Below are 57,671 nucleotides of genomic sequence, written 5' to 3' on the forward strand. Positions count from 1 at the left end.
CGATTTAGTACTTGTTTTAATTGTACCATTCGAAGGTGTTTTATATTGTCTCAAATTTTTAGGTTAGTCTATCAGCGATATGGTGCTGAAACGGTTTTTTATATGGTAAATGATTACGCGAAGTGCGTGTTAAGTTCTACTCAGCTTCCATATGGTCTTGGATAACTTGGCTCATTCGATTTTGTTCGTCTTCGGAAACGATGTAGTACCACACATTACCCATCATTTGTCCAGTTCCTGAGATCTCTTCACGAATCGTTTCATCACGCGTCCCACGATAATTTCTAAACATTTGTCGCATCTCTTCCATTTGCATGTTGGTTTCAACGTTATCACCAACTGCTGTTAAGATATTTTCCACCCTTGAAAATGATTCAAAAGTCATCCCTTGTTCGATCATGGCATCAATCATTTGCTGTTGACGATTACCCCGGCCAATATCACCACGAGGATCCTCCTTACGCATACGCGAATAGGCCAAGGCTTCCTCACCGTTTAAGTGAAGCTCACCTTGGTGGAAATTATACCCACCTGAACTGAAGGCTTCGTCGTTGTATACCGTTACACCACCAAGCGCATCGACCCCATCTTGTAAACCTTCCATATTAACCTTAGCATAAAAATGAATCGTCGTATCAAAGAGGTTTTCAACCGTCTGAACAGACAGCTCTGAACCACCAAACGCATAGGCATGATTGATTTTGTCCATTCCTCGTCCTGGAATTTCAACATACGTATCACGTGGGATGCTAAACATGAGCATTTTATTCGTATTCGGGTTTAATGAACCGAAGACCATTGTATCTGAGCGACCCCGATCCCCTGCACGCTCATCAACACCTAATAAGAGAACATTAATCGTATGTCGACTTCGCAAGCGATCCTCAATCTCTTGACGCTTCTCCAGATCAGAATCAAGTGGCGTATACATCGTTGAAACCATGCGATCTACTTGATTATAAATATTATATAGATAAACTCCCCCAGCAATAATCGCAACGGCCAGAATAGCTATGACAATTTTAATGCCAGTACGCCTGCCTTGTTGCTGCTTCTTTCTCTCCATTCGACTACCACTCATCGGCTTCAACCTCGATCCTTTCTGTACTAACCAGTATTGCCATTGTATTATCAACGTTGGAAAATTATATTAGAATCGGATTAAAAATCACTGAGAAAACATGACTACATCAGGGTTATTCATCTTAGTCATGTCCGAAATTGGACAAAAAAATCCACTAACCATTTTAGAATGGCTAAGATTCTAAATGATTAGTGTTATGCAATGAGTTATATTAATTAACGTAAGTTGTCGATACTCATGTAGCTTTTTTCTGATGATATATTTTTTACATGTTTCAATTCTATATGTTCGATTTTTTCATCATCATTTGTGTACACCATTATTCTTTGACTACGTTTATCGAATAAAATAATCGTTCCACTTACAAGCTGATCATCACTTAGTTTTAATTTCACAGGCACCTTATTTTGTACCCAGCTTTTAATCTGTTGGTTAAATTGCTCGATTTCACACGGATTAGGTTGGTCAGCTAAAAACGTCTCTAAGGTATTGGGTACCCCAAGGTAAAATCCTTGTCCTTCTTGAATTCCCAGTGACTTCGCTACTTCTAAAATTTTGATCGACTCAATACCTTCAAGAATCATTTTAGTATCTGTCTGTCTACAATATCCCAATAAAGATTCAAGCATACGTTGTTTTAATGTTGAATAAGGTAATTCTTCTGAAAAATAATGATCCATTTTGATAATTTGTGGTTCAAGCTCCATGATCGTCTGTAGTGTGGAAGCTCCTTTACCAACATCATCTATGGCAGTGATAAACCCATCATTCTTTAATCGCCTGATATGAGATTTTAGTTCTAATAAATCTCTGATAGCTTCTGATTCAATAATTTCAATTACTATTTGTTGCTGCTTAACATTGCTTTGTTTGACTTGTTGATTAAGAAATTCACGAAATAGTGGATTTGAAATGGTTGATGGAAATACATTAATGTATAAATGTAGATGGTCGTTATCTGAGAGATTAGAAAAACCAGTAATCCCTTTGCTTATAGATAATTTTTCTAAATCAATCAACTTACCTTCTTCTTTAGCTAATTCAAAAACCTCAACTGGACTAACAAATAAATCTGAACGAAATAGTACTTCAACACCTATAATCTCCCACCTCTGGATATCGTAAATAGGTTGGTAAAGGTGATAAAAATCATTATTCTTAATTAACGTTTCTAACTTACTAACAGACATTTTACTAACCTTCCTCTTTTGTAATTAAATTGAACAGCCATCCTTTACTTCAAAAGTGTTTATCTGGATTTCCTGATGACAGCCAGAAATGTACACTCTTCAATGTATCCACACTTTTCACCCTTATGCCAGGTTGGCTTTATGATTAGTTCAGTTAACATTTTCACGCCTCTTCTATTTGTTCTAACTGCATTAGCCTTCTGAGGGGTATGTAAATCATCTAAGAACTTCACTTCTTCTGAAGGTGAAATTAACTCAGTATTCAGCCTTGAACCGTACACTTCCCCTATAACTTCCTTAGAAGACCAACCAAAGAGCTCTTCATAAATACTATTGACCTCTTTAATCACGCCATTTGTGTCTATTAAAGTAATCGCTGTAGTTGTATGGTTGTACCATACATTTAAATGGTGTTTGTTTATAAAAATGTCCCTCAACATCCTTCCAAAGTATAAGCCTTAAAGCTTAAATCTTTTAATACTTAACCTCAATTAATTCAACAGAATTCAAGCCATTTCGACAAAACGTCACTATCTTTTTTTATATTAACTACATTCTTTTTGTTATTTGTTACTTTATACCCATTTTTTATTCACTAAAAACTTTTTTAAAAAAATTTCTTTCGTAAGGGTTCGAAAAAAATCGACAACCCTTTATAGTCATAGTAGGATATAAATTAAGGAGTGAGAGACCGTGAACAAGCAACGAAAGCTAGTACTAGGCTGCGCGATTTATGTAATCTTTGGAGTCATTATTACAACACTTTACTTTTCTATGGGTGGGGATTTATTTCGCAGTTATTTTGATTGGAAGGATCTTTTTGATTTTTTTAATTAAATATTTATGAATTAAATGGGTTGTCTACGTTTAAATTCAGATGAAAAGAGGTCTTGCCCTTTATCGAAAGTTTTTGAACCCCCGAATCAATTGCTACAGTTAATGTCTATTGATCGCCACCTGCGTGATGATGATCCCACATTCCCGAAACTCCTCGAGGAGATCAAATCCTTTGATTCCGGTTACGCTGGTGAGCAATCTCTTCACTACTATTTAGGCACCGTTTTAGAGCCTCATTTCCAAGCCCTACAAGGAATTCGTTTACTTCTCGATCACAAACACGCCTTTCAGATGGACCACATCCTAATCTTTTCTAAATTCATTCTCATCGTTGAAGTGAAAAATTTAACAGGCATCGTCACGATCGATCATGAGTTAGGGTTGATGTATCAAGAAAAATCTGATGGATCAACTAAAACTTATCAAGATCCAATTGCACAAGTTCATAAACAGGCCTACCATTTTCGAAGCTGGCTTCATGAGCGTGGTTATACCGGCATGCCTGTAGAAAACCTGGTCACTTTTGTAAATCGAAACGTTGTGTTAAAACGTGAAAGTGGCGTCGAACTTGATCCGAGAATCACAACTGGTTATAAAATTGGAGATTTAATCAATCAATTGATTAACCAATATAAGGACTGTTATCATCTCAAAAATACACATCAGCTTCTTCGAGAAATTAAAAGATCGCATACCCCTCTAGAAGTAAACCACATGGACAAACTTAACCTTACCCCTCGCAACTTAGTACCCGGTGTTAATTGCCCAGACTGTCATAAAGTGATGTTGAATTATCGCTCCGGGAAGTGGCATTGTTCTAAGTGTGGCTTAGTTAGTCGCGACGCACACATTAGTGCCTTGAAAGATTATTTCCTAATTTTCGGTCCAGAGATTACAAATAAAAAGCTTAAGTATTGGTTGAGATTGGATTCAGCAGATGTTGCTTATCAAATTATTAAAAAGCTTAACTTGAGGAGTTCTGGGAAAAATAGATATCGGAAGTATCGATTAAATTATAGTATAGACTCCGATTTTAGTTATTTAATGAAACATAGACCTTATAAGAGGTAGTCTCGCTAGCTGTGTGATCGTTAATACGGATTGGATGGGGTTTTTCACGGATTGGGTGCTAATTCTCACGGATTGAAGGCGCTTTTTCACGGATTGGGTGCTCATTCTCACGGATTGAAGTCGCCTTTTCACGGATTAGGGGCTCATTCTCACGGATTGAAGGCGCCTTTTCACGGATTGGAAGCTCATTCTCACGGATTGAAGGCGCCTTTTCACGGATTGAAGCCTCATTCTCACGGATTGGCACCTTATTCAATCAGATTACACTCCCCACCCCAAAGCGCACGCCCACCACCAAAGAGCTCACTACTCATCCATCACTCTCTCACTCCCAAACTAGCCGCTTAATCTAACATTCACCCACTCATAACATAGAAAAAGCCTTGGCACGACGTGGTGAGTTTAAACACTCACTTGTGTGTGCCAAGGCTTCTCTTTTTTCCTAAAATATAGGGTCCATTTCCGGCTCAGGCCGGAAATGCTCATCCACTCACCCCAATATGGTGCGTTTCTGGCAGGGGCCAGAAACGTCTTTATGATTTTCGCCGTGTGAATTTGGCTGATAGGTCGTCGAATAGTGTGTACACGACTGGTATGAGCAGTAGTGTAAAGAACATGGAGACGAATAGGCCGAAGATAATGACGACGGCTAATGGTTGTTGGGCTTCGCCGCCTTGGCCGAGTCCGAGTGATAATGGGATCATTCCTAAGACGGTTGTTAAGGTTGTCATTAGGATTGGGCGTAGGCGGTTGGCTCCGGCTTCGAGGATCGCTTCGAAGCGTTCGGCTCCTTTTTCTCTTAGTATGTTGATGTAATCGACCAGCACGATGGCGTTGTTGACGACGATTCCGGCGAGCATGATGACCCCGATAAAGGCTGGGATGCTAAACGGCAGGCCGGTTACGAATAGTCCTAAGATGACGCCGACGACAGTAGCTGGTAGTGAGAACATGATGACGAATGGGTGCAGGAAGTTCTCAAACTGCACGGCCATGACTGCGTATACTAGGAATATCGAGAAAACCAAGGCAATGGCTAAGTCTCCGAAGGCTTCTGCCATGTCTTCTGCTTCACCACCCATGGAATAGGTGTAACCGTCTGGCATCTCAACACCTTCTAATGCCGCTTCGACATCATTGCTGACACTTCCTAAGTCTCGATCCAAAATGTCACTTGAAATAGTGACGGTTCGCTGTTGATTTTGACGACTCAGTGCATTAGGACCTTGTGTCTGCACAATTTCAGCTACTTCTGTTAAGGCAAGTGACGCGCCGACCGGTGATTGGATTTTTAAGTTTTCAATGTCTTCAATAGTTGATCGTTGGTCTTCTGGAGTCATGACGCGAACATCTAATTCCTCACCACCACTTCTAAATTGGGTAGCGACTTGGCCAACGAGTTGCATGCTCACCTGACCCATGACCTGTTCGTAAGTTAACCCATATTCACTCGCGACATCCCGATCAATGACGATCTCCATTTCTGGGCGACCTTCTTCAGCTGAAGTGGTTGGGTTATGCACGCCTTCAACTTCTGAGATAATGTCTACAAACTGTTCACCTAGTTCATTGAGTACATCGTGTTCATCACCACTGATCTCAATTTGAATGGGATCGCCTGCGCTAATATTAGCGCCCATGACGTTAATTGAAATATCGGCACCAACGATATCTTGGGTTTGTTCATCCCATGATTGCATGATTTCTTCGGTAGATTGCTTACGCTCATTTGCAGGGATCAACTGGACCATGTAGCTAGCACTATTCGCACTACTACCCATGCCCATTCCCATACCACCACCGCCTCCGATGGTGACGAAGTTTGATTCAATCACTTCTTCATCCTCTGCAAGTATTGCATTAATTTCATCTGCCACTTCCGAGGTTGTATCTAAATTAGTTCCCGATGGGGTTTCCACCGAAATTTCAATTTGACCTTGATCTGCTTCTGGGATAAAGGCAGCACCTATTTGTGGAACTAAAGCGATACTTCCGATAATAATGGCTAGCGTTCCAAAGATTGCCGTTTTCCTGAATTTTAATACCCAACGTAAGAACCGTTGATAGATTCGAATGATCATGTCTAGGAATCGATCAAACCAGTAACGTCTACCACCTTTATCAAAGGCTTTGGATAATAGCTTGGATGACAGCATCGGGATAATTGTAATCGATGCAGCTAGAGAAGCGATCAACGCAAAGGCAACTGTTAACGCTAACGGTGTGAAAATTTCCGACGCTATTCCTTCAACGAAGATAATCGGTAAAAAGACAACTAAGGTCGTTGTCGTAGACGCGATCACGGCTGGTGCAATTTCTGATGCCCCTTTACGTGCAGCCTCCTTCATACTGTAACCCCGTTCTCGGTAGGTTACGATATGTTCGAGTATAACAATTGAGGAGTCGACCATCATTCCGATTCCGAGTGCGAGTCCACCCATGGTCAGTATGTTGACGGTTTCTCCTGTAAAGTACATCAGTGTAAATGCCGTAATAACCGCAATTGGTATCGATAGTCCGATGACTAATGTCGCGCGAAAACTTCTTAAGAATAATAATAAAATCAAGACGGCAAAGGCCGCACCAATGATTAAGTTTTGGAAGACTGAATCAATTGACATACGAATGAATTCAGCTGTATCAAAAACGGTTTGAATTTCAATCGATTCTGGTAAATCGCTACGAATATCATCCATCGATGCGATAATTTCGTCAGACACACCAACTGTATTCGCATCAGTTTGTTTTAAAATACTCATGACAACCGCTTCTTGCCCGTTGACGAGCGTTCGACCATTTTCTTCAACCGTTTGACGCTCGACTGTTGCGACATCCTCTAAGCGAATGAAGTCACCTGCTTGAGTTTGAATTAACGTCTCTTCTATTTCTTCGATCGACTGATATTCACCTGGAATACGAAGCTGCAGTTCTTGGCTGCCTCGCTCAATAACACCAGCCGACGCGGACTGGTTGGCGCTATTAATCTCTTGTAAAATTTCCTGTGAGCTTAAGCCGAATTGATTTAAACGTTCTTGGTCTAGTTCAACTTGGATTTCAGCCGATTCGCCACCTTCAATCGTGACTGACCCAACGCCTTCTTGCCGTTCAAATAAGGACTCAACTTCATTTTCGGCTACGTTTTGTAAAGCGTCCTTATCATCGCCTGTTAGTCCAACCCACATCACAGGCATTTGTTGCGGGTCAAAACGAAGCACGCTCGGGTCATTGGCTCCACTTGGCAGCATACCGGATACTTGATCGACAGATTCTCTCACATTGAGTAAAGCATTGTCTAAATTAGTATCCATATCAAACATCATAATAACTAATGAGCTTCCTGGCTGTGATTGCGCCTGAATCGTTTCGACGCCTTCAATCGTACTGACCGATGATTCAATCGGTCTTGTCACCAGTTCTTCAACTTCTTGTGGTGCAGCACCATCATAAGACGTGGCGACTACAGCAATCGGTAAATCAATATCTGGGTACAAATCGACGGCCAGATTACGAAAGGATACAAACCCCATCGCTAAGATCGCCAAGACGATCATAATCACTCCAACCGGTCGTTTGATTGATGTATTTACTATACGCATGATTAGTCCTCCTCAACAATACGAATCGGATGGCCATCAGCAATCGTCAATTGACCACGGACAATAACCGGATCCCCTTCAGAAATCGCATCTTCTTCAACTATTTCAACAGCTGTTTCAGCAGATTGCATCGTCACGACATCCACCTCAACTCTTTTCGCCACTCCATCTTCAACGGTAAAGATATATCGGTCAGCTCCCCGATCAACAATCGCTTCTGTTGGCACGACAAATGCATCAGCTGCGATTAACTCTTCTAAGTATACTTGAGCTGTCACTCCGGCAGGAATCTCGTCGTCATGAGGCTGTTCGAGTTCCGCTTCTATGTCAAATAGACCATTTTCCCCTGCTGTACTAGAGACATAAGTAATTTCTGCTTCACCTTCGTAATCGATTTGTGAAATAGAAACCGGCACTTCATCACCTTTGGAAAAATGATCACGGTTTCCGGCAGTAACTGAAAATGTTAACTCTAATGGATCAACTTCAAGGACGATTGCTACTGGTTCTTCATTGGTGATCATGCGTCCTTCTACCATGTTAACCTCATCAAGCATACCATCCATTGGCGCTTCAATTTCCATAAGGCCAAACTGTGGTGAACGGTATTCAACTAGAACCTCACCTTCTTCAACGAAGTCTCCTCGACTCACAAATAACTCTTCTACTTCACCCGGTGACTCCGCCATCACTGGCATTTGATCACTCGGCATCGTTCTTCCTGTCATACTTCGTGTTGATGTAAAATCCTTCACTTCTAGTTCTGTCACTTGAACTGGCGTTTCAACATCGACTGTTTCATCATCTCCATCTGCTTCTTCATTACACGCTGCTAACAGTACAACTGCAGCAACCATCATCGTTAACATCCATTTTTTCATCACTTTCACCTCTATATGTTAAGTTGTTCTCTTAATGTTTTAACGTCACCTTGTAATTCCGTAAATTGTTCGAGTTTGAACAATAATGAATCGATAATAATTGCTTCCTGCTCCTGTTTGTTCAGTTCTTTCTCAAGGGCCGTTATTGCCTCTTCTGCTTTTGTTTGCTCTTCAGAGACGGTGCTTTGAATTTTCTGCCGGAGCTTAGCTAGTAAAATTGATTTTTCTTTTAAATATTTCGGCGTTCCTGTTATCGTTGGTTTGACTTGTTTAGCGATTAATTGTTCAGTTACATCGTCTAAACGCTCAACGATAAAGGTAGGTAGCCTGTTTAAATCAACAGATTCCTCATCATTTATAAGCCAGTTGGCATACCCTTGTAGCATTCCCTCTAAGACGACAATCACATCTAATAAATAAGGTCGAACACGTTCGCCATAAATAGCTTTAACGTTGGTTCGTAACCACTCATGATTTTGACGCCTAATATTAATTAACAAACCTTCCATGTCTTCACCTAAAGGTATTTTCTCATTAATCATCATATTAATGAGTGGTTTGTTTTCTAATAACACTTTATAAAATACTTCTAGTTGTTTCGCTAAAGACTCTTTAGGGGACCCTCCCTCTTGCTTGGCGACATCCATTTGTTCTTGTATAACTGCGTAATAATAATCATAAATAGAATGAACAAGCTCATTCTTGGATTGAAAATAATTATAAAAAGACCCTTTCGCTACGTTCGCACGCCCTACGATTTCCTGCACAGAAGTCGCGTGAAATCCTTTTTCAGCGAAAAGGTCAACACTCGCTGCAATAATCCTTTTCTTCTTTTCTTGCATTTTCTCACACCCTCATTCACATCTGGAATGACCAGTCAGTCACTTTATTTATATTAACAAAAGAACAGGTATATTCACAACCTATGTGTGTGATTTTTCACGAAAAAGACATCTATACCTTTATAGACCGTTAAAAAGGAAAGCGACGCCCTTTATAGGAACGACACCTTACAATTATGGTGATTTTCTCGGCCAATGGTTATGTATCATGTTGGGATCAATAACAGGCACTGTTATTCATTAGGAAAGAGTAGTGGGGAGTTGATCAGCATCTTATGATGATTTACAAAAGGAAAGGTCCAAAAACACCCTATGTGTTTTCGGACCTATATTAATTAAGAAGATCTAGGGATTAGTAATTCTCTTCATCTTGTTGTTCATCTTGCTGTTCACCTTGTTGATCGCCTGATTGGTCATCATCATCAAAGTCATCTTGCATTTGTTCATCATCTTGGTTTTCGTCATCCATTTCTTCTTCTTGCTGCATATCAGGCTCCTCTTCAGGTGCATCTGTACCTGGATCTTGGTCTTCTTCTCCATCGTTTGTTGCACAACCTGTTGCAAGTGCGAAAGATAATAACGTGACCATACAAACTTTCCAGAACTTTATTTTCATATTCGAACCTCCTGTATTGATTATGTTCACGCTTAGTGTTTCCAAGATTAGTTAAATTATCATAAATTCATGATGAATTTATTTAGGATTCGTTCGGAGGTTAACCAAAAAAAGACTTGCCTTTTATCATGGGCAAGTCTTTGAGTATTATTCTTTTTCTGGGTCGACAATCGCAAACATAATCTCTGTTTCACATGCCACTTCGCCATCAACTGTGGCAGTGGCTTTCCCTTTTCCGATTGGACCTTTTAATTTAAGCATTTCCACTTCAAGTTTGAGTGTGTCACCCGGTTTAACCTGGCGTTTAAAACGACATTTATCAATACCGGTAAACATACCTAGCTTTCCTTGGTTTTCTTCTAATTTTAAGATCGAAACTGCGCCAACTTGGGCTAAAGCTTCAACAATTAACACACCTGGCATGACCATATAATTTGGGAAATGGCCTTGGAAAAATGGTTCATTTGCTGTGACATTTTTGTATCCAACGGCACGTTTTCCTTCTTCAAGCTCTGTAATTTGATCAATTAATAAAAAAGGATAACGGTGTGGAATGATGTCTTTAATTTGTTCGATATCTAACATGAAATAGCCTCCTCATATAGGTGGAAGTGATAATTACTTCCCACGAATATAGTCGTAGAATCCCTGCCATAAAGAACGATCGAGCGCATCACTCGGGTCGCCACCATCACCAATAACCCCATAGCCGACCATAAGTCCGACTAATAAGGCTGCGATACTAGCGATTAACACGATGATCACACGTAACCAACCGGGGATATATTGAATGCGCCCTCTTCTTAATTTACGAGCCTTTTTCTTTTCAGCTTTGGCAAGTTTTCGTTGGGATGCCGTTGTTTTATCTTCGCTCGGCTCTGATTGTTTTCTTTTAAAATTTAACTTGGGGATGAACTTTTTCGCCCCGCGAAGCCTTCTTGACTTTGGTTGATTTTCATCTGGAGTCATATTTCAAACCTCAATTCTCCGGAACTATTCCTTTATTAGTTACGCATGCTACCGATTAGCCCTAGCATCTGATCACCAATGGATAGCGAACGGGCGTTAAAGGAATAAGCGCGTTGTGATTCTAATAAGTCAGTAAATTCTTTACCCATATCAACATTCGAAGCTTCTAGTGCACCTGATTGTAAATTCGCTTGTTCCGGTGCAACCGCTTCTACCATGTCTTCAACCGGGACTTCTAATTCATCTTCATTAATGACAAATGTATCTCCATCAACTGGTTCCATGACGCGTGTATTGTTAACGTCAACGACTTGCAAGGTGGCTTCAACATTGGTTTCATCGTCCCTAGTCACTTCAACTTGACCGAGTTCATTAATGGAAATATCGTCAAACTGATCGTCAATGACAACCGGCCCATCTTGACCTTCTACAGGATATCCTGCACTTGTCGTAAGCATAAATTCACCGTCACCTAGCTCAGACAAATAGAAATTACCTGCTCTTGTATAACGTTCTTCCATTTCGCCTTCACCAGCAGGGCCATTAACAACAAAGAAACGATTAGAGTCCTGAATGGCGACATCCAGTGGGCGATCTGTCTGTTCTACCGTTCCGACATCCATATTCATGTTGGTACTTGCTAGACGGGCACCAGAACCAACACGGATCCCATCAGGCGTTTGACGGAGTGCGTCCTGGTCATGATCTAATAGGTTATTAACTTGTTGAAACATGAGTGATGAAAAGTTACTTTGTCGAGATTTATAACCGTGATTATTCACATTCGACAAATTGTTGGACGTTAAATCCATTCGTTGTTGTAATTGTCCCATGGTGGTAGCCGCATTCAACATGTTTCTCATAGTTTCTCCTCCTCGAGTCAGGAACGATTCCTAAGGCTTTCTTAATTTCACTTAATTTCTGAGCATTGACCTTGATGATTTATTCAATAGTAGGATTAGCGTAGTTTTCCGATTTGGTTAGATGCTAGTTCCATACTTTGGTCAAACATTCTAACGACTTGTTGATTCATTTCAAACATTCGGTATGAACGCATCATTTCTGACATTGACTCTTGTGGGTCGACATTAGACCACTCTAATTGACCTTGATGGACTTGGAAATTAACCCCGTCTGCACCTCGTGCGTCAACAGCAGCTTCTTCCCCTTCATTACGGAACAGGTTATCTCCTTCTTTGACGAAGTCATTAGCATTCGGGTGGTAAGCCAGACCAATTGCTGTATTGTCAAATGGTGAGGTGACTTGCCCATCAGCTGATACTTCAAATTCCTCTGTCCCTGTTTGAATCCGTTCCCCATCTTCATTTAATACATAATAGCCTTCATTAGTCGTCAAAAAGCCCTCAGCATCTACGGTGAAATTACCATTACGCGTATAACGAACTTCTTCATCACCATTTTGAACCTCGAAAAATAGGGTCCCCGTCTCATCAGGAAGATCCCCATTTTGCAGGGCTAAGTCCGTACTAATCCCCGTATCCCTCACATCACCTTGTTCAAATAAAGGTTGGTCTTCCTGCATGTAAACACCGGTATTAATCGGGCCTACGATATGGTTTTTCGGTAGGTTTAGACCACCATTTTGAGTCGGGATATTTTCTGAACCCATATTTTGAATTAGCATTTCTGGAAAAGCTCGAAATGAGGAACGGTCTTGTTTATAACCTGGTGTAAGAGCATTTGACATATTATTACTTAACGAATCCTGATAGCGTTGGTTCGCCATCATTCCAGCACCAGCTGTATGAAAACCTTTTAACATAAAAACCAGACCTCCTCCACTAACTTAAACAATTTTATCCTTTGGTAGCTTATCAATATTCTCTAGCATGACACCTGTACCTTTAGCCACACAGCTCATTGGGTCTTCTGCGATAAAAACAGGTACTCTAAGCTCATCTGCTAACAGCTGATCGATTCCGTTTAGTAAACCACCACCACCAGTAATAATGACGCCACGGTCAATAATATCTGCCGAAAGTTCTGGAGGCGTATTTTCTAGAACGGTTTTCGTTGCTTGGACAATCATACCAACTGATTCACGAAGAGCCTCTTCAATCTCATCAGAATGAACAGTGATTGTTCTTGGTAATCCAGACACTAAGTCACGGCCACGGATGTCCATTGTTTCTTGACGATTACCTTTGTAAACAGTCGCCACATTGATTTTAATATCTTCAGCTGTACGATCACCGATTAACAATTTATACTTGCGTTTTATGTATTGCAAAATCTCTTGATCGAATTTGTCACCGGCTAACTTAATGGATTCAGATGTCACAATGTCACCCATTGACAACACCGCAATATCCGTCGTTCCACCACCAATATCGACAACCATATTACCACTAGGCTGGAAAATATCCATACCCGCACCAACTGCAGCAACTTTTGGTTCTTCTTCAAGGTAAACTTTCTTACCACCTGACTTCTCAGCCGCTTCTTTAATCGCCTTTTGCTCAACTTTAGTTATATTCGTCGGACAACATACTAGAATACGTGGCTTAGAAAACATCCCACGCACATTAATCTTTTCAATAAAATAACGTAACATCGCCTCAGTCACGTCAAAATCAGCAATCACACCGTCCTTAAGTGGGCGAATTGCTTCAATATTACCAGGAGTACGCCCCACCATGCGGCGCGCTGCATGACCAACTTCTAAAACCTTACCCGTATTCCGATCCATCGCCACAACAGATGGTTCGTCCAAAACAATTCCCTTACCTTTGACATGAATCAACACATTAGCTGTACCTAAGTCAATACCAATATCTCTAGCGAACATGAAAGACTAATCCTCCTGACTATTCACAACGTTTTCACGTACGAAAATATATTTATTCTATTGTCATATTTTATCACTATTTTCCTATTGTGTCATGTTATTTTTTGCTTATGTAGAAAGCATGAGAAAAATTATAATCGGGGTTGAGTTGGGGATGATTTTTTCACGGATTGGGGGTACTTTTTCACGGATTGGAGGCCGACTTTCACGGATTGGAGGCCGACTTTCACGGATTGGGGGTGCTTTTTCACGGATTGGAGGCTCGTTTTCACGGATTGAAGCCTCATTCTCACGGATTGAAGGTGCTCATAGGAGATCGTTTTTGTTGATTGCACTTGCAATTTTGTTGATTGCACTCGCAATTTTGTTGATTACTGCTCCGCTTTTGTTGATTGCACCCACTTTTTTTGATTGATTTTCCGTTATTTCCGTTATTCAAGGGACTTTATATTGAAAAATCCCACCACTTGGGTGGGATTTCCTTATTGAATGATTTTTTCGAAGTGCTCTTGAGAAAATGTGTGGGTTGAGGGTTGACTACTGAATGTCTGTTTAAGAAACGTTTCAGCTATGGCTTGTGTCCGTTCGTTCGTTTCTTCGTCTGCCATTTCTAACGCAGTGGTGGCTTCTAGGATTTTGGTCATGTGCAGGGCGATTTTTTTCGGGTGCATGAGGATCGCGCGTTCTCCTTCGCCTTGAATTTGGGTTAGGATTTTTTGCAGTTCTCCTAGTGTTGCTTCCACTTGATTAATCAGCTCTTCATCGACTTTTGTTAGCTCTCCAAGGCGTTTTCGAATTTCGCCAACGAACAATTCGTGGACGCCAAATTTTTCGATTAAGCGTAAAACCTCTAACCCGAGAATATTGGCTGTTCCTTCCCAGACGGTTAAGACTTGGGCATCACGTAATAATCTCGGAGTGACGAAGTCTTCAATGTAGCCATTACCACCGTGCATTTCGATCGCCTCGTGTGCGAAGCTAATCGCTTGTTCAGCAGTTTCTTTTTTCAGTAAGGCTATTTTTAAACGGAGCATGACCTGTTCTTCTTCTGAGGGTTCCGCTCCTTTCTTCATCACTCGGTCAAAATCGTTCACTAAATCAAAGGTAGCAACCGTTTCGATTTCTAGTTTTGCGGCAAGATTAGCTAACGTTTCTTGGATCATCGGGTAATCTATTAATTTATTTCCAAAGGCCTCACGATTTAAGGCGTAGTCTCGCGATTCGAGATAAGCACGGCGCATGATGCCAAGTGAGGCAACAGCGTTACACACTCGTGATAAGTTGAGAGCTTCCATCATGTATTTGAAGCCCTGTGATGGGTCTCCGACTAAAAATGCTTTAGCACCATAGAGCTCGACTTCTGCTGAGGGAACCGCTCTTACGCCAAGTTTATCTTTTAATCGACGGATTCCTAAACGTCCCTCTACTCGATTTTCTTCCCAAGGAACTAAAAACAAACTTAACCCACGGGTGCCTTCCTCAGCTCCTTCCATGCGCGCAAGTACCATAGCTACGCCACACATGCCGGCATTACTGGCAAAATATTTCTCACCGTAGAGCCGGTAGTGGCCATCTTCTTCCCGTGCTTCAACCTCATTGGCTCCAACATCTGAACCACCTTGTCGTTCGGTTAAAAATGTCGCTCCTTCATAAAGCTCTTCATCCCCTGTTGCGATCACATGTGGTAGGAACCGCTGGCGCAGGCCACCATCGGCATAGTGATCGATCAAGTACGCGGTAGCCATTGTCAAAGTAACTGGACAGTAAAATCCTGGCTCGGCATGGGAAAGTAAATACCCTTGTGCATAAGAATAAAGGTAGTTTCCAGCCCTCCCTAGTTCAGGAATCTCCTTATGAACATAGCCAACAATCCCGGTTCGATAGGTTTCATCAACGGTCTGTAAATAACCTTCGTTCACCCAAACTTGATTAATCTCTTCTCCCATTTGATTGTATTTCACGAGACAGGGTTGGCCATCGCGATCGGTATGAACCGCACGTTCATCAATGTCATTAGCGACTTTTTCCCCAAATTTGGTTAAACGTGCATCAGCGTATTCAAAAAAGGATGTAGATAAATTTTTTTGCAATATTTTCTTTAACAATGGATCACTTGTATAAAAATTTTGTTTGCTCACCAAGATACCCTCCTATCTTTAAGTCACAGATTGACCTTCTCGCAATTGATTGCGTAACAGTTTCCCAGTTGCATTACGTGGTAGCGCTTCCACTTCTTCATATAACCGTGGAATTTTATAGCTAGCGACACGATTGCTTAAAAACGTTTTGAGCTCTGAGGCAAGATCATTTTCTGTCCTATTGGTCACGATAAAAGCCTTAGCCGTCTCGCCCCATTCAGGGTGTGGGATACCTATAATAGCTGCATCTTCGACATTCGGATGTTCTTTTAGTGCATCCTCAACTTCTGTTGGGTAAATGTTCACTCCACCAGAAATAATCACGTCTTTTTTACGGTCAATAACCCAATAGTAGCCGTCTTCATCTTCACGGGCGATATCTCCTGTATAAAGCCAGCCATCTTTAATAGTCTCTGCTGTTTGTTCAGGGGCTTGATAATAACCTTTCATCGTGCCTTCCCCGCGTAAAATAATCTCACCTGGTTCACCCTGTGGCACATCTTTTCCTTCCTCGTCTACTAAGCGAATTTCACAGTTCAAAGCAGCTCGTTTGCCAATACTCCCTGACTTCTCATCATGTTCCTCAGGTGTCAATAACGTTCCATTCGGCCCCGCTTCTGTCAAGCCGTAGACACAGACTAACCGGTCCGTTTGAAACTGCTGTTTAACAAAATTAACTTCTTTCTTACCAAGAGGTGCGCCACCGTAAACCCAATATTTCATAGAGGATAAATCGTGTTTTGCCAGGTCTGGGTGCTTAGCCGTCATCAAATAAGCAACCGGGGCTCCAAAGAAATGGGTGATTTTCTCTTGAGAAACCATTTGCATGAGTAGTTCAGGTGTGAAAGTTGGAGCTAAGACATGGGTTGCACCGACGTATAATCCTGCTGCCATAAATAAGTGAAGTGGAGCTGAATGGCTAAGTGGCATCATGTGTAACACGCGACTATCCTTATTCATCGGCATTTCAATGCAAATCATCGTTGCTACTGTCAAAATATTTCTATGGGTAAATACCACACCCTTTGGTTTACCCGTTGTACCTGATGTGTAGAGGATCGATGCTTCATCATCCTCCGTCGCATCGCATTCAATGGGCGTTGTATCCCCTTTAAGAAGTTCAGCAAAGCTAAGCCAATCACCCTGGGGTTCGCCTGTTTTAATTAAAGTTAATGAATCATTCTCTGCTAAGCCTTCAGATTGTTCAAAAAGCCACTCGTGGGTAGCGAAAAACTTTGCTTCACTATGACCGATAATATACTGAATTTCTGGTTGCGTTAGTTTAGCATTAATCGGGATGGCCATTCCTTTCAAGCGGATCACGGCTAAATATAAATACATGAATTCAGGTACATTAGGCATGTGAATAATCAATTTATCCCCTGGTGTCATGCCGAGGTCTTTTAACCTATTAGCAACCCGATTGACCCGTTCATTCCATTTCTGATAGCTAATGCGCTCCTGTGGTGTTACAAGTGCCTCATGTTTTGGATATTTTCGTGACTGATCAACTAGTAAGCTAGAAATATTCATTTAACTTCCTCCTCTAATTGATTTAACTCACGATGGAACACTTGCAAAAATTGCTCCATCTCCTCTTTCATCTGTCTCAACTCTTCCATACGTTGATTCACTTCCGATAGTTTCTCTTCACCGTATTCAATCGTACGTTTCAACTGTTCTTTTCCAGTTGGGTCCTTATCAAAAAGATGAATCATTTCCCTAATCTCATCTAAATTAAAGCCATATTTTTTACCACGTGAGATCAACTGCAGTTGAATCTCTTCTTTTTTAGAAAAAATACGGTGACCACTCTGATTACGACGAGGTTGGATTAATCCAATCTCTTCATAATAGCGGATCGTTCTTGTTGACACATGAAACTTATTGGCCAATTCCGATATGGTTGATTGGCTACACACCTGACGACCTCCCTTATTCTGAATTTTCACATATTTATAGTTTACCATTAACGTTAACGTTAAGTTCAACCGTTTTTTAAGAAAATGGTGGGGGTGTTGAATGGAGTGGGAGTGTCATTTATGTTGATGGTGGTCTTATTTTTGTTGATTGGAGTTTAAATTTTGTTGATTAAACCCTCAGTTTTGTTGATTAGAGCATTAATTTGGTTGATTGCATCCTCGTTTTTGTTGATTAACCCCTCATTCAAATTGATGAATTAATGTGGACTGTGGTAGATTCTTATTAGGAGGTAAAGACCATGTCCAAAATGTCTAATAAGATTGTTTACCCTTTAGTTATCATTGGAGCTTTTTTAATTACGCTTGCTTGGCTCACGTTAACTGGTGATGATGAGCAATCTGAATTTGAAGATGCCCCACGGCTTGTTTTTTCGTTGGATGGAAGTAGTCAATACTGGGAGTTGTCCAATTATCAAATTGAGCTATCACCAGAGGAGCAGATTGCTAGAGGCGGGAAATTATCTTTTAAACGGGAAGATGAGTATCATGAAACAGATTATTTCCACTTCCAAGTGATTGCAGATATTCACGATCATCAAGAAATTTTATCATCATCATCGATTGTGATGAATAATGATTTAACATTTGACCTAAGTGATGTGAGTTTGGGTGAATCTAGGAGTGAGGGCGCCTTTTTACACGAAGGTGAGCCTGTCCTAAAAGAGGATATTGAAAGAATCTATGCCGTTATTGAGTGGCAAGATCCTGATGGAGAACAGCTCGTTGATGAGATGTTGTTATACCAATCAAACTATTAACCACTTAGCCTGTCACCTTATAGGATATTAAAAGATTAGGTTACAATGTGACAGGCTTTGGTTAAACTTTTTTAGACACTGGTTTTCTCTTTGTACTTCTTCTTCGTTGCCTCGCCACCTCTTAGATGACGGATCGATTTGTGATAGTTAAGTACTTGTTTAACTTCCTTAGCTAAGGCGGGATTAATGGTTGGTAAACGTTCCGTAAGATCTTTATGAACCGTACTTTTCGAAACTCCAAATTCCTTAGCAATCGCACGCACCGTATCTCGACTTTCCAGAAGGTGCTCGGCAATCTTGATTGTTCGCTCTTTGATGTAATCGTGCAAATCACTCGCCTCCTGTGATGTTCACTCTTAAGGTGTAGATAGTACATTTTATTCAGAGGGTTGTTGGAATATGCTTGAATATTAGGACAGTTATAGAGGTTGATTTATAGAGGGAGACATCTGGGAATAGTAAGTGGTCTCAATGCCATTTTGCTCTAATGCTTAAGTGAAGACGTCAAATAGAAAGAGTCTCATTGACGATTCGCTGCCTTGTGAAGCGATCTCTTTGACGATACGGCGCTCCGTCATGCTTGTAACGGCATTGAAACGAAGATCTCTGCTGAACTCGTGGTACACGTTATATACATAAAAAGCTTAACAAACAAAGTAAAACCCCCGTCCATTGACGGGGGTTTCGGATGGATGGTTAAGATGGATTTTATTCGAAGCCTGGGTTAACAGGTTCACCATCTTCATGTAGTTGGAAATGTACTTTGCTCACATCTGCTCCGGAGTAAACATTTTCACCGGATACGCCGATTTTATCACCTTGGCTTAACTCGTCACCTTCTTGAACCTCTGCTTCAGAAAGACTTGCATATACGGTTGAACGATTTCCTTCATGTTCTAGTTCAACTGTTAAGCCTAGTAACTCATCGTCTTCAACGCTAACAACGGTACCGCTTAGAGATGCAATGACATCAAACGGCTCACCATCAGTAGATGTGATGTCGACACCCTTACTTTGGTAATATTGATTATTGTAAAAGATAAGCGCATCTTCTTGCTCTTCAGCAGAAGCGTCAACATCATAATAGTTAGTCATGATCTCTGTGCGATCACCAAGTAAGACAGGTAGAACTAAATCTTCCTGGTCTGCAGTAACAGCTTCTGCTTCTTCACCAGCTGCTGCCGCTGCCTCTGCATCTTCCTGGTGTTCGATTAGATCATTTTGTTCAACATTCCAGCTGTAGTCGTCATTAACGACATCATCTGTTCCTGTGAACTGATAAACCAACACCCCTGCCAACACGACAGCTACTAAAGTAATGTAAAGAGTTGGATAAAACCAGCGTTGACGTGTGAGCTTTTTCCACTTAGATTCGTGGAAAGACTTTCTTTCCTTTTCATTCATTTTCATCACCTCAGCAACCATTCTGAACGAAAAGGAAAAATTATATACATGGAAGATGAATTTTTTTGTAAATATTGCGTTTAACATAGAAGTTTTGGGATAAAATAAGCAGATTGTCGATTTTTGTTGAAAATTGTTTGTGGGGTTATAGAGCTTGTTTGAATGCTATTTTTCAGGCATAGGTTAGGTGCACTTACTTTGACCGGTTGCTTTTTGAGAGGGGTTGCTTGGGAAGTGAGACGGCTTTTCTTTTCCCGGTCGCTTGGCTTGAGGGGGCCTTTGGGGAAGTGAGACCACTTCTCTTTGACCGGTCGCTTGGCTTGAGGGGGCCTTTGGGGAAGTGAGACGGCTTTTCTTTTCCCGGTCGCTTGGCTTGAGGGTTCCTTTTGGGAAGTGAGACCACTCCTCTGTTCCCGATCGCTTGGCTTGAGGGGGCCTTTGGGGAAGTGAGACGGCTTCTCTTTGACCAAACCCACCTCTAAAGGGCTTCTAGCGGGAAATGAGCACATCCCACTTTACCTGCACACTTTGCCATAAAAGAACTTGTTAAAAAGATTCACCTTCATTCATAATAAGTCCAACGATTTTCTCCTTTCTTTTGATAGTTTCTGTTTAGTATTTTCCATATACTTTTTTTGGATGTTACGATTTGGCACCAATCATGAATGGCTTGCGTTGTTATTTTTCTTTGAGGAAATAGGAGCCTGAATATATCAATATTTCGTTTAACAGCCATTTCTAGCTTTTCGCAATTTCCACAAGCTTCACATTTACAAATATTATTTTCATTAACAATGGAGAAGGAGTTGCAATTGAGACAGGTTAATCCTTTACGTAGTTGATTGTAATCATAGGTTGGTATGTGTTCAATCGAAGGTTCTGGGTTTTGAAGATTCAATAAAGTGTCTGCTAGGCGTCTGTGGCTGTCATTTAATTTTGTTGGTGTTGAATTGAATTTTTTAAGATAGCGGTTGATCTGGGTTGGGTGGATGATTGGTTTGTCGATGGGTGAGTTATATAAAGTGAATTCAGGGTTAATGAATACCACTGATGCTTCAATTGATAGGGTCACACCGTTCTTTTGGAGTACTTGATGAAGCAGTGATTTACTTCTGCCTAATTGATGCAATGGATTAATAATTTCATATTTGCTTCTGAAGAATTTGTCTTCTTCATAATAAAAATCACCTTTGTAATTCTTCACTTCATAAAAGAATACTTTATTGTTGGTGATCATAAGCGAATCGATTTGAAAAGCGTTGTTACCTGAGGACAATCGGAGGTCGTTTATGATGTAGGTTTCACATTGAATTTTTTCTAGAAGTGAGTCAAAGATTAATTCCCCCTCAAACCCCTTTTCTAAATTCAATAAATATTGCTTGTCCTTGGTGGGAAGTTCCATTCGCTGGTCAAGGTGCTTCAAGATTTTCAGTTCGGTAGGTTGTGTTCGAGGTTTATAGAGCATGTTCCACATCCTTTCTTTAATTAGAACCTATTATATACTAAGTAGGTTAAAAATAATAACTTTCTAGAGTTTAAGTTTGGTATTTTGATTCATTTTTCTTGGGTGAGAGTTTGATTGGGGGAATAAGGCGAGTTCTAATTGACGGGTATCCTTGTTTAATATCGAGGAAAAAAGGGCGTTTCTCTTTGACCGATCACCCTGCTTGAGCGACTTCACCGGGAAGAGAGCGTGCCTCTCTTTGAACGATCTCCCTGCTTGAACGGCTTCACCGGGAAGAGAACGCACCTCTTTGACCAACCACCCTGCTTCAGCGACTCCTCCGGGAAGTGAGCGCACCTCTCTTTGACCGATCTCCCTGCTTGAACGGCTTCACCGGGAAGAGAACGCACCTCTTTGACCAACCACCCTGCTTCAGCGACTCCTCCGGGAAGTGAGCGCACCTCTCTTTGACCGATCTCCCCGCTTGAGCGACTTCTACGGGAAGTGAGCGCACCTCTCTCTGACCAACCACCCTGCTTCAGCGACTCCTCCGGGAATAGAGCGCACCTCTCTCTGACCAACCACCCCACTTGAGTGACTCCACCGGGAATAGATCGCACCTCTCTCTGACCAACCACCCTACTTGAGTAACCTCACCGGGAAGTGAGCGCACCTCTCTTTGACCGACCGGCCTGCTTGAGCGACTCCTCTGGGAAGAGAGCGCACCTCTCTTTGACCAACCACCCTGCTTCAGCGACTCCTCCGGGAATAGAGCGCACCTCTCTCTGACCAACCACCCCACTTGAGTGACTCCACCGGGAATAGATCGCGCTTCCCCTTGACCACCCCCACCACTCAAACTTTCCTTCCAAGATAGAGCGACTGCTCACACACGGACACACAGAAATAAAGAGCACTCCCACAAGAGAGTACTCTCATTTTCATTTCTTTAATCCGTTTCCTACTATTATAACAACTGATCGATTGATTCAATCTCAACACCTTGATAGTAATGTTTAATGATATCTTGATATGAATTACCTGCTTGTGCCATTCCGTTAGCTCCATATTGACTCATCCCGACACCATGACCATAGCCTCGTGTTTTAAATATGATGTGATCTGATTGGGTTTCGATTGTGAAGTCATTGGAGCGAAGTCCTAAGCGTTCTCTAACCTCGCGTCCAGTAAATGTTTCTCCGTTAATAGTGATTTGGCTAATTCTTTCACTTTCTGTTCGTTCGATATTGGCCACATCAATAGTAGTCGCAACCTCTAGACCGAGTCGATCAAAAACTTCTTGATAGGTAAAGACTTCTTGGTCTCTAAATCTTGGTGATTCTTCATCCCAAGGACTGGTGACACTTTGTAAATAAGGGATTTCATTTTGCCAGTAGTCTTCAGCATTCTCAGTAAATCCATTACTTGTTGAGAAGTACTGTGCAGTGATTGGGCTACCTTCATAAGTAATGATTTCACCTGCTGTTTCCTGGACAGCCTGGTTAATTTTATTCATATTATTTGAGTAATCGACACCCCATATCTCACGGAGTTCGTCTTCGCTTCTAAACATCTGGTCGTCAACCGTATCGGTCACGTCATAATCTGAGTCCTCACCATTTTCGTGTACTAGTTTTTGAACGATGTATGTTCTTGCCGCTAACGCTTGCGCTTTAAGTGCTTCCATTTCAAACTCTGCTGGGATTTCAGATGCAACGACTAATGATACATAGTCTTCTAATTCAAGTTGATCAACAGTATTAGTGTCTTCTCTTAAAACAGCTACACTAACTGCTTCTTCCTCTTCTACATTAAGAGCTTCACTAACTTCTTCACGATCCATCTCAATATGCTCAGTAGATGCTTCAGCAAACGGGATTACTATTAAGGTTGGGATCAGAGTAATCGTAACTAATAAGATAACTCCTAGTATGATTCCTTGTTTTTTCATATATTAGTTCCTCCTTTATCACTACGCCAAAATAACTGTCACGAAAAAACGACACCTCAGACTAAATGAAGAATGTCTGTCGACTCATGTGTTTTTTATGATCACTTTTCTAGTAATATTCTTATTCAGTAAGGAGGATTAATAGAACAAAAAAACATAAAAAAGGAGAAGCGCCTGAAACAAGCGCCTCTCCTTCTTTATTAAAATTCTATGATTAGCTAGATTGAATGATAGAATCATCACTATGACTTTTACTCTTTTGATCATCATTCACTCGTATAATATCGGCTCCAAGATTTTGTAACTTTTCAACGAAGTTAACATAGCCACGGTCTAAATGCTTGAGCTCTGTCACAATAGTGCGACCCTCTGCCACTAATCCAGCCATAATTAGGGCTGCAGCTGCTCTTAGATCTGTTGCAGACACTTCAGCTCCATTTAAATCTACAGGGCCTTCTATAATCGCACTACGCCCTTCGATTTTAGCAGTTGCGTTCATGCGTCTAAACTCTTCAACATGCATAAAGCGATTTTCAAAAACCGTTTCAGTTATCACACTTGTGCCTTTCGCTTTCATCGCTAGAGTCATTAGTTGTGATTGTAAATCTGTTGGAAAACCTGGGTAGGGCAAAGTTTTAATATCAATTGCCTTTAAGTTGTCGGTGCCAATAACACGGACACTATTATCATATTCTTCAATTCTAACGCCCATTTCTTTCATCTTAGCTATTAGCGATCTTAAATGAGCTGGGATTGCACCTTCAACAATAATATCCCCACCAGTTAGTGCACCGGCAAGCATAAATGTTCCAGCCTCAATTCGGTCTGGAATAATTGTATGAGTAACACCTGTAAGCTCTGGTACTCCTTCTATGCGAATCGTTTCTGTACCTGCACCGATGACTTTACCACCCATGTGATTGATGTAATTAGCTAGATCAACAATTTCAGGTTCTCGAGCACAGTTTTCAATGATGGTAGTTCCTTCTGCAAGTGCGGCTGCCATCATTAGATTTTCAGTAGCACCTACACTTGGAAAGTCTAAATAAATTCTTGCACCATGCAATCGATCGGAAGCAAAAGCCTCTACATAACCATTGCCTACATGAACTGTTGCACCCATAGCTTCAAGTCCTTTTAAATGTTGATCAATTGGACGTGAGCCAATGGCGCAACCACCTGGCATTGCGACTTTAGCGTGCCCATACCTGGCTAATAAAGGTCCCAAAACGAGGACGGATGCACGCATTTTACGAACATATTCAAAAGGTGTTTCAGTTTTTAGTTCATCTGTCGCATCAACGTATAAGGTATTTCCATCCCTTAAAACATTAATATTCATATATCTCAAAACTTCACTAATCGTATCAACATCTGCTAATGCTGGTACTTGGTGTAACGTTGTTCTTCCTTTTGTAGCCATAATGCTTGCTGCAATAACAGGTAAGACAGCATTCTTAGCACCTTCAACCTTAACGGTGCCAGTCAATCTATTACCTCCAGATACAATGATTTTTTCCAATATCTTTCCCTCCGTGTCGATAGTCCGTATGTTATTTAATATTCAATGACGAGGATAGGTGTTCCGATTGTTACGACATTTTTTTCTACATCCTGCTCACGAATGGCCATTTGAATATTCATTTTACTTTGATCTAAGGGAATATAATTAGTCATTTGCTCGCTATATCCACTTAAAACTGTAAAATTATCTTCTACTAAAATATTATTTAGTTCGACAGCAAAATCTTGCAAAAATTCCTTTTTAAATAAATTACTATTAATCATACCATCAATTTCACTTTGAAAACAAGAGTATACCTCACCATTTTCACTAAATGTTTGGAAATTAGAATGGGATAAGTAGTCTTTCACTTGTTGATAAATCGTTTGGTTCCATTCGTCCCCTACTATATCGTATACAACTTGCTTATTTTTGTGATGATCAAGGTCAATTACACTAAATGATTCGCTAAATGGGATACTTTTTTGAGGGTCTTTTTTATAATTGTTTGAAACCTTTTTCAGATCGGCTACTAAGGCATTAGCTTCATCCTCTGGAAGGTTTACTTTCATCGTAATTTGAAAAGTTGTCGCATCTAAATCCTGATCAAGGACATATTGAGCTAACTCATCAAAATCATTGAACTCAAAGGACTCTACGGAGTTAAAACTAATAGATTGATAGACTAAAGATTGAAATAATAGAATGAATGTCATTACTGAATAAACTAAACGCATAGACCGGTTCCCCCTTTTAGTAACAGGTTGGTCTATGCGTTTAAAATATAAACGTCAAAAATTTCGACTTTTTTATAACAGGTAAGTTAGTTGTTGTGACCAGTTGATAAAGTCTAAGAAGAAATTGCTTACTGTAGTCCCGAGCGCAATAGATAATAAAATAAATAAGATCTTACTTTCCGTTTCGCGCTGCTTTTTGAATAAAGCTTGTATATTCAACGAATCTAAAGCCTTCCAAGCTAGAATAATAAAGATAATATGTGAAGCGATTCCGACCATCGCATCGACTGCAACATCTACGTACATAAATGACCACCTCTCATTTAGTTATTGCTTTATGTAAAAATTAATCGATTGCTGGATTTCCCGGGAAATATCGACACAGAAATATGGGCAATTGTCTTTTGATTCGACGCTGTTAGTTTCACTTATACGCGATTCAACGGTGGATGTCAAATAATCGTGATAAGAGATTTGATCTAATTCTTCCGACTTTGCTTGCTCAACTGGGTGATTTATTTGGCAATCGGTGGATTAATTTAACGTTCACCGGAAAAATAATTGTCATGTCGAAGTATGTTAAAAAAAGATCTGACCGAGTTTGGCCAGATCTTTTTTTATTGGTTGGCTACATCTAAACGGTTAACTGCACGTTGTAGTGCTAGTTCAGCACGTTTAAAGTCAATTTCTTCTGATTTAACTTGATTCAATCGTTCTTCGGCGCGTTTTTTCGCTGCCTCTGCACGGTCGATATCAATATCAGAAGGATTTTCTGCGGCTTGAGCTAAGATCGTTACTTGATCTGGGCGAACTTCTAGGAAGCCACCACTCACAGAAATTTTGTCTGTTTTTCCTTCTTTTTTCAGTCGAACTGCACTAATGGTTAAAGGTGCAACTAATGGAATGTGTCCTGGTAAGATACCAAGTTCACCGCCCTCAGCTTTCACGCTAACCATTTCATATGATTCTTCTAGTACAGGGCCGTCAGGAGTGACAACACTCACAGTTAGTGTTTTCAATCTTACCCCTCCTCGGGCTCTTATTAAGCGACAATTAAATGTCGCTTAATGTCCCTTTATTGTTCCATTTGTTTTGCGTTCTCTACAACTTCTTCAATACGTCCAACTAGACGGAATGCATCTTCTGGTAAGTCGTCATATTTACCTTCAAGAATTTCTTTAAATCCTTGAACCGTTTCTTTAACCGGTACATATGATCCTGGTTGACCAGTGAACTGCTCAGCAACGTGGAAGTTCTGAGATAAGAAGAATTGAATACGACGCGCACGGGCAACCGTTTGCTTATCATCTTCAGTTAACTCGTCCATACCTAGGATTGCAATGATATCTTGTAATTCTTTATAACGCTGTAAAGTCTTCTGTACTTCACGCGCTACTTCATAGTGCTCTTCACCGACGATGTGTGGGTCAAGGGCACGAGAAGTTGATGATAGCGGGTCAACCGCTGGGTAAATACCTTGCTCAGATAACTTACGCTCTAAGTTAGTTGTTGCGTCTAAGTGAGCGAAAGTTGTCGCTGGAGCTGGGTCTGTGTAGTCATCGGCTGGAACGTATACAGCTTGGATTGAAGTGATCGACCCTTTGTTTGTAGATGTAATTCGTTCCTGTAATTGACCCATCTCAGTTGATAGTGTTGGCTGGTAACCAACGGCAGATGGCATACGTCCTAGTAATGCAGAAACCTCTGTACCCGCCTGAGTAAAGCGGAAGATGTTATCGATGAATAGAAGTACGTCTTGTCCTTCTTCATCACGGAAGTATTCAGCCATTGTAAGACCTGTTAATGCTACACGCATACGAGCACCTGGTGGTTCGTTCATCTGACCGAATACCATGGCTGTCTGCTTGATAACTCCGGAGTCGCTCATTTCATAGTAAAGGTCGTTACCTTCACGTGTACGCTCACCTACACCTGCGAATACTGAGATCCCGCTGTGCTCTTGAGCGATGTTGTTAATAAGCTCCTGGATTAGTACCGTTTTACCTACACCAGCACCTCCGAATAGACCAACTTTACCACCTTTTACATAAGGAGCTAATAAGTCTACTACTTTAATACCTGTTTCAAGGATTTCTGTTTCAGTCGCTAGGTCGTCAAACTTAGGTGCTTGACGGTGAATTGGGTCACGACGCGTTTCGTCAGAGATTGGCTCATCTAAGTCGATTTGACCACCTGTTACATTAAATACACGTCCTAGCGTTTCGTTTCCAACTGGTACACTAATTGGCGCACCTGTGTTTTCCACCTCAGTACCACGGACAAGACCTTCTGTTGAGTCCATCGCGATCGTACGTACTGAGTCATCACCAAGGTGTAAAGCAACTTCTAACACTAGGTCTTCGTTGTTTTCACTACCTTTTACGACTAGGGCGTTATAAATTTCAGGTAATTGACCACTATCGAATTTAACATCGACAACCGGTCCCATAACCTGAGTAATACGTCCGTTACTCATCCTTTTCCCTCCTAACTGCTCATTTCACCAAACGTTCTATTCAAGTGCAGCTGCACCACTAACAATTTCTGAAATTTCTTGAGTGATTGCTGCCTGACGCGCACGGTTATAAGACAATGTTAAGTCAGCAATAATGTCATCTGCGTTATCTGTTGCGTTACGCATAGCAGTCATACGAGATGCATGCTCACTTGCCTTACCGTCTAATAAGGCACCATACACAAGGCTTTCAGCGTATTGTGGCAATAACGTTTCTAAAATTTGCTCTTGATTTGGCTCATATTCATACATACTGCTTTGCTTTGTTTCGACATCTATATCAGTAAGTGGAAGAACTTTCTTCTCCGTAACTTCTTGTGAAATTGCACTAATGAAGTGATTGTAGAAAAGATTTAATTCATCGACTTCTTCATCAGCAAATAAATTAACTGCATAGTTAGCAATTTCTTTGATCTCTGCAAAGCTTGGTTGATCTGGTACTCCCGTAATTTCCTTAGCAATCGGTAATTCACGTTTTTTACAAAAGTCACGACCTACTTTACCAATCGGAATCACGACATAATCATCTTTTGATTGATGATTTTTTTCAATGGTTTGATGCATCTTACGTAACACGTTTGTGTTGTAAGGACCTGCTAAACCACGGTCAGAAGTAATCACGATATACCCCGTTTTGTTAACTGGGCGTGATTTAAGCATTGGGTGGTCAACATCTGTGTTTCCACTTGCAATACTTCCAACGACTTCTTGAATTTTTTCCATATATGGGACGAAGGATTTGGCGTTAAGCTCAGCTTTGTTAAGCTTTGAAGCTGAAACCATTTCCATCGCTTTGGTAATCTGTTTCGTTTTCGTGGTTGAAGTAATTCGTGATTTTAAATCACGTAAAGATGCCACAACGTCTCACCACCTTTTTAAGAGACTTGTTCCTTAAGAACTACTGTTCAGAAACGACAAATGTATTTTTGAAATCAGAAATAACTTGATCGAAATCTTCTTTTTCAGGTAAGTTACCAGTTTCACGGATCGTCTTAAGAACTTCTGCACCATGTTGTTTTAGGTATGCATGTAGTTCTTCTTCAAAACGGACAACATCCTCAACTGGAATATCATCTAAGAATCCGTTAACTAGAGCATAGATAATCGCAACTTGATACTCAACACGTTGTGGTTGGTGTAAACCTTGCTTTAAGATTTCAACTGTACGAGCACCACGGTCAAGTTTTGCTTGTGTTGCCTTATCTAAGTCAGAACCGAACTGAGCAAATGATTCTAGCTCACGGTAAGATGCTAGGTCTAGACGTAGCGTACCTGCTACCTTCTTCATCGCCTTGATCTGTGCAGAACCACCTACACGTGATACAGATAAACCAGGGTTGATCGCTGGACGTACACCTGAGTGGAATAGATCAGACTGTAAGAAGATCTGTCCGTCTGTAATTGAGATAACGTTGGTTGGGATATACGCACCAATGTCACCAGCTTGTGTTTCAACGAATGGTAATGCCGTTAAAGAACCGCCACCTTTTTCGTCACTTAGCTTCGCTGCACGCTCTAATAAACGAGAGTGTAGGTAGAATACATCACCTGGGAAAGCTTCACGGCCTGGTGGGCGACGTAATAGTAATGATAGCTCACGGTATGCAGCCGCTTGCTTAGATAAGTCATCGTATACAACAAGTACGTGTTTACCGTTGTACATGAACTCTTCACCCATTGATACACCTGCATATGGAGCTAGGTATAATAATGGTGCTGGTTCAGACGCACCTGCGTTCACAACGATTGTATAGTCAAGTGCTCCATTTTGACGAAGTGTTTCAACCACACCTCTTACAGTAGAGTCTTTTTGACCAATCGCTACATAAATACAAATAACGTCTTCTTCTTTTTGGTTCAAAATAGTATCGATTGCAATAGCTGTTTTACCTGTCTGACGGTCACCAATGATTAACTCACGCTGACCACGACCGATTGGAACCATAGAGTCGATAACTTTAATACCTGTTTGTAATGGTTCATCAACTGATTTACGGTCCATTACACCTGGTGCCTTAACTTCGATTGGACGAGATTTTGTTGCTTCAATTGGGCCGTTACCATCAACAGGTTGACCTAATGAGTTAACGACACGTCCAATAAGTTCATCACCTACTGGGACTTGCATGATACGACCTGTACGACGAACTTCATCGCCTTCACGGATCTCTGTATATGGTCCAAGGATAACGATACCGACGTTGTTTTCCTCTAAGTTCTGGGCCATACCCATCACACCATTAGAGAATTCAACTAGCTCACCAGACATAACGTTATCTAGACCATGAACACGTGCAATACCGTCACCGATTTCGATAACAGTACCGACATCATTAACTTCTATATCTGAATCATAGTTTTCAATTTGCTGTTTAATCAGCTTACTGATTTCTTCAGCTTTGATGCTCATCCATTTCACCCCTATCTTTACTTGTTTGCAGTCACGACACTCTGTTCAATGCGTTTAAGTTTCCTAGCAACCGTTCCATCAAAGATCTGGTTACCGACACGAACTTTTAATCCACCAAGGATTGACTCATCCACGATATTGTTAATGCGAAGGGTGTTTTTGTTTAACTTTTTCGCGAAAACATCTTGGACTTGTTGTTGTTCGTCGTCTGATAATGCACGAACAGAGTATACATCAGCTTCTGCAATTCCTTTTGCTTCATTCTTCATTTCCACAAAAGATCTAACAATATCATTGATTGCACTTATACGACGTTTATCTGCTAATACAAGTAGTAAGTTAACCATTTCTTGAGAAGAGTCTTTGAATACTTCACGGATAAACTGTTTCTTCTGTTCAATTGAAACACGAGGGTTAGCAAAGAACGTGTTGATTTGCTGATCTTCGTTGAACACTTGAGCAACTGTATTTAGCTCTTGTTCTAATTGATCTAAGCTTGACTTCTCTGTTCCAATCTCAAACAAAGCTACAGCATAACGTTTCGCTACGATTGAATTACTCATTTGCTTTCGCCTACTTTTTCTAAGTATTCATTAATAAGCTTCTCTTGCTCATCCATGGAAAGCTCTTTCTCAATAACTTTGCTTGCAATTTGTACAGATAACGTACCGACTTGTTCTTGTAATGCTTGGATTGCACGCTCTTTTTCTTGCTCGATTTCCTGGCGTGCACTTTGCTTAATACGCTCTGCCTCAGCTTTAGCTTCAGAGATTAAAGTCTCTTCTTGGTCTTTAGCTGTTAGCTTAGCATCTTCAATGATTTGCTGTGCATTTTGGCGAGTGCTCTTAAGCTCATCTTGCGCTTCTTTCATTAAACGCTCAGACTCTTGTCTGCTTTTTTCTGCTGAATCTATCTCATTAGCGATATGCTGTTCACGCTCTTGCATGACGTTCATTAATGGACGCCAAGCGAACTTGGTAATCAATGCGAGTAAGATGAGAAACATCACTAACTGCACGATCATATCGCCGGCCATCAAACCTACTTCTGCGTTTAAGTTATATAAACGTGGGTCTAGCACAACCTTCACTCCTTTCGCCTAATCATCCATAAAGGCCTTAAAGAAAAACTTAAATCAAATCATCCCTGGATTAGATCGAATACGACACGTTTACCAGTGATCGTTAGTGTTTTAAAGATTGTATTATTTCTATAAATAACCAATCCTATCATAGTAACATAAAGGAATGGCGAAGTTTCATAGGTTCACTTCGCCATTATGTCAATGCCATGTAATAAGGGTTTATTACATAACCATAAATGCAATAACTACCGCGATGATTGGTACCGCCTCTACTAACGCAACACCAATAAACATAGTTGTTTGTAGAGCACCACGTAATTCTGGTTGACGTGAGATCCCCTCTACTGTACGACTTACGATTAGACCGTTACCAATACCAGCACCTAGTGCCGCTAAACCTACCGCAATTGCAGCTGCTAAAAATTCCATTGTATAATCCTCCTCTAGAAATTAAGTTTCATATTTTTAAGATTCTATAATGCTTAATGGTCACTACTCACTTTGTGAGACATATAAACCATAGCTAACATAACGAAAATAAATGCTTGGATTGCACTAATAAATAGTTTGAATCCTTGCCATAGAAGCATTGGCACGAAACCTGCAACGGCTTCTAATGCACCGGATGCCATCAAGCTTACTAATAACGCTAATAGCACCTCACCGGCGAAGATGTTACCGTAAAGACGCATACCTAGCGTCAATGTGTTAGCAAATTCTTCGACGATTTTTAATGGAAATAAAATTGGAATTGGTGAAAAGAAATCTTTTAGATAACCTTTACCACCTTTGATCTTAACACCAAAGTAATGAGTTAAAGCAACTACCATTACTGCTAGTGTCAGCGTAATACCCGGGTCTGCTGTTGGTGATTTCCACCAGAGATCCCCGTCGTACACAACCATGAACATAATACCCAGTACGTTACCGATAAATATGTACATGAGAAGTGTGGTTGCAAATGGAAGGAACTGTCTACCAGTTTTCCAATCCATCGTACTTGAAATCATGCCTTTTACAAAGTCCACGACCCACTCCATAAAGTTCTGAAAACCGGTTGGCTTCCTCTGGAGGTTGCGACTTCCAATTACTGCAATGATAAAAACAATAATTGACGCAACAATAATCATTAGGACGTTTGATAAGTTGAAGTCTAACCAACTTATCCCAAAGACATCTTCAACTGTTGGAGAACCGTGATCCACATCATTCACCCCTTTTCGTAGTGGTAGTCTCTTTGTGATGGAAGATAAAATCTATCATAATGACAATGTAAGGTGTCATTAAACCTACAACGGCAGCGATTAAGTGAAAATCATCTGGAAATCTTAGTACAACAACAACGACTAATGCTGCTCCAGCAAATCGCGATAGCGTTCCAAACGATTTTGCTGTTCGGTTGTTAGCAGCCTGTTCACCTACGTTGTCAATCTTCTTTTGCATTAAAAATAGATTAAAAAAACCGACAGCTTGTCCTAACATGAGTCCTAAGAAGATTGATTGATAGTCGGTGAAGCCCCAGCCTAAAACTGAAATCGCTAACAAGTAGAGCAATAATTTCCGTTGACGGTTGACCATTTTAGTGTAGTTAGTCATGATGCGTCGTCTCCTAAAAACTTTTTAACTAGTGCAATGGTTCCGTACACACCAGCGGCCAATCCCATAAAGATTCCTATGATTAAAAAAAGTGGACTTGTCTGAAAATAACCGTCAAGCCACCGGCCGAGAAAGATACCGACTATTGTAGCTCCAGATAAATGACTGAGAATCGCGGTTGTAACTGCCATCCCTCGTAACGGATGATTCATATTTTTAACCTACCAATCACAGAAATTCAGACAAAAAAAAGGTTGTGGAATCATTGGAGATAAAATCGCTAATAAGGTTTACTATTTAATTAGAAGCAATTGTAAAAATATTCGACATTTTTTTGGTCGTGGAGTTATCTAAATTTTAGTGTTTAAATGTGTGATTTTTACATCTTTTTTCGCTTCTAAACCTTATCATTCCACACTAAAATAGCATACAATAGCCACCTATATAAGTCAATTAATTTCGTCTAGTTTTTAAGACTACTTTTTGACAAATCAATGACATTATGGAATCATTATTTCTTTAGTGTCTGTTTGGATTTCATTTCCATCATCCGCTTCAATCACAACTTGGTAATTCCCACGTTCTAATTCGGCCGTACTAAACGTTGTTTCAAACGTGCCACTGGATACTTGCTCCTCATCTATTAGGGTTGATTGTTGAATTAGCTGCTCATCATATAACGTAACCGTCAATCTCTCTAATTCCTCAGCAATGTAGAGCTTCATGTTCAACTGGTCCTGTTTAAAGGGTGGGATTTCCATTTCAAAACCAGTTACTCTTGGATAGTCTGCTGTTTCATTAATTAATAAGTAAGGAAGGTTTTGATTTTCCCCATTTAATTGTAAGGTTAAATACCCTTCATGAACACCACTTTTGAGCAGATTTTTTTGCAAATTTATGGCTATTTCGAATGTTTTTTGACTATTAGGTTCAATCGTTGTCGTTAATGGCAGATTCCAAGTTAGGCCTGTTTGTTTTCGAGGCATGTTCCACCTAACTGTTAACGGTTGATTCTCGTTATTGTTGACGGTGATACTTGTTTTTGTTTCTTGATCGTGGTTACCAACCTTGCCGAAATTCAGACCCTTACCGGTGATGGAATAGTCTTGATTGAATAGTTGGTCTGTATCAATGAAACCAACCCCTTGGGCACTTGGTTTTTCTTCAAACACTTCAGCTGCTGTTAACACCTGATCCTTTAATTCTTGGGGAGATGCATCAGGGTTTTTCTCTTTTAATAAAGCAATAACCCCCGCGATATAGGGTGAAGCCATACTGGTTCCTTGAAGTGCTGCATAGCCACCTGGAATCGTACTTACTACATCAACGCCTGGAGCGGTGATATCAGGTTTGATTGTCCAATCCGAAGTAACAGGGCCCCTCGCACTAAACTCTGCCATGTTATCCGTATCCGTCTCGTACTCTGTTTCGACCCAATTATGATGCTGAATTAGTGGCTCAACTTCTTCCTCTGACATATAGATTACCGGAATCTTTGTAAGAACCCATTGCCACTCGTTTGGGTCATCATTTTCATCACTATAAATGATCACACCTTTGGCCCCATTTTCTGTTACGGCTGAAATAATTTCTGGGTAGGTTAAGGACTGCTTATCAATCACAAGAATCCGGTCTTGAATCGTTGGAGTGAGACCATCTATATTTTCAACGTGCTCTAAAGGGTAGGCTTTCTTAAAACTCCATGGCTCACTATATGGAATCTGTCTGACTGGGATTGGGTCTTGTTGATGGATAGCGATCTCAGGAAACTCAATTTCGGTATAACCTGCCCCAACTGATATCGCCTTTTCTGCTGTTGCAGGTGAGGAAACGGTCCAGTCGTTAGGTCCACTATTCCCATTTGCCACAACGACAGATACCCCTAAATCAAACGCTTGATTGACTGCTTCAGCCATCGGATAATCCGGGCTATTGACATCCACTCCGAGTGACAGGTTGATAATATCCATGCCATCTTTTACTGCTTTTTCAAGAGCAGCAAGGATTTGAGCAGATGACCCCGTACCACCAGGACCTAACGCACGATAAGCATGGATGTCCGCATCTGGTGCAACTCCACGCATTTGTCCATTAGCTGCAATGATTCCTGCCACATGTGTCCCGTGCTCAGTCGGCAGGCCTTGCTCCTTAGTTGTTTCCATTGGGTCCTCGTCAAAATCGACAAGGTCAAATCCACCTTTGAAATTGTTGGCAAGGTCCGGGTGACTGTAGTCAATTCCCGTATCAATCACTCCGACTTTAATGCCTTTTCCGGTATAAGAGGTGTTGGTGATGCGATTGTCAGGGAGTGATCGATGGCTCGAATCCGATTGCTCGACAGTCGGGGCCTCATATGTTTGCGTCGGATGATAAGACTCTACCCATTCCTCTTGATGCAACTCTTCAACGTGACGCTCATCCCCCTTGATGGCGAGCGCTTGAAGCAACGTATCATATGTATAAAGAACTTCCACAAAAGGGTAATCCCTTTCAATTTGTTGCTTAACCTCGTGAGGATCTTCTGTTGTTTCAATAATCCATACATTATCATCTCCATGAACTGATAACGGCTGGATAATCAAAAATAAAGTTATTACGAACATCGATGCGAAAAGGCGCATGTAAAATCCCCCACTTTTTTATGTTTATTTTAACCAAGTGAGGAGTTGTCATACGTTAATGGTGGGATGATGGTCATCAATTGTTTATGGGTGAGGAGTTATTTTCTCAGTGACAATTTTGGGCCTTATATGGCTGAAAACGGTAGTGACTCGGCTCTTCGATGACGAAATAGGAGCTCTCTAGGGTGAAATCGTCATTGAAACGGCTTCTCGATGACGAAATGGTGGTCACCTCGGCTGATATCGTTATTGAAACGGTTCCTCGGTGACGAAATGGCGATCCATTCGGCTGATATCGTCATTGAAAACGCTCCTCGATGACGAAATGGTGGTCACCTCGGCTAGTATCGTCATTGAAACGCTCCTCGATGACGAAATGGCGGTCACCATGGCTGAAAACGTCATTAAAACGGCTTCTCGGTGACGAAATGGCGATCCCCATGGCTGAAAACGTCATTGAAACGCTCCTCGGTGACGAAATGGCGGTCACCACAGCTGAAATCGTCATTGAAACGCTCCTCGATGACGAAATGGCGGTCCCCTCGGCTGATATTGTCATTGAAATCACTTTAAAAACAAAAAAACCACTTGCCTTAAAGCAAGTGGTTGTCCGTTTTGTTTTATTTTGTACCGAAGAGGCGGTCGCCTGCGTCTCCTAGTCCTGGTACGATGTAGCCTTTTTCGTTTAACTTTTCATCGAGTCCTGCCACGTAAATATCGATATCTGGATGCGCTTCTTGTACTGCTTCAACGCCTTCTGGTGCGGCGATTAAGCACATGAGGCGAATTTGTGTTGCGCCACGGCTTTTGAGTGAGTCGATCGCTGCAATAGCTGAACCACCTGTTGCTAGCATCGGGTCGGTGACAATTAATTCACGTTCATGAATGTCTGATGGCAACTTGATATAATATTCAACCGGCTTTAAGGTTTCAGGGTCACGGTAAAGTCCAACGTGTCCAATTTTAGCGGCTGGGACTAAATTGACAATGCCGTCTACCATACCTAGACCAGCACGCAAAATAGGAATGATGCCCAGTTTCTTACCTGCTAGTACATTTGACTTTGCTGTTGCGACGGGCGTTTCAACTTCAACTTCTTCTAAAGGAAGTTCTCGAGTAATCTCAAACATCATCAATGCCGAAACTTCATCAACTAATTCGCGAAAACCTTTCGTTCCTGTGTTTTTGTCACGAATATAGGTTATTTTGTGCTGAATAAGTGGGTGATCAAAAACGTAAACTTTACCCAAAACGAACATCTCCTTTTTGACAATATCTCTTGAATTGTAGCGAAATCTGTTATGATATGCAAACTTTAATCGTAAAAAAGTGGTGAGGAGTCCTCACCACTTTTTATTATTCATACATTGGGAACTGATCAGCTAGTGCTTTAACACGAGCTTTCGCTTCTTCTAATTTTGCTTCGTCTTCATGATTTTTTAGCGTGAATGCAATAATTGAAGCGACTTCATCCATTTCATTATCACCAAAGCCACGGGTAGTAACCGCTGCGGTTCCGATACGAATTCCACTGGTTACAAATGGGCTCTCTGGGTCAAATGGGATGGTATTTTTATTAGTTGTCACTCCAACATCGTCAAGTGCTCTTTCCGCTACTTTACCTGTTAAATTAAGAGGGCGAACATCTAATAATAATAGGTGATTGTCCGTGCCATCAGAAACGAGACGAATCCCTTCTTTTTTCAATGATTCTCCTAAACGCTTAGCATTGTCGATAATTTTTTGAGCGTAATCTTTGAATGATGGGTCAAGCGCTTCTTTAAAGCCAACACCTTTAGCAGCGATGATATGCATCAACGGACCACCCTGCATGCCTGGGAAGACATTACTATCAATCTTCTTGGCAAACTCTTGTTGACATAGAATCATACCACCACGTGGACCACGTAAGGTTTTGTGAGTCGTTGTTGTAACAAAATGAGCATGAGGAACAGGGCTTGGGTGTAAGCCTGCTGCAACTAACCCAGCAATGTGGGCCATATCCACTAATAAATATGCTCCTACTTCATCAGCAATTTCACGGAACTTTTTAAAATCGATTGTACGTGGGTAGGCTGATGCACCTGCAACGATCAGCTTTGGTTGAACTTCTTTAGCTTTAGCTAATACCGCATCATAATCGATTACTTCAGAATCTTCGTCTACTCCATAGTCAACGACGTTATATAGTTTTCCACTGAAGTTAACTGGACTACCGTGTGTTAAGTGACCACCATGGTTTAAATTCATGCCAAGGATCGTATCGCCTGGTTTAAGGGCAGCAAAATAAACGGCCATATTTGCTTGCGCACCTGAGTGTGGTTGTACGTTTGCATGATCGGCGCCAAATAATTCTTTTGCACGGTCACGCGCTAAATCTTCAGCAACATCAACAAATTCACAGCCACCATAATAACGGCGAGAAGGGTAACCTTCAGCATATTTGTTCGTTAAAACTGAACCAGCTGCTTCCATTACTGCTTGAGAAACAAAGTTCTCTGAAGCAATAAGTTCAATCTTATCGTGCTGACGATTTTTTTCTTGATCAATTGCCTTTAACATTTCTGGGTCTACTGCATGTAACTGATTGTGCAAATGAGTCATAATACAGCCTCCTTATGTATTTAAACTATTAGTTATTCCTGAATTCAAAACTTGTTAATAGATTAGAGTCCTAGGTTTGTGATTGGAAGCTTGAATCGCATTCCAATCGACCAATGTGCTAGTGCAACTCCCCGGTAAAAAATTGCAATCAACATAAAAGTTATGCCTATCAACATAAAGGTGATTTCTATCAACAAAATCGGGGATTCTATCAACAATTTAAGTGTTCTAATTAACAGCATTGGGGATCCCATCAACAAAATTACAACTTTAATCAACAAACAACCTTAGCAATACTTCGCGCGTTCACCACCGATTAGTTTCGGACGCGTATAGGCGTAAGTGACATGGGCGTCGCCTAGGGTTTTTTGGGTAAACCTTAATGGAACTGCGACGTGTTTTAAGTGCATACCAATTAAGGTATCTCCAATATCCATGCCGTAATCTGCTTGGATGTGTTCAACTAAAACAGGGTCTTCCATATGTTCATATGCATAAGCCGCCATCGAACCTCCTGCACTTGGATGTGGAACAGCATTAACTACATCGAGACCTTTCGCTTCTTGTAAAGAGCGCTCCATCACGATGGCACGGTTTAAATGCTCGCAGCATTGATAGACGATGTGTACCCCTGTTGCATTTTGAAACGCTTTCAATTCATCAAAAATGACCTGTGCAATCTCTGTGCTTCCGGAAGTACCAATGCGTTCACCGGCAATTTCACTAGTCGAACAGCCAAGAACGAATACGCCTCCTTGCCGAAGAATACCAGCTTGGTCCCACTCTTTTATTATAGCATGTAAATCATTTTGAATCGCTTTAATTTCCACGATCAGCCCTCCTTTATACAGGAGATCATCTTACTCCTTTATTTTAACAAAAAGACATATAAAAAAACTACCTTACTTTACTAAAGTTAAGGTAGTTTTTGCTGATTACATTACTTTTCTTCGTAGGCGGTAATTTTACCAACACGATTTTCGTGGCGTCCACCTTCATATTCTTCTTCTAAAAAGCTTTTTACAATTTCACGAGCAAGACCAGGGCCGATCACACGCTCACCCATAGCGATCATGTTCGCATTATTATGTTGTCTTGTTGCTTTAGCACTGAAAACATCGTGTACTAAAGCACAGCGAATGCCTTTGACTTTATTAGCTGCAATCGACATGCCGATTCCTGTTCCGCAGATTAAGATCCCTACATCAAATTCGCCTTTAGCGACGCGTTCAGCCGCCGGAATACTGTAGTCAGGATAATCAACAGAACCTTCGCAATGGCAGCCAAGGTCTTCAAATTCTATGTTCATCTCTTCTAATAATGAAGCGATCTCTTGCCGAATATTGATTCCACCGTGGTCTGAGGCTAAAATAACCTTCATAAATCTCCCTCCTGTTTTTCGAGCATTAGGTCAATGTACATTTCTATCTCTTTTAATGTCTGTTCATACGTCTCAACACTTAAACCGATTGGATCATGCACATCTAAGTCATCACGTGAGTCCAAGGCGTATTCTTTTAAGGTAAAAATTTTATCATCAATTCCCGGAAAATCAGCCTTCAGGGTTCTTTTATGTTGTTCGGTCATCGTTAAAATAAGATCTGACCAATTGAGTAACTCTCTGGTAACTGGCTGTGAACTATGGTTACAAGAAATTCCTTTACGATCTAAGGCTTGAATGGCATGATCATTGGCAGACTGACCGTAACCTGCAAAGATCCCAGCTGACTGGACATCATACGTGGGTGCTTTGTGTTTTAAAATCGCTTCTGCCATCGGACTCCGACACGTATTTCCAGTACAGACAAATAATACACGCTGCAACTAGATTACCTCCTGCGTTTAGTCATCTATCACTTTAGCATATTTCACTATGTCTATTTTACTCGAAAAACGCTCGCTTGTCATTTGATTTACCAAGCCATTTGGATCCCTAAAGCTAACAATACTAAGCCTCCTAAAGCCTCTGAATATCTACCTAAAAATCTTTCACCGTGATGAGCTAATAACAGTCCAGCCCAACTTAAAAGCATACTAACTAGACCGAATAATAAAATGACAAAATAATAATTGATACCAAACATACCAATACTGATTCCAACCGAAAAGCTATCTAAGCTCACTGTAAACGCCAAAATAATTAAACTCATCATACCAATATAACGTTTGGTTTCTTTTTCAAAAAATGTCGCAAATATCATTTGAATACCAATCATGATCAGCATCCATCCACCAATGATTTGTGCAATAGATCCTAACTTCTCTGATAACATATGGCCTAGAGTGATGCCTAAAAGCGGCATGACCACGTGAAAAAAGCCGACCACAGACACAAAAAATAAGAGCATGCGTAATCGTTGGCGCATTAGTCCGACTGACATACTCACTGAAAATGCGTCCATACCAACTGCAATCGTAATTAATAATAGTGGTGCTAAGCTTTCGTAAAAAGAAATCACGCTTGTTCCTCCTAGGTTCGGACATGCTAGTTAACTTTATGCATGTCTTAGGGAAAATAGAAGGTAAGCGTGACCTCTGTTCTTGTCGGTTATTCAATAATTTTGCTCGCCGCCCGTTCTAAACGATTCATTAACGCTACGCCAATTCCTATTTTAGAAAATGATTCTGCTAAAACAATATCATAATTCAGCTGATCGATTTTGCGTAATTGATCATAAAGCCGGCTAGTCATTTCGTTTAATTGCGATCGTTCACCTAAGATGAGGTCCTTTTCAACTCCAAGCTGTTGGGCTCGTTCTTGACTGACCATAAACCCAACATGCTTTCCTTGTTGCTTAAGCTCATTAGCAACCTTGTTCATGTTTTCGGCTCCACCTTCAACAATCCAAATCGGCACGTCAGGTGCGTAGTGTTTATACTTCATCCCGGGTGAGCGAGGGGCATCATCATCTTTCAGTAAAGATGGAGCGACATCAACCGGACCAATAGTCGCTTCAATCTCTTCTTTCGTCACACCACCCGGCCTTAAAATCATCGGCCGATCTAGTGTACAATCAATCACGGTAGATTCTACACCAACGCCTGTTTGACCTCCGTCTAACACTCCATGAATCCGTCCCTTTAGATCATCCATTACGTGCTCACTTGACGTCGGGCTTGGCTTGCCTGAACGATTGGCACTTGGAGCAGCAACAGGAATAGCTGCTAATGTTAATAACGCAATCGCATGAGGGTGATCAGGAATTCTTATCCCAACCGTTTCCAAACCAGCTGTGACGTTGTCTGCAAACACGCCTTTAGACGGCAAAATGATCGTCAGTGGGCCTGGCCAAAATTCATTCATAAGTATCCAGGCGTGGCTAGGGATCTCCTTCACATATTCTTTGACCGTATCCACCTTTCCAACATGGACAATAAGTGGATTGTCAGCTGGTCTTCCTTTAGCTTCGAAAATCTTTTGAACAGCCGCTTCGTTTGTGGCATCAGCACCAAGTCCATAGACCGTTTCAGTTGGGAAAGCGACAGTCTTTCCTTGCTTTAGCCATTCTGCAGCTTCTTTTATCGATGGATGATTCATTAATGGTTCACTATTTGGAACTGACCATTGTTTAGTTTCATGTCGTTCAGCCATGTTCGTTCTCCTTTTAACCTAACTATGTGATTATTTCCATTATGAAAGGAAAACGAAAAATGTGCAATAAACGTCCTACTTAACCTGATCTGGGCTGTTTAATTTCTTCTCAAACCAATCACCTGAAATCTCAGCATCTACCGGTGGTTCTGCATTTGATTCCTGGAAGTGGTTCATCTCTAACAACACACGCTTAGATGAGTCATCGACATGAGTATATAACTTCTGATAACCATGTTTAAGGGCATGCTCAGAAATCCAGTCGAATACTAATATAATTAATGCAGGATTCGCCTGTTCTTTCATCAATAACCGTCTTAACCAAGCGCCACCTTCGACTGGGTAAAGGACGAAGAACCCGATCTTCTCACCTTCTAGTTCAATAAAATAACCATACTCATGCGCCCAGTCTTCTTCTGGTTTTTGGTTTCCAGGTTGTCCATCTTTAAAAAACTGTTCATATTCCAATTCAGACACTTCATTGATAGGAATCATATTTACCATCATCGATCCGCCTCCTAGTTATTTTCTCTATGAACCTATGAATCGATCTGGTAATTTATGAACGTTTCTATGAAAAATTAAATAATTTTTTTAACCATTCCCATAGAAAAAAGCTAACTTCCGAATCTTCCTTTTTATCGTTTACCTGTGGTAGATCTTGTTCTTGTTCATCCTCATCTTCGTGTTCTAAAACGGTCGCCCCACTAGAAAACTCAACGAAACAAAGTGGTGGAAATAAGACACACCACCAATTATCGCCTTCACCTTCACCTAGTGTGATGAGGATCGCCTCATAAGTCCCACCTGGATAAACAAAACGATCGTACACCTTATCAGGAAATTCTACGTCTCCGAACTCTACGGTAAAATCATCATCACCAGTCAAATTAGCAACCGTTTTCTCTATTTCTGGTAGATTCTCTTTAATCGTATCTCTAGCTGTTTCAATAGATGTTAGTTCCTCTACCCACTCAGTAATTTGTTCGTTCACTTCATTACGTACTTCTTCTTTTAGCTCCTGATCCTCTTCACTATTTGAATTAGCAAGGATTCTCAAACGGATCGCCTCATCAGGAATCACCTGGTAACCTGATTCATTCGTATCTGCTGTAACTTGACCTTTATTCTCAGCTACACTTTCTGTAAATAGAAATTGCAATGTCACCAATATGACTAAAACCGCAATCAAATAACGCATGCCCCTCAACCCTTTCTCTGTAATCTATTAATCTCATTCTCGACAGGTGAGAAAATAGATATACATGAATCTATTAAAAAGTGTTAGAATACTTTAAAAGATAGGAGTGAGGTTTAATGTTTACATACCGGATTGATGAAGGGTTAGCATTAAGGATTCTAGATGTTGGTGACAAAGAAGAGGTATTTAAACTGACCGATGAGGCACGGTCTTATTTAAGAGAATGGTTGCCTTGGGTTGATCGTGTTAAGGAAGTGTCAGATACTGAAGAATTTATTAAAATGACGAAAAAAGGCTTCGCGGAAAATCAAAGTCTTAATGCGGCGATTGTTTACCAGGGGGAAGTCGTTGGTGTCGCTGGCTATAACCTCCTCGATTGGACGAACCACATTGCCCATATTGGCTATTGGTTAGGTGAAGGACACCAAGGAAAAGGGATCATGACTAGAGTTGCTCGCGCTTTGACCGACTATGCCATTTTTAATCTTATGATGAACAAGGTTGAAATTCGTGCAGCTGAGGGGAATGTGAAAAGTCGTGCCGTGCCTGAACGGTTAGGCTATGTAGAAGAAGGGCGTATTCGCGCCGGTGAGTGTTTATATGGAGAATATGTTAATCACGTTGTTTATGGCGTGTTAGCAGAGGAGTGGAAGAATTAGCCCTATGTTGATACAGTCAGCGTTAACTCCGGTTTTTCTAGTTCACCTAGGGGGTGATTGAACCAATGATTACGATAGAGAAGGCGAATCCCCATCATGTCGAGGGAATTATTCGCGTTTGTTCAGAAAGCTATTGGGCGACATACAAAGAGACACACTCAGAAGCCTATATTCAAAGAGTGGTGAGTGAGTTTTATCATTATGAACGAGTACTTAGTGAAGTGGTGCACACTAGCCGTGACTGGGGTGGCTATTTTGTTGCTTTGGATCATGAACGAGTCGTTGGCGCAGGTGGAGGTGGAATCATTTCTGATCATGCTGGTGAAATTTTTGTCCTTTACCTTGACCCGAATCGACGATATGAAGGCATTGGCACGCTACTATTAAACACGATCACTGAACAACAAAAGAACTTCGGCGCGAGTGAACAGTGGGTGTCAGTCCAAAAAGGTAATATGAAAGGAATCCCGTTTTATGAGGCTAAGGGGTTTCAATTGCAGTATGAAAAACTAGGATACGGAAATGTCGAAGGTGAATCCTATCGATCATTAAGGTATTGGCGAAAAATTTGAATGGATTTGAATTAGCGCCATTACGTTGCGTCCAGAGCCATAGGTGAAGATTTTTTACTAAATAACTTCGGATCGGTATAAGAAAAATGAAGAGATTGTCAGTGGACAATCTCTTACCTTTTGAGTGCTTGTTGAATCTTCTAATGAATTGCCGTTAAGGAGTTTAGGAGATTCAGCAATAAGTTAAAGGGATTCATTAATTATTTTATCTATTCAGCAATTATTTTGGTGGATTCAATAATTATTAAGTGCGATTCCGTAATTAAGTTGACTGATTCATTAATTAATGTTTCGATTCAGCAATAATCCAGCCTATTCCATAATTAATTTCCTGATTCAGCAATTATTTCGTTTATTCCGTAATTATAAAGCCTGTTCCTCAATTAATCGACCTGATTCCGTCATTATTCCCACAGGACGATACGGTTTTTTCCGTTGATATCTTTGATGACTTGAATGCTAGCATTTGGGTCTTGTTGATGGATTAATCTTGGTACGGTTTCACCTTGATCATGACCGATTTCGAAAGCAACCAGTTCAGGTCTCGTCGGCAATTGTAAAACTTGTTCAGTAATTTGCTGATACGCCGCCAGCCCATCATCATCGGCAAACAAAGCTTGCTCAGGGTCGTGCATGACAGTGGATGATAACTGATCGCGCTTTGAATAAGGAATATACGGTGGGTTAGAAACAACCACATCAGGCTCTAGCCCTTTTTCAAGGATTGGTTTTAAAAAATCACCCTGGAAAAACTGAACATCCGCTTCTAACTCGGTGCTATTTTTCTTTGCGACAGCTAAAGCTTCTTCTGAAATGTCCGTTGCATAGACGGAAGCCTCAGGCCACGCCTGTTTTAATGTGACGGCGATAATCCCACTTCCAGTCCCTAGATCGACGAACGTTTCGGGATTGTCCAGCTTTTGTAACAAAGCTTCGATCAGTTCTTCGGTTTCAGGTCTTGGGATGAGCACGTGTTCATTAACCAGGAAATCGCGACTATAAAATTCCGTCACTCCTGTAAAATGTTCTAAAGGCTTTCCAGTTTTAGCATGTTCGCTTACCCATTCTACGAAGGTATCGTATTGATCTCGTGGGAGCTCATCACGCTGCATCGCTAAAAATTCACTGCGACTCACTCCCAGTATATGCATTAGCATCAGTTCAGCGACGCGCTCTTCACGTTGATATTCTTTTAAAAAAGAAGAAGCCCAAATTCGGGCTCCTCTTACAGTCATATCTTCCATATTACTCACCAAGCTCTTCTAACTTAGCCGTCTGTTCTTCGATGATCAATGCATCGACGATCTCTTCAATTTTACCTTCCATAATCTGATCAAGCTTATTAATCGTCAGGCCGATACGGTGATCAGTCACACGGTTTTGTGGGAAGTTATACGTACGAATACGCTCAGAACGATCTCCAGAACCAACTGCTGATTTACGGTTTTCATCGTATTCTGCTTGTGCTTCTTTCTGATACATTTCGTAAATACGAGCACGTAATACTTTCATCGCTTTGTCTTTATTTTTAAGCTGGGATTTTTCATCCTGACATGATACAACGACTCCAGTTGGTTCGTGGGTTAGACGAACAGCTGACATTGTCGTATTAACACTTTGCCCACCCGGCCCTGATGAAGCGAAGGTATCGACGCGAATATCCTTTTCGTGAATCTCAACCTCCACCTCTTCAGCTTCTGGTAAAACAGCAACCGTTGCTGTTGAAGTGTGGATTCGTCCACCAGATTCCGTTTCAGGAACACGTTGAACACGGTGTGCCCCATTTTCATATTTTAAACGGGAATAAGCACCATTACCTGTGATCATAAAGACAATTTCTTTATATCCACCTACATCTGCCTCATGTGCTTCAATGACTTCTGTACGCCAACCGTTCGTTTCAGCATAACGTGAGTACATGCGATAGAGGTCACCTGCAAAGAGGGCTGCTTCATCTCCACCGGCAGCTCCGCGGATTTCCATAATAACGTTCTTATCATCATTAGGGTCTTTTGGAATTAGAAGAACTTTCATCTCTTGTTCTAGAGGCTCTACCTGGGGCTCTAGTTCGTTTAGTTCTTCACGAGCCATTTCAATTACATCTTCATCTGTTTCTTCTTCAATCATCGTCTTTGCATCTTTAATTTGCTCTGTAATCTCTTTATAGCGGCGATATTTCTCAACAACCTCTTGAAGGTCAGATTGTTCTTTAGAGTATTCGCGTAATTTATTGGAATCATTAATCACTTCAGGATCCATTAAAAGGTCAGTTAACTGATTGTAGCGATCCTCAAGATTCTGTAACTTATCGAACATCGACGTCCACCTCTTACTATTTCTGTTTATTAGTCCACATTATATCATATCATACATTAGATAAAAATTTCTTGGTGATGAGTAAAAAGATTTCTATAGATATTAGGAGAAGTAACCCAAACCATAGTTTGCCACTATTTGGTGGATGGCATTCATTTCGAAGTGGTTGGTTTTGGGTGCTCACGGTCGGATAACCCACTCAGCTACCAGATGATATCCATTCTATGAAAAAACTCGACCTAGCCAATAGGTCGAGTTTTGGGACATATCATTATTTTTGAAATGTATTGCTTGTGACGGTGTCGCGTTGTCTTGGATGATTGGGAACTTCATGGTGATGGCGACAACGTGGTTCATAGGATTCTGATGCACCGACAAGAATGACGGGATCATCATATGATGCTGGTTTACCATCGATTAAGCGTTGTGTGCGACTTGCTGGTGAACCACAAATTGGGCAAATCGCGTTTAGTTTCGTTACATTTTCACCGTATGCCATCAGTTTTGGCATTGGGCCAAATGGCTCGCCACGAAAATCAAGGTCTAATCCAGCGGCAATCACTCGGATACCTTGGTCTGCAAGGTTTTGAGCTATATCGACAATTTTTTCATCAAAGAATTGTGCTTCATCTATACCAACAATATCTGTATCTTCATCGACGCTAGATAGAATCTCGTCCACCTTATTGATAGGTCTTGCAATAATTGAATTGCCATTATGTGAGACGATCGATTCTTCGTCATAACGGTTATCAATTGCGGGTTTAAATACTCGTACATTTAAGTTGCCGTATGTAGCACGACGAACACGACGGATCAACTCTTCTGATTTACCGGAGAACATACTGCCACAAATCACTTCGATCCAGCCACTTTGCTTCATAACATACATCATGATTAGCACCTCTATTTAACATCTTTTAACATTTTTCGCAGGAAAAAAATAAAGAAAACTCGTCATTTGACGAGCCCTATAGCAAGGTCAGGGTTAATATGAGCCGATCGGCTTACCTCTGAATATAAAAAAACTGACCGCAACTCGCTAAAGCACCTATTTTAGAAGATATCTGATTATATAATCTAATGATGGTGTTTAGCTGAAGTGTTCGGTCAGCTCCTTGTCTTGAATTGTCCAGTTTATGACATATTGTATTTCTTCTTGAATCGATCCACACGTCCGCCAACTTTGTCAGCTTTTTGCTTACCAGTGTAGAACGGATGTGAAGCTGAACTGATTTCAACACGAATTAGTGGGTACGTGTTACCGTCTTCCCATTCAATTGTTTCTTCAGATTCTAAAGTTGAACCACTTAAGAATTTGAAATCAGAACTTGTATCTAAAAATACAACTTTACGATATTCTGGATGGATATCCTTTTTCATGCTTAACACTCCTCCTTGCCCTGAATCCTTTGGAAACAGAGTTTTTTCAAACCGCCTGCATGGACGGGAAATCACATTTATTTCATACAGAGTGATTATATCAACTTGAACTATTTTTTGCAAGAAGTTTTGTCGATTCTTAACCCTTACCTTTCATTTCATCATCCATAATCTTAAAGAATTCCTCATTAGATTTGGAATGACGTAAGCGACGTAGGAAGCGATCAAGGAAATCATGTTGATCTTGCATGGTCTTTCTAATCGCCCAAGTTTTATCAAGCTGTTCTTTCGGCATTAATAGTTCTTCTTTACGTGTACCTGAGCGACGAACATCAATCGCAGGGAAGATTCGGCGTTCGGCCATGCTACGATCTAAGTGTAGCTCCATATTACCTGTTCCTTTGAACTCTTCATAAATCACATCGTCCATTCGAGAGCCAGTATCAACAAGCGCTGTTGCGAGAACGGTTAGACTTCCACCCTCTTCAATATTACGCGCTGCACCAAAGAATCGTTTTGGACGATGGAAAGAAGCAGGATCAATACCACCTGATAGAGTTCGTCCACTTGGTGGAATAACTAAGTTATAAGCTCGCGCAAGACGGGTAATACTATCCATTAAAATAATGACATCTTGCTTATGTTCAACCAATCTCATAGCACGCTCAAGAACGAGCTCGGACACTTTAATATGATTTTCAGGTACTTCATCAAAAGTTGAGCTAACAACATCCACATCATCAGACACTGAACGTTCAATATCTGTTACTTCTTCCGGACGTTCATCAATTAATAAAATAATTAGTTTCGAATCCGGATGCTTTTCTGTAATACTATTGGCAATATCCTTTAAAATCATGGTCTTACCGGCTTTTGGTGGTGCAACGATTAAACCACGCTGACCAAAACCAACCGGAGCCATCATGTCCATAATTCTTGTTGAGAGGACATTTCGATTTGTTTCAAGTTCCATTTTACGATCAGGATATAACGCTGTTAAACCTGGGAAGTGGATTCGCTCTTTCGCACTCTCTGGGTCATCGCCATTCACGGCATCGACGTGCAATAAACCGAAATAGCGTTCATTTTCTTTTGGTGGTCTCGCCTTACCTGATACCAGGTCACCATTACGAAGATCAAAGCGACGGATTTGTGAAGCAGAGATATAAATATCCTCTGGACTTGGGGCGTAGTTGATTGGACGCAGAAAACCAAAGCCTTCTGATTGGATAATCTCCAACACACCATCCACAAACAACTTACCATCTTTCTCCGTCTGTGCTTTCAAAATGGCAAAAATAAGTTCTTTCTTGTTTAGTTTAGCATAATAAGAAACGCCTAAATCACGCGCTAAAGCATACAAATCTTTAAGCGTCTTCGTTTCTAATTCTGCGATCGTCATTGTTTTAGACACAAAAACACCACACCTTATATAATTTTCATTTTATGTTTGATTCGTTATGGAAGTAAGTATAGGGATTGTTCTCTAAAAATGTGAGAAGAGTCTTCAACTTGGGGTATAGCTTCTACATTGTACCTTGTTTCATTTACTTTAGCAAGATGAAAAATGTCGATGAGAATAACTTAAGGCTGAACGTTAACCTAAAAACGTCAGCCCTAGTTTGATTATTGCCAAATTTTTAATCTTTAATGACTAAATCAGGTTTTTTCTGTAGACTATGTGTGCCATCGATAAATCGAATGGTCCCAGACTTGGCGCGCATAACCACCGTTTCGGTTGTCGCTTTATCACCTTTAAACTGAACCCCCTTAAGGAGTTCGCCATCTGTAATACCTGTAGCAGCGAAAATGGCATCATCTCCACTACATAGGTCTTCCATAGTTAACACTTTATCTACATCTTTAATTCCCATCTTGTGGCATCGTTTAACTTCTTCATCATTGCGAGGTTTTAGGCGTCCTTGAATCTCACCACCTAAACATTTAAGGCCAATCGCGGATAACACACCCTCTGGTGCACCACCGATGCCCATAAGCATGTCCACACCCGTGTGATCAAAAGCAGCATTAATAGAAGCTGCTACATCACCGTCTGGAATTAATTTAATCCTTGCGCCAGCCTTTCGAATGTCTTCGATTAACTGATCATGACGTGGACGATTCAAAACAACGACTACAATGTCCTCAATATCCTTACCCTTAGCTTTGGCAATAGCCTTTAAGTTTTTTGAAACAGGGGCGTTGATATCTACTTTACCCACCGCTTCAGGTCCAACGGCAATCTTTTCCATGTACATATCTGGTGCATGAAGAAGATTCCGACGGTCAGCGATTCCGACGACACATAAAGCATTCCAAGTTCCTAATGCGACAATATTCGTACCTTCAACAGGGTCGACAGCAATATCCACTTCTGGACCTTGACCAAGACCTACTTCTTCTCCTATGTATAACATCGGAGCTTCGTCTTTTTCCCCTTCACCAATAACGACCGTGCCTTGCATAGGTACGGTATCAAAGACGGTTCTCATTGCTTCTGTCGCCGCACCATCTGCTTCTTCCTTCTCACCACGGCCCATCCACCGTGCAGAAGCAAGAGCAGCTGCTTCTGTGACACGGACGATTTCCATTGATAAACTTCTTTCCATGTGTTGTTTGCCTCCCCGTTTAATCCTCTATTCCTTTTTAGCACTTATGCATTTTGGAATAAGCGCTTATCCTCTTCGGTCATTGCTTCACGCCAGACATTAGCGCCTAAATTGACTAGTTTCTCGGTAATTTGGTCATAACCTCGCTCAATATGATTAAGCCCAACAATTTCCGTGATACCATCAGCTAGTAAACCTGCTACGACTAACGAAGCACCTGCACGTAAGTCACTAGCTTTCACCTTTGCACCTTCTAAAGGCGTTTTACCCGTAATAACTGCTGCACTTCCTTCAACTTTTATGGTCGCATTCATTCGACGTAATTCATCAACGTGTTTGAAACGCGCTTGATAGATCGTATCCGTTACAATACTCGTGCCATCAGCCTGTGTTAATAAAGCTGTAAAAGGTTGTTGTAGATCAGTAGGAAATCCTGGATAAACTAACGTTTTAATATCCACACTTGATAATGGACGGTTCCCTCTTACCGTTAGAGTGTCACTTCCTTCTTCGATTTCAACACCCATTTCACGAAGTTTAGCCGTTAAAGATTCTAAATGGGTCGGAATGACATTATCAATTAGCACTTCTTCACCTTTTGATGCAGCAATGATCGTATACGTTCCAGCTTCAATACGGTCAGGAATAATCGTATGTCTGCAACCTTGTAAGCTATCTACTCCTTCAATACGAATAACGTCCGTACCAGCGCCTTTGATATTGGCTCCCATACTATTTAGCAACGTTGCAACATCGATTATTTCAGGTTCCTTAGCAGCATTTTCAATGATTGTCTTTCCTTTTGCTTTTACAGCTGCAAGCATAATGTTGATTGTTGCGCCGACACTGACCACATCTAAATAAATCTTTGCGCCTCTTAACTCATCAGCACGTAGATAAATGGCGCCTTGTTCATTCGTGACTTCTGCACCTAACGCTTCAAAACCTTTAATATGCTGATCAATCGGTCTAGGTCCTAAATTACAACCACCCGGCAAGCCTATAACTGCCTTTTTGAAACGGCCAAGCATAGCACCCATAAAATAATAAGATGCTCTTAACTTTTTAACACGGCCATTAGGAAGTGGCATTGATACCATATTACTTGAGTCGATCGTCACTTCATCTTCAAATTGGGAGACATCCCCACCAATATCTTGAAGCAGCTCTTTTAATATTTGAATGTCGGAAATATTCGGAAGACCCTCAATCGTCACTTCGGATTCAGCTAAAATGGTAGCAGGTAGTAAGGCGACCGCACTGTTTTTTGCCCCACTAACTCGCACTTCTCCGTTTAATTGGTGGCCTCCTTCGATGAGTAATTTTTCCATATGAATACTCCTCTTATCACCATTTTATCTAATTAGACATGCTCAACGTTCATGTCAACTTATTAATATTATGCTCGGATTTTCAACAATCATGCTTTATTTGCTTGTTCCCAATCTTGTAAAAACTTTTCAATACCTTGATCTGTTAATGGGTGCTTTACAAGTTGCTGAATAACTTTAAATGGAATGGTTGCAATGTGTGCCCCATGTAACGCCGCTTCTGTAACGTGCATTGGATGACGTACACTTGCGGCAATAATTTCTGATTCGATTCCGTGGCGATCAAAAATCTCAGCAATTTCTGCAATTAAATTCATGCCATTTTGGCCAATATCATCTAAACGCCCTAAAAACGGTGATACATATGTAGCACCCGCACGAGCAGCTAAAAGAGCCTGATTAGCTGAAAATACAAGCGTTACATTAGTTTTAACACCTTGATCTGTTAGTGATTTACATGCTTTAAGACCTTCAAGAGTCATTGGTAATTTAATCGTGATATTCGGAGCGATCTTTACTAATTCCTCTGCTTCTTTTAACATACCTTCTGCATCTTCAGAAATTACTTCTGCACTGACAGAACCTTCTGTCACTTCTTGTGTGATCTCCTTTAGACGATCGTGAAAAGAAACGCCTTCTTTAGCGATTAAGGAAGGGTTAGTTGTCACACCAGAAAGTATTCCTAATGCATTAGCTTCTTTAATTTCATCGATGTTAGCCGTATCTATGAAAAACTTCATATGTCCATTCCCCTTTCTTTTCTAAGTCTTCCAACATACACGAAAAGGCCAATCCAAAATTATGGATCAGCCGTGTATTTGGGTTATGCTTTTTGTGAAGAACCGAATTCGCGCATTTTGCCAATAACGGTTTCTTTAATTTTTTCACGACCTGGGCCGATATATTTACGTGGATCATAAAGCTCTGGATTTTCGTCAAGTACACGACGAACTTCTTGAGCTTGCGCAATTTGGTTTTCTGTATTGACGTTGATTTTCGCTGTTCCTAGCGAAATAGCTTTTTGAATATCGTGAGTCGGAATTCCCGTACCACCATGTAGGACTAAAGGAACGCCTGTTAGCTTTTGAACTTCTTCCATGCGATCAAAGCCTAGGTTTGGTTCACCTTTATATGGACCGTGTACAGAACCTAACGCTGGAGCAAAGCAGTCAACATTTGTTTCTTCAACTAAACGCTCACATTCACTTGGAATCGCGTAAGCTGCTTCAGCATCCTCAACGATAATGTCATCCTCTTGTCCACCTACACGTCCTAACTCTGCTTCAACAGACACACCGTGTAAATGAGCTAATTCAACAACCTTTTGTGTAACGGCAATATTATCCTCTAAAGGCTCATGTGATGCATCGATCATAACAGAAGTGAATCCGGCATGAATTGCTTCAGCACATTTAGCAAAGCTTGAACCATGATCTAAATGAATCGCTACAGGCACAGTAGTTCCGTAAGCTTCCATTAAAGAATCAATCATAGCAACCGCTACGTTAAAACCTCCACAATATTTGGCAGCACCTTCAGAAACCCCAATAATTACTGGAGATTGTTCCTCTTCAGCAGCCTGTAAAATAGCTTGAGCATACTCCAAGTTATTTAAATTAAATTGACCAACAGCATACCCTTCATCTTTCGCTTTATTTAACATATCACGCATTGAAACTAATGGCACAATTGTTTCCTCCTTCAGTCTTTTACATGTAGCTTATGTAACTATTTAAATTTCATAATTATAGAATACCAACTGTGCCACCATTTCGCAACTAAACCCTAGGCTGAGCGGACATTAATTTTTTTGTAAAAGTTGTGACACGACCTTATTAACAGCCTCTAAGGAGAATGGTTTTTCTAAAATCCCTTCACACTCAGCTACACTATTTTTATTTACTTCGTCTTTAGATAATCCAGTCATCAAAATAACAGGAGTCTGGATATCTTGCTCTCTCAGTTTTAAGATGAAGTGATCCCCTCTTGTTCCTGGCAACAAATAATCAACAAAAATGAGATCGACGTTCATTTGTCCAATAGATTGTAAAGCCTCATCAGCTTTTGTAAAAGTATGAACGTCGAAACCTTCTTGTTTAAGTATTTCTGTCATTAATAAAGAGATGCTCGAATCATCATCAACTACTACTGCATTAAAACTTTCCATCCGATCACCTTTTCTATGAGTTCTTATTCCTACCATAGCGAAAGGTGAGAGGAAAATCAATGCAACTTTAATATCATTCTGAAATTTCTAACAAATTACAACTATTTTACACAATGTTCAACAAACTTTTTAAACAATGGTTGTGGCTTCGTTGGTCTAGACTTAAATTCTGGGTGAAATTGTGATGCGACAAACCATGGATGATCTTTAAGCTCGATAATCTCAGCAAGACGACCATCTGGGCTGGTTCCCGATAAGTGGAAGCCATTAGTCTCCATTTCTTCACGATATTCATTATTAAACTCATAACGGTGGCGATGACGCTCATAAACCACCTCATCCTGGTAAGAATCATAAGCTTTACTTCCTTCTTTTAGACGGCAGGCATAAACGCCTAGGCGTAATGTACCACCGAAGTCTTCAACATCCTTTTGTTCTGGTAGTAAGTCAATCACTGGATAAGGTGTGTTTGGATCAATTTCAGCTGAATGAGCTCCTTTAAGTCCTAACACATTACGAGCAAATTCTACTGTCGCTAATTGCATTCCTAAACAAATGCCTAAGAACGGAATCTTGTTTTCACGTGCGTATTTAATTGCTTCAAGCTTACCGTTAATAGCCCGATCACCAAATCCACCTGGAACTAAAATACCATCGACATCATTTAACGTTTCCTCAACATTGTCTGCATTTAACTCCTCTGAGCTAACCCACTTCACTTTGATATCAGAATCAAATGCAAAACCACTATGTTTCAGCGCTTCTACCACAGAAATGTAAGCATCTTGTAATGCCACATATTTACCAACTAACGCAATAGTTGTTGTTTTAGAAAGATTCTTGACTTTATTAATTAATTCATTCCACTCACTCATGTCTGCATCAGGGCATGTCAATCCAAAATGATCACAAGCAAGTTGGTCTAAACCTTGCTTTTGCATTTCTAAAGCCACTTCATAAAGAACCTCACTGTCATGGGCTTCAATAACCGCTTCCTCATTAATGTCACAGAATAAAGCAATCTTTTCTTTCATGGACTGGCTAATATCCATCTCAGTTCTTAAGACCACAACATCAGGCTGAATTCCTAAAGAACGTAATTCCTTAACAGAGTGTTGGGTCGGCTTGGTTTTTAGTTCTCCTGCTGCTTTCAAGTAAGGTACAAGTGTACAGTGAATATACATCACGTTATCTTTACCTACATCACTCTTTAGCTGACGGATCGCTTCAAGGAATGGTAAGCTTTCAATGTCACCAACTGTTCCACCGATTTCAGTAATGACCACATCGGCTTTTGTTTCTTTTCCTGCTTGATAAACTTTATCTTTTATTTCGTTGGTTATATGTGGGATCACTTGTACCGTTCCACCTAAGTAATCACCGCGACGCTCTTTACGAATAACAGATGAATAAACTTTACCTGTTGTAATATTGCTGTATTTGTTTAGATTAATATCAATAAAACGTTCATAATGGCCTAAATCAAGGTCTGTTTCTGCACCATCTTCAGTGACAAAGACCTCTCCGTGCTGATAAGGACTCATCGTGCCTGGGTCGACATTGATATAAGGGTCGAACTTTTGAATAGTTACGCTTAACCCACGGTTTTTCAGCAATCGCCCTAATGATGCGGCCGTGATTCCTTTTCCTAATGATGAAACTACTCCACCTGTTACAAAAATGTACTTTGTCATGATTGTCTGCCTCACTTTCAATTATGTTTATTATTTGATTAATTATATTGATTAATCATAAATATCCTATTGAAATATCCTTCACTTTTTACCATTCAATAAATTAGGGTAAACTACTCTTTAATCACCAAGACTAAACTTCAGCCGATCCTTCTTAAAAAGCCTTTAAAAAAACAAAAAAAGCCCCCGAATGAATTCGGGAGCTTTGGATTATATTTTTTAGAGAGCCCACATAGAATATTACGCCCATGTTTACGTAAAGTCAAGTTGATTTTATAAGTCTTCTTCGTCACCTTTATCGAGGTCTTTTTCCAAATCATCTACTTCATCTTCGAATAGTTCGTCATCCTCTGCTGCTTCCTCACCCAATTCTTCGATATCATCATCTTCTAAAATGATATCTTCATCAACTGGATCTTCCTCTTTTGCTTTAGCTTTCTTCTTCTTTTTCTTCGGTTTCTCTTCAGCTAAGAACGCATCTTCTTCTGTTTGGTCGACTGGATACCAATATTTTAGTCCCCACATGTTAGCACCAACAGACATAAACCGTCCATCAATATTCAAATCTGTATATAGCTGAGAAATGTATTGTTCCTTTTCTTCTTCAGAGAACCCTTTGGCCTCAGCAACGAATTTGAAAATATCTTGGAAGTTCGTCGCTTTGTTTTCATCCTTCATCATTTCATAAGCTATTTCAATCATAGACATTTCTTGAATTTCATCTTTAGTGTATTTTTCTAAGCTCACAACCAGCACTCCTTTACCCAGTTAACGAAACTTTTACTATTTTTATAGTTTACCGAATATCATCCATTATCGTCAACTCAAGCAATTTTTATATCTTTCCTATAAGAATGTTTAAAAACTTTTTATATTTGATTTTTACAAATCCACAGTGGAAGTTTAGCCTTCCTCTCGTTAATCTATGCAAAACCTTTTGCTTAATATACCCATGAATAGGGAACTCCACCTCAGTTCGTCTTGAGGTGGAGTTAGGAAGGAAAAATTTATTTAATTACATATTACGGCGATACTGTCCACCAACTTCATACAAGGCGTTGGTGATTTGTCCAAGGCTTGCGACTTTTACCGTTTCCATTAATTCAGCAAAAATGTTTCCACCAGACGCTGCCACTTCTTTTAATCGCTGCAAGGCTACTTCTGCTTCATCTTTGTTTCGGTTTTGGAAGTCACGTAAGTTTTTAATTTGTTGTTGTTTCTCTTCTTGTGATGCACGAGCAACCTCCATTGAATTAATCTCATCTTCTGATGGTGGGTTTGGATTTTGGTACGTATTCACCCCAACAATTGGTAATTCACCGGAGTGCTTCTTACCCTCATAGTATAAAGATTCTTCTTGAATCTTTCCTCGCTGGTATTGACGTTCCATCGCACCTAAAACGCCACCACGGTCATTAATCCGCTCAAATTCCTGGAGGACCGCTTCTTCCACTAAATCAGTAAGCTCTTCTAAAATGAAAGAGCCTTGTAGTGAATTCTCCGT

Annotated in this window: 62 protein-coding genes (1 of these 62 running past the window's edge); 6 read left to right on the forward strand and 56 right to left on the reverse strand. The window is 40.7% G+C overall.

Translation table 11 applies throughout. The features are described from left to right. Positions 1 to 136: 136 nt before the first annotated feature. From HWQ49_RS10485 to HWQ49_RS10495, 3 genes are all read right to left on the reverse strand, one after another. On the reverse strand, positions 137 to 1,081 hold the full coding sequence (locus HWQ49_RS10485; RefSeq protein WP_188207573.1) for an LCP family glycopolymer transferase: 945 nt from the start codon (positions 1,079 to 1,081) through the stop codon (positions 137 to 139). Between the two features lie 218 nt (positions 1,082 to 1,299). Continuing rightward, a complete protein-coding gene (locus tag HWQ49_RS10490) occupies positions 1,300 to 2,274 on the reverse strand; it encodes an EAL domain-containing protein (protein WP_188207574.1) in 975 nt (324 codons plus the stop codon). A gap of 59 nt (positions 2,275 to 2,333) precedes the next feature. Beyond that, on the reverse strand, positions 2,334 to 2,714 hold the full coding sequence (locus HWQ49_RS10495; protein ID WP_188207575.1) for a PAS domain S-box protein: 381 nt from the start codon (positions 2,712 to 2,714) through the stop codon (positions 2,334 to 2,336). Between the two features lie 253 nt (positions 2,715 to 2,967). On the opposite strand from HWQ49_RS10495, the gene HWQ49_RS10500 reads away from it, so the two are divergent. Together HWQ49_RS10500 and HWQ49_RS10505 are read left to right on the forward strand one after the other, a co-directional pair. Continuing rightward, entirely contained in the window at positions 2,968 to 3,111 is a 144-nt protein-coding gene (locus HWQ49_RS10500; RefSeq protein WP_188207576.1) for a hypothetical protein, read from the forward strand. 102 nt (positions 3,112 to 3,213) lie between these two features. Next, the gene (locus tag HWQ49_RS10505) at positions 3,214 to 4,182 is read left to right on the forward strand and encodes a nuclease-related domain-containing protein (protein ID WP_188207577.1); all 969 of its coding nucleotides are present in this window, start codon (positions 3,214 to 3,216) and stop codon (positions 4,180 to 4,182) included. Between the two features lie 58 nt (positions 4,183 to 4,240). Here the strand turns inward: HWQ49_RS10505 and HWQ49_RS10510 are convergent, their stop codons facing one another. The 13 genes from HWQ49_RS10510 to HWQ49_RS10570 all read right to left on the reverse strand — a co-directional run bounded on the left by HWQ49_RS10510 (position 4,241) and on the right by HWQ49_RS10570 (position 17,955). Continuing rightward, a complete protein-coding gene (locus tag HWQ49_RS10510; protein WP_188207578.1) occupies positions 4,241 to 4,438 on the reverse strand; it encodes a hypothetical protein in 198 nt (65 codons plus the stop codon). A 277-nt stretch (positions 4,439 to 4,715) separates the two neighbouring features. Then, complete coding sequence (locus HWQ49_RS10515; RefSeq protein WP_188207579.1) at positions 4,716 to 7,778, reverse strand: efflux RND transporter permease subunit; 3,063 nt, start codon at positions 7,776 to 7,778, stop codon at positions 4,716 to 4,718. A 2-nt stretch (positions 7,779 to 7,780) separates the two neighbouring features. Next, positions 7,781 to 8,659, reverse strand: a complete 879-nt coding sequence (locus tag HWQ49_RS10520; RefSeq protein ID WP_188207580.1) for an efflux RND transporter periplasmic adaptor subunit — start codon at positions 8,657 to 8,659, stop codon at positions 7,781 to 7,783. An 11-nt stretch (positions 8,660 to 8,670) separates the two neighbouring features. Then, on the reverse strand, positions 8,671 to 9,501 hold the full coding sequence (locus HWQ49_RS10525) for a TetR/AcrR family transcriptional regulator (protein ID WP_188207581.1): 831 nt from the start codon (positions 9,499 to 9,501) through the stop codon (positions 8,671 to 8,673). Between the two features lie 352 nt (positions 9,502 to 9,853). Further along, positions 9,854 to 10,117: a hypothetical protein gene (locus tag HWQ49_RS10530; protein WP_188207582.1), complete on the reverse strand. Its 264-nt coding sequence runs from the start codon at positions 10,115 to 10,117 to the stop codon at positions 9,854 to 9,856. Between the two features lie 147 nt (positions 10,118 to 10,264). After that, positions 10,265 to 10,702: a 3-hydroxyacyl-ACP dehydratase FabZ gene (fabZ, locus tag HWQ49_RS10535; RefSeq protein WP_188207583.1), complete on the reverse strand. Its 438-nt coding sequence runs from the start codon at positions 10,700 to 10,702 to the stop codon at positions 10,265 to 10,267. A 33-nt stretch (positions 10,703 to 10,735) separates the two neighbouring features. Next, complete coding sequence (locus HWQ49_RS10540; RefSeq protein ID WP_188207584.1) at positions 10,736 to 11,086, reverse strand: DNA-directed RNA polymerase subunit beta; 351 nt, start codon at positions 11,084 to 11,086, stop codon at positions 10,736 to 10,738. Between the two features lie 35 nt (positions 11,087 to 11,121). Next, on the reverse strand, positions 11,122 to 11,949 hold the full coding sequence (locus HWQ49_RS10545; RefSeq protein ID WP_188207585.1) for a flagellar hook-basal body protein: 828 nt from the start codon (positions 11,947 to 11,949) through the stop codon (positions 11,122 to 11,124). 95 nt (positions 11,950 to 12,044) lie between these two features. Beyond that, entirely contained in the window at positions 12,045 to 12,869 is an 825-nt protein-coding gene (locus tag HWQ49_RS10550) for a flagellar hook-basal body protein (protein ID WP_188207586.1), read from the reverse strand. A gap of 24 nt (positions 12,870 to 12,893) precedes the next feature. Then, complete coding sequence (mreB, locus tag HWQ49_RS10555) at positions 12,894 to 13,895, reverse strand: rod shape-determining protein (protein ID WP_188207587.1); 1,002 nt, start codon at positions 13,893 to 13,895, stop codon at positions 12,894 to 12,896. A gap of 482 nt (positions 13,896 to 14,377) precedes the next feature. Then, entirely contained in the window at positions 14,378 to 16,033 is a 1,656-nt protein-coding gene (locus HWQ49_RS10560; protein WP_188207588.1) for an acyl-CoA dehydrogenase family protein, read from the reverse strand. Between the two features lie 18 nt (positions 16,034 to 16,051). Next, complete coding sequence (locus tag HWQ49_RS10565; protein WP_188207589.1) at positions 16,052 to 17,566, reverse strand: class I adenylate-forming enzyme family protein; 1,515 nt, start codon at positions 17,564 to 17,566, stop codon at positions 16,052 to 16,054. Further along, the gene (locus HWQ49_RS10570) at positions 17,563 to 17,955 is read right to left on the reverse strand and encodes a MerR family transcriptional regulator (RefSeq protein WP_317450927.1); all 393 of its coding nucleotides are present in this window, start codon (positions 17,953 to 17,955) and stop codon (positions 17,563 to 17,565) included. Before HWQ49_RS10570 ends, HWQ49_RS10565 begins: the two co-directional genes overlap by 4 nt. Positions 17,956 to 18,254: 299 nt before the next feature. On the opposite strand from HWQ49_RS10570, the gene HWQ49_RS10575 reads away from it, so the two are divergent. Next, on the forward strand, positions 18,255 to 18,773 hold the full coding sequence (locus tag HWQ49_RS10575; RefSeq protein ID WP_188207591.1) for a hypothetical protein: 519 nt from the start codon (positions 18,255 to 18,257) through the stop codon (positions 18,771 to 18,773). 71 nt (positions 18,774 to 18,844) lie between these two features. Here the strand turns inward: HWQ49_RS10575 and spoIIID are convergent, their stop codons facing one another. From spoIIID to HWQ49_RS10665, 18 genes are all read right to left on the reverse strand, one after another. Further along, positions 18,845 to 19,102, reverse strand: coding sequence for a sporulation transcriptional regulator SpoIIID (spoIIID, locus tag HWQ49_RS10580; protein WP_188207592.1), 258 nt, complete (start codon positions 19,100 to 19,102; stop codon positions 18,845 to 18,847). Positions 19,103 to 19,481: 379 nt separating this feature from the next. After that, complete coding sequence (locus HWQ49_RS10585) at positions 19,482 to 20,177, reverse strand: M23 family metallopeptidase (protein ID WP_188207593.1); 696 nt, start codon at positions 20,175 to 20,177, stop codon at positions 19,482 to 19,484. Positions 20,178 to 20,739: 562 nt separating this feature from the next. Continuing rightward, positions 20,740 to 21,642, reverse strand: a complete 903-nt coding sequence (locus HWQ49_RS10590) for a nuclease-related domain-containing protein (protein ID WP_188207594.1) — start codon at positions 21,640 to 21,642, stop codon at positions 20,740 to 20,742. Positions 21,643 to 22,588: 946 nt separating this feature from the next. Next, positions 22,589 to 23,572: a stage II sporulation protein D gene (spoIID, locus tag HWQ49_RS10595; RefSeq protein ID WP_188207595.1), complete on the reverse strand. Its 984-nt coding sequence runs from the start codon at positions 23,570 to 23,572 to the stop codon at positions 22,589 to 22,591. A 214-nt stretch (positions 23,573 to 23,786) separates the two neighbouring features. Continuing rightward, entirely contained in the window at positions 23,787 to 25,094 is a 1,308-nt protein-coding gene (murA, locus tag HWQ49_RS10600) for a UDP-N-acetylglucosamine 1-carboxyvinyltransferase (RefSeq protein ID WP_188207596.1), read from the reverse strand. Between the two features lie 35 nt (positions 25,095 to 25,129). Beyond that, the gene (locus HWQ49_RS10605) at positions 25,130 to 25,813 is read right to left on the reverse strand and encodes a YwmB family TATA-box binding protein (protein WP_188207597.1); all 684 of its coding nucleotides are present in this window, start codon (positions 25,811 to 25,813) and stop codon (positions 25,130 to 25,132) included. A 72-nt stretch (positions 25,814 to 25,885) separates the two neighbouring features. Continuing rightward, positions 25,886 to 26,119, reverse strand: a complete 234-nt coding sequence (locus HWQ49_RS10610; protein ID WP_188207598.1) for a DUF1146 family protein — start codon at positions 26,117 to 26,119, stop codon at positions 25,886 to 25,888. A 311-nt stretch (positions 26,120 to 26,430) separates the two neighbouring features. Then, positions 26,431 to 26,832 (reverse strand): F0F1 ATP synthase subunit epsilon, encoded by a 402-nt coding sequence (locus HWQ49_RS10615; protein WP_188207599.1) that lies wholly within the window; start codon positions 26,830 to 26,832, stop codon positions 26,431 to 26,433. Between the two features lie 56 nt (positions 26,833 to 26,888). Then, a complete protein-coding gene (atpD, locus tag HWQ49_RS10620; protein ID WP_188207600.1) occupies positions 26,889 to 28,289 on the reverse strand; it encodes a F0F1 ATP synthase subunit beta in 1,401 nt (466 codons plus the stop codon). 36 nt (positions 28,290 to 28,325) lie between these two features. After that, positions 28,326 to 29,186, reverse strand: a complete 861-nt coding sequence (gene atpG / locus HWQ49_RS10625) for an ATP synthase F1 subunit gamma (protein ID WP_188207601.1) — start codon at positions 29,184 to 29,186, stop codon at positions 28,326 to 28,328. A gap of 40 nt (positions 29,187 to 29,226) precedes the next feature. Beyond that, on the reverse strand, positions 29,227 to 30,738 hold the full coding sequence (atpA, locus tag HWQ49_RS10630; protein WP_188207602.1) for a F0F1 ATP synthase subunit alpha: 1,512 nt from the start codon (positions 30,736 to 30,738) through the stop codon (positions 29,227 to 29,229). A 17-nt stretch (positions 30,739 to 30,755) separates the two neighbouring features. Continuing rightward, positions 30,756 to 31,301 (reverse strand): F0F1 ATP synthase subunit delta, encoded by a 546-nt coding sequence (locus HWQ49_RS10635; protein WP_188207603.1) that lies wholly within the window; start codon positions 31,299 to 31,301, stop codon positions 30,756 to 30,758. Next, positions 31,298 to 31,819, reverse strand: a complete 522-nt coding sequence (gene atpF, locus HWQ49_RS10640; RefSeq protein WP_317450928.1) for a F0F1 ATP synthase subunit B — start codon at positions 31,817 to 31,819, stop codon at positions 31,298 to 31,300. The genes HWQ49_RS10635 and atpF overlap by 4 nt, the downstream gene beginning before the upstream one ends. A gap of 225 nt (positions 31,820 to 32,044) precedes the next feature. After that, the gene (atpE, locus tag HWQ49_RS10645; RefSeq protein ID WP_188207604.1) at positions 32,045 to 32,251 is read right to left on the reverse strand and encodes a F0F1 ATP synthase subunit C; all 207 of its coding nucleotides are present in this window, start codon (positions 32,249 to 32,251) and stop codon (positions 32,045 to 32,047) included. Positions 32,252 to 32,304: 53 nt separating this feature from the next. Further along, entirely contained in the window at positions 32,305 to 33,027 is a 723-nt protein-coding gene (gene atpB, locus HWQ49_RS10650) for a F0F1 ATP synthase subunit A (RefSeq protein ID WP_188207605.1), read from the reverse strand. A gap of 1 nt (position 33,028) precedes the next feature. After that, a complete protein-coding gene (locus HWQ49_RS10655) occupies positions 33,029 to 33,418 on the reverse strand; it encodes an ATP synthase subunit I (protein ID WP_188207606.1) in 390 nt (129 codons plus the stop codon). Next, complete coding sequence (locus HWQ49_RS10660) at positions 33,415 to 33,630, reverse strand: AtpZ/AtpI family protein (protein WP_188207607.1); 216 nt, start codon at positions 33,628 to 33,630, stop codon at positions 33,415 to 33,417. The genes HWQ49_RS10655 and HWQ49_RS10660 overlap by 4 nt, the downstream gene beginning before the upstream one ends. A gap of 288 nt (positions 33,631 to 33,918) precedes the next feature. Then, positions 33,919 to 36,039 (reverse strand): S8 family serine peptidase, encoded by a 2,121-nt coding sequence (locus tag HWQ49_RS10665; RefSeq protein WP_188207608.1) that lies wholly within the window; start codon positions 36,037 to 36,039, stop codon positions 33,919 to 33,921. A 368-nt stretch (positions 36,040 to 36,407) separates the two neighbouring features. Here HWQ49_RS10665 and HWQ49_RS10670 point away from each other — a divergent pair, with 368 nt between their 5' ends. Further along, on the forward strand, positions 36,408 to 36,698 hold the full coding sequence (locus tag HWQ49_RS10670) for a hypothetical protein (RefSeq protein WP_188207609.1): 291 nt from the start codon (positions 36,408 to 36,410) through the stop codon (positions 36,696 to 36,698). Here HWQ49_RS10670 and upp read toward each other — a convergent pair. From upp to spoIIR, 9 genes are all read right to left on the reverse strand, one after another. Next, positions 36,660 to 37,289 (reverse strand): uracil phosphoribosyltransferase, encoded by a 630-nt coding sequence (upp, locus tag HWQ49_RS10675; RefSeq protein WP_188207610.1) that lies wholly within the window; start codon positions 37,287 to 37,289, stop codon positions 36,660 to 36,662. The two genes, HWQ49_RS10670 and upp, sit on opposite strands and share 39 nt — an antisense overlap. Before the next feature lie 106 nt (positions 37,290 to 37,395). Continuing rightward, a complete protein-coding gene (locus HWQ49_RS10680; protein ID WP_188207611.1) occupies positions 37,396 to 38,643 on the reverse strand; it encodes a serine hydroxymethyltransferase in 1,248 nt (415 codons plus the stop codon). A gap of 287 nt (positions 38,644 to 38,930) precedes the next feature. Next, positions 38,931 to 39,476 carry a TIGR01440 family protein gene (locus tag HWQ49_RS10685; RefSeq protein WP_394810775.1) on the reverse strand — a complete coding sequence of 182 codons (546 nt, stop codon included), beginning with the start codon at positions 39,474 to 39,476 and terminating at the stop codon, positions 38,931 to 38,933. A 107-nt stretch (positions 39,477 to 39,583) separates the two neighbouring features. Continuing rightward, positions 39,584 to 40,024 (reverse strand): ribose 5-phosphate isomerase B, encoded by a 441-nt coding sequence (gene rpiB / locus HWQ49_RS10690; protein ID WP_188207613.1) that lies wholly within the window; start codon positions 40,022 to 40,024, stop codon positions 39,584 to 39,586. Then, positions 40,021 to 40,467 carry a low molecular weight protein arginine phosphatase gene (locus HWQ49_RS10695; protein WP_188207614.1) on the reverse strand — a complete coding sequence of 149 codons (447 nt, stop codon included), beginning with the start codon at positions 40,465 to 40,467 and terminating at the stop codon, positions 40,021 to 40,023. The genes rpiB and HWQ49_RS10695 overlap by 4 nt, the downstream gene beginning before the upstream one ends. A gap of 89 nt (positions 40,468 to 40,556) precedes the next feature. After that, the gene (locus tag HWQ49_RS10700; RefSeq protein ID WP_188207615.1) at positions 40,557 to 41,102 is read right to left on the reverse strand and encodes a manganese efflux pump MntP; all 546 of its coding nucleotides are present in this window, start codon (positions 41,100 to 41,102) and stop codon (positions 40,557 to 40,559) included. A gap of 89 nt (positions 41,103 to 41,191) precedes the next feature. After that, positions 41,192 to 42,235, reverse strand: coding sequence for an L-threonylcarbamoyladenylate synthase (locus HWQ49_RS10705; protein WP_188207616.1), 1,044 nt, complete (start codon positions 42,233 to 42,235; stop codon positions 41,192 to 41,194). 75 nt (positions 42,236 to 42,310) lie between these two features. Then, positions 42,311 to 42,742, reverse strand: coding sequence for a hypothetical protein (locus tag HWQ49_RS10710; protein WP_188207617.1), 432 nt, complete (start codon positions 42,740 to 42,742; stop codon positions 42,311 to 42,313). A 64-nt stretch (positions 42,743 to 42,806) separates the two neighbouring features. Continuing rightward, complete coding sequence (gene spoIIR / locus HWQ49_RS10715) at positions 42,807 to 43,436, reverse strand: stage II sporulation protein R (protein ID WP_188207618.1); 630 nt, start codon at positions 43,434 to 43,436, stop codon at positions 42,807 to 42,809. Between the two features lie 116 nt (positions 43,437 to 43,552). On the opposite strand from spoIIR, the gene HWQ49_RS10720 reads away from it, so the two are divergent. Next, on the forward strand, positions 43,553 to 44,095 hold the full coding sequence (locus HWQ49_RS10720; protein ID WP_188207619.1) for a GNAT family N-acetyltransferase: 543 nt from the start codon (positions 43,553 to 43,555) through the stop codon (positions 44,093 to 44,095). 65 nt (positions 44,096 to 44,160) lie between these two features. Beyond that, positions 44,161 to 44,667: a GNAT family N-acetyltransferase gene (locus HWQ49_RS10725; RefSeq protein WP_188207620.1), complete on the forward strand. Its 507-nt coding sequence runs from the start codon at positions 44,161 to 44,163 to the stop codon at positions 44,665 to 44,667. Between the two features lie 404 nt (positions 44,668 to 45,071). Here HWQ49_RS10725 and prmC read toward each other — a convergent pair whose 3' ends face one another. The 13 genes from prmC to icmF all read right to left on the reverse strand — a co-directional run. Then, a complete protein-coding gene (prmC, locus tag HWQ49_RS10730; protein WP_223155138.1) occupies positions 45,072 to 45,911 on the reverse strand; it encodes a peptide chain release factor N(5)-glutamine methyltransferase in 840 nt (279 codons plus the stop codon). A gap of 1 nt (position 45,912) precedes the next feature. Then, entirely contained in the window at positions 45,913 to 46,983 is a 1,071-nt protein-coding gene (gene prfA / locus HWQ49_RS10735; protein WP_188207621.1) for a peptide chain release factor 1, read from the reverse strand. 271 nt (positions 46,984 to 47,254) lie between these two features. Beyond that, positions 47,255 to 47,875, reverse strand: a complete 621-nt coding sequence (locus HWQ49_RS10740) for a thymidine kinase (protein WP_188207673.1) — start codon at positions 47,873 to 47,875, stop codon at positions 47,255 to 47,257. Positions 47,876 to 48,120: 245 nt separating this feature from the next. Continuing rightward, the gene (locus HWQ49_RS10745; protein ID WP_188207622.1) at positions 48,121 to 48,366 is read right to left on the reverse strand and encodes a type B 50S ribosomal protein L31; all 246 of its coding nucleotides are present in this window, start codon (positions 48,364 to 48,366) and stop codon (positions 48,121 to 48,123) included. Between the two features lie 139 nt (positions 48,367 to 48,505). Then, complete coding sequence (rho, locus tag HWQ49_RS10750; RefSeq protein WP_188207674.1) at positions 48,506 to 49,768, reverse strand: transcription termination factor Rho; 1,263 nt, start codon at positions 49,766 to 49,768, stop codon at positions 48,506 to 48,508. A 238-nt stretch (positions 49,769 to 50,006) separates the two neighbouring features. Next, positions 50,007 to 50,975 carry a class II fructose-bisphosphatase gene (gene glpX / locus HWQ49_RS10755; protein ID WP_188207623.1) on the reverse strand — a complete coding sequence of 323 codons (969 nt, stop codon included), beginning with the start codon at positions 50,973 to 50,975 and terminating at the stop codon, positions 50,007 to 50,009. A 44-nt stretch (positions 50,976 to 51,019) separates the two neighbouring features. Beyond that, entirely contained in the window at positions 51,020 to 52,306 is a 1,287-nt protein-coding gene (locus tag HWQ49_RS10760) for a UDP-N-acetylglucosamine 1-carboxyvinyltransferase (protein WP_188207624.1), read from the reverse strand. A gap of 89 nt (positions 52,307 to 52,395) precedes the next feature. Then, entirely contained in the window at positions 52,396 to 53,046 is a 651-nt protein-coding gene (fsa, locus tag HWQ49_RS10765) for a fructose-6-phosphate aldolase (protein ID WP_188207625.1), read from the reverse strand. An 83-nt stretch (positions 53,047 to 53,129) separates the two neighbouring features. Then, a complete protein-coding gene (gene fba, locus HWQ49_RS10770) occupies positions 53,130 to 53,993 on the reverse strand; it encodes a class II fructose-1,6-bisphosphate aldolase (protein WP_188207626.1) in 864 nt (287 codons plus the stop codon). Between the two features lie 114 nt (positions 53,994 to 54,107). Continuing rightward, positions 54,108 to 54,473 carry a response regulator gene (locus tag HWQ49_RS10775; protein ID WP_188207627.1) on the reverse strand — a complete coding sequence of 122 codons (366 nt, stop codon included), beginning with the start codon at positions 54,471 to 54,473 and terminating at the stop codon, positions 54,108 to 54,110. A 101-nt stretch (positions 54,474 to 54,574) separates the two neighbouring features. Continuing rightward, positions 54,575 to 56,167 carry a CTP synthase gene (locus tag HWQ49_RS10780; protein ID WP_188207628.1) on the reverse strand — a complete coding sequence of 531 codons (1,593 nt, stop codon included), beginning with the start codon at positions 56,165 to 56,167 and terminating at the stop codon, positions 54,575 to 54,577. A 273-nt stretch (positions 56,168 to 56,440) separates the two neighbouring features. Beyond that, entirely contained in the window at positions 56,441 to 56,914 is a 474-nt protein-coding gene (gene rpoE / locus HWQ49_RS10785; RefSeq protein ID WP_188207629.1) for a DNA-directed RNA polymerase subunit delta, read from the reverse strand. Between the two features lie 268 nt (positions 56,915 to 57,182). Further along, a protein-coding gene (gene icmF, locus HWQ49_RS10790; protein ID WP_188207630.1) for a fused isobutyryl-CoA mutase/GTPase IcmF crosses the window boundary here: on the reverse strand, positions 57,183 to 57,671 show its final stretch. Its footprint extends 2,742 nt past the window's final position; 489 of the gene's 3,231 nt are visible here — the last part of the coding sequence; its start codon lies beyond the right edge, outside the window; its stop codon occupies positions 57,183 to 57,185.

It is taken from the genome of Alkalibacillus aidingensis, from assembly GCF_014595945.1.
GTDB classification, from domain to species: Bacteria; Bacillota; Bacilli; order Bacillales; family Alkalibacillaceae; genus Alkalibacillus; species Alkalibacillus aidingensis.

What these genes read in the sequence shown, in the direction of transcription:
- HWQ49_RS10485 (WP_188207573.1), bottom strand. Translation starts at nt 1,081, where the DNA reads ATGAGTGGTAGTCGAATGGAGAGAAAGAAGCAGCAACAAGGCAGGCGT.
- HWQ49_RS10490 (WP_188207574.1), bottom strand. Translation starts at nt 2,274, where the DNA reads ATGTCTGTTAGTAAGTTAGAAACGTTAATTAAGAATAATGATTTTTAT.
- HWQ49_RS10495 (WP_188207575.1), bottom strand. Translation starts at nt 2,714, where the DNA reads ATGTTGAGGGACATTTTTATAAACAAACACCATTTAAATGTATGGTAC.
- HWQ49_RS10505 (WP_188207577.1), top strand. Translation starts at nt 3,214, where the DNA reads ATGTCTATTGATCGCCACCTGCGTGATGATGATCCCACATTCCCGAAA.
- HWQ49_RS10515 (WP_188207579.1), bottom strand. Translation starts at nt 7,778, where the DNA reads ATGCGTATAGTAAATACATCAATCAAACGACCGGTTGGAGTGATTATG.
- HWQ49_RS10520 (WP_188207580.1), bottom strand. Translation starts at nt 8,659, where the DNA reads ATGAAAAAATGGATGTTAACGATGATGGTTGCTGCAGTTGTACTGTTA.
- HWQ49_RS10525 (WP_188207581.1), bottom strand. Translation starts at nt 9,501, where the DNA reads ATGCAAGAAAAGAAGAAAAGGATTATTGCAGCGAGTGTTGACCTTTTC.
- HWQ49_RS10530 (WP_188207582.1), bottom strand. Translation starts at nt 10,117, where the DNA reads ATGAAAATAAAGTTCTGGAAAGTTTGTATGGTCACGTTATTATCTTTC.
- fabZ (WP_188207583.1), bottom strand. Translation starts at nt 10,702, where the DNA reads ATGTTAGATATCGAACAAATTAAAGACATCATTCCACACCGTTATCCT.
- HWQ49_RS10540 (WP_188207584.1), bottom strand. Translation starts at nt 11,086, where the DNA reads ATGACTCCAGATGAAAATCAACCAAAGTCAAGAAGGCTTCGCGGGGCG.
- HWQ49_RS10545 (WP_188207585.1), bottom strand. Translation starts at nt 11,949, where the DNA reads ATGAGAAACATGTTGAATGCGGCTACCACCATGGGACAATTACAACAA.
- HWQ49_RS10550 (WP_188207586.1), bottom strand. Translation starts at nt 12,869, where the DNA reads ATGTTAAAAGGTTTTCATACAGCTGGTGCTGGAATGATGGCGAACCAA.
- mreB (WP_188207587.1), bottom strand. Translation starts at nt 13,895, where the DNA reads ATGTTCGCTAGAGATATTGGTATTGACTTAGGTACAGCTAATGTGTTG.
- HWQ49_RS10565 (WP_188207589.1), bottom strand. Translation starts at nt 17,566, where the DNA reads ATGAATATTTCTAGCTTACTAGTTGATCAGTCACGAAAATATCCAAAA.
- HWQ49_RS10575 (WP_188207591.1), top strand. Translation starts at nt 18,255, where the DNA reads ATGTCCAAAATGTCTAATAAGATTGTTTACCCTTTAGTTATCATTGGA.
- HWQ49_RS10585 (WP_188207593.1), bottom strand. Translation starts at nt 20,177, where the DNA reads ATGAATGAAAAGGAAAGAAAGTCTTTCCACGAATCTAAGTGGAAAAAG.
- HWQ49_RS10590 (WP_188207594.1), bottom strand. Translation starts at nt 21,642, where the DNA reads ATGCTCTATAAACCTCGAACACAACCTACCGAACTGAAAATCTTGAAG.
- spoIID (WP_188207595.1), bottom strand. Translation starts at nt 23,572, where the DNA reads ATGAAAAAACAAGGAATCATACTAGGAGTTATCTTATTAGTTACGATT.
- HWQ49_RS10605 (WP_188207597.1), bottom strand. Translation starts at nt 25,813, where the DNA reads ATGCGTTTAGTTTATTCAGTAATGACATTCATTCTATTATTTCAATCT.
- HWQ49_RS10610 (WP_188207598.1), bottom strand. Translation starts at nt 26,119, where the DNA reads ATGTACGTAGATGTTGCAGTCGATGCGATGGTCGGAATCGCTTCACAT.
- atpD (WP_188207600.1), bottom strand. Translation starts at nt 28,289, where the DNA reads ATGAGTAACGGACGTATTACTCAGGTTATGGGACCGGTTGTCGATGTT.
- atpA (WP_188207602.1), bottom strand. Translation starts at nt 30,738, where the DNA reads ATGAGCATCAAAGCTGAAGAAATCAGTAAGCTGATTAAACAGCAAATT.
- HWQ49_RS10635 (WP_188207603.1), bottom strand. Translation starts at nt 31,301, where the DNA reads ATGAGTAATTCAATCGTAGCGAAACGTTATGCTGTAGCTTTGTTTGAG.
- atpE (WP_188207604.1), bottom strand. Translation starts at nt 32,251, where the DNA reads ATGGAATTTTTAGCAGCTGCAATTGCGGTAGGTTTAGCGGCACTAGGT.
- HWQ49_RS10655 (WP_188207606.1), bottom strand. Translation starts at nt 33,418, where the DNA reads ATGACTAACTACACTAAAATGGTCAACCGTCAACGGAAATTATTGCTC.
- HWQ49_RS10660 (WP_188207607.1), bottom strand. Translation starts at nt 33,630, where the DNA reads ATGAATCATCCGTTACGAGGGATGGCAGTTACAACCGCGATTCTCAGT.
- HWQ49_RS10665 (WP_188207608.1), bottom strand. Translation starts at nt 36,039, where the DNA reads ATGCGCCTTTTCGCATCGATGTTCGTAATAACTTTATTTTTGATTATC.
- HWQ49_RS10670 (WP_188207609.1), top strand. Translation starts at nt 36,408, where the DNA reads ATGACGAAATGGCGGTCACCATGGCTGAAAACGTCATTAAAACGGCTT.
- HWQ49_RS10680 (WP_188207611.1), bottom strand. Translation starts at nt 38,643, where the DNA reads ATGACTCATTTGCACAATCAGTTACATGCAGTAGACCCAGAAATGTTA.
- rpiB (WP_188207613.1), bottom strand. Translation starts at nt 40,024, where the DNA reads ATGAAGGTTATTTTAGCCTCAGACCACGGTGGAATCAATATTCGGCAA.
- HWQ49_RS10705 (WP_188207616.1), bottom strand. Translation starts at nt 42,235, where the DNA reads ATGGCTGAACGACATGAAACTAAACAATGGTCAGTTCCAAATAGTGAA.
- HWQ49_RS10710 (WP_188207617.1), bottom strand. Translation starts at nt 42,742, where the DNA reads ATGATGGTAAATATGATTCCTATCAATGAAGTGTCTGAATTGGAATAT.
- spoIIR (WP_188207618.1), bottom strand. Translation starts at nt 43,436, where the DNA reads ATGCGTTATTTGATTGCGGTTTTAGTCATATTGGTGACATTGCAATTT.
- HWQ49_RS10720 (WP_188207619.1), top strand. Translation starts at nt 43,553, where the DNA reads ATGTTTACATACCGGATTGATGAAGGGTTAGCATTAAGGATTCTAGAT.
- HWQ49_RS10725 (WP_188207620.1), top strand. Translation starts at nt 44,161, where the DNA reads ATGATTACGATAGAGAAGGCGAATCCCCATCATGTCGAGGGAATTATT.
- prmC (WP_223155138.1), bottom strand. Translation starts at nt 45,911, where the DNA reads ATGGAAGATATGACTGTAAGAGGAGCCCGAATTTGGGCTTCTTCTTTT.
- prfA (WP_188207621.1), bottom strand. Translation starts at nt 46,983, where the DNA reads ATGTTCGATAAGTTACAGAATCTTGAGGATCGCTACAATCAGTTAACT.
- HWQ49_RS10740 (WP_188207673.1), bottom strand. Translation starts at nt 47,875, where the DNA reads ATGTATGTTATGAAGCAAAGTGGCTGGATCGAAGTGATTTGTGGCAGT.
- HWQ49_RS10745 (WP_188207622.1), bottom strand. Translation starts at nt 48,366, where the DNA reads ATGAAAAAGGATATCCATCCAGAATATCGTAAAGTTGTATTTTTAGAT.
- rho (WP_188207674.1), bottom strand. Translation starts at nt 49,768, where the DNA reads ATGACGATCGCAGAATTAGAAACGAAGACGCTTAAAGATTTGTATGCT.
- glpX (WP_188207623.1), bottom strand. Translation starts at nt 50,975, where the DNA reads ATGGAAAGAAGTTTATCAATGGAAATCGTCCGTGTCACAGAAGCAGCT.
- HWQ49_RS10760 (WP_188207624.1), bottom strand. Translation starts at nt 52,306, where the DNA reads ATGGAAAAATTACTCATCGAAGGAGGCCACCAATTAAACGGAGAAGTG.
- fsa (WP_188207625.1), bottom strand. Translation starts at nt 53,046, where the DNA reads ATGAAGTTTTTCATAGATACGGCTAACATCGATGAAATTAAAGAAGCT.
- HWQ49_RS10775 (WP_188207627.1), bottom strand. Translation starts at nt 54,473, where the DNA reads ATGGAAAGTTTTAATGCAGTAGTAGTTGATGATGATTCGAGCATCTCT.
- HWQ49_RS10780 (WP_188207628.1), bottom strand. Translation starts at nt 56,167, where the DNA reads ATGACAAAGTACATTTTTGTAACAGGTGGAGTAGTTTCATCATTAGGA.